61 protein-coding genes, 4 tRNA genes, 1 other RNA gene and 2 pseudogenes (2 of these 68 cut by a window edge) are annotated in these 52,806 nt (G+C 61.8%); 35 read left to right on the plus strand and 33 right to left on the minus strand.

The features are described 5' to 3' along the window. On the plus strand, positions 1 to 92 hold the 3' end of the coding sequence (locus tag AB4Y97_RS14460) for a prephenate dehydratase (RefSeq protein WP_441999749.1). 763 nt of this gene lie to the left of the window's left edge; 92 of the gene's 855 nt are visible here — the last part of the coding sequence; the start codon falls outside the window, past its left edge; its stop codon occupies positions 90 to 92. Then, positions 89 to 634 carry a GNAT family N-acetyltransferase gene (locus AB4Y97_RS14465; protein ID WP_441999750.1) on the plus strand — a complete coding sequence of 182 codons (546 nt, stop codon included), beginning with the start codon at positions 89 to 91 and terminating at the stop codon, positions 632 to 634. Before AB4Y97_RS14460 ends, AB4Y97_RS14465 begins: the two co-directional genes overlap by 4 nt. A 160-nt stretch (positions 635 to 794) precedes the next feature. Here AB4Y97_RS14465 and nudC read toward each other — a convergent pair whose 3' ends face one another. The 4 genes from nudC to AB4Y97_RS14485 all read right to left on the minus strand — a co-directional run bounded on the left by nudC (position 795) and on the right by AB4Y97_RS14485 (position 3,933). After that, positions 795 to 1,685: an NAD(+) diphosphatase gene (gene nudC, locus AB4Y97_RS14470; RefSeq protein ID WP_441999751.1), complete on the minus strand. Its 891-nt coding sequence runs from the start codon at positions 1,683 to 1,685 to the stop codon at positions 795 to 797. 32 nt (positions 1,686 to 1,717) lie between these two features. Further along, positions 1,718 to 2,134 carry an HIT domain-containing protein gene (locus AB4Y97_RS14475; protein ID WP_441999752.1) on the minus strand — a complete coding sequence of 139 codons (417 nt, stop codon included), beginning with the start codon at positions 2,132 to 2,134 and terminating at the stop codon, positions 1,718 to 1,720. A 172-nt stretch (positions 2,135 to 2,306) separates the two neighbouring features. After that, the gene (locus AB4Y97_RS14480; RefSeq protein WP_441999753.1) at positions 2,307 to 3,095 is read right to left on the minus strand and encodes a bestrophin-like domain; all 789 of its coding nucleotides are present in this window, start codon (positions 3,093 to 3,095) and stop codon (positions 2,307 to 2,309) included. 223 nt (positions 3,096 to 3,318) lie between these two features. Beyond that, on the minus strand, positions 3,319 to 3,933 hold the full coding sequence (locus tag AB4Y97_RS14485) for a LysE/ArgO family amino acid transporter (protein ID WP_441999754.1): 615 nt from the start codon (positions 3,931 to 3,933) through the stop codon (positions 3,319 to 3,321). Between the two features lie 92 nt (positions 3,934 to 4,025). Between AB4Y97_RS14485 and AB4Y97_RS14490 the strand changes: the two genes are divergently transcribed. Then, complete coding sequence (locus AB4Y97_RS14490; protein ID WP_441999755.1) at positions 4,026 to 4,916, plus strand: LysR family transcriptional regulator ArgP; 891 nt, start codon at positions 4,026 to 4,028, stop codon at positions 4,914 to 4,916. A 339-nt stretch (positions 4,917 to 5,255) separates the two neighbouring features. Here AB4Y97_RS14490 and AB4Y97_RS14495 read toward each other — a convergent pair whose 3' ends face one another. Next, positions 5,256 to 6,518, minus strand: coding sequence for an adenylate/guanylate cyclase domain-containing protein (locus AB4Y97_RS14495; protein WP_441999756.1), 1,263 nt, complete (start codon positions 6,516 to 6,518; stop codon positions 5,256 to 5,258). 964 nt (positions 6,519 to 7,482) lie between these two features. Here AB4Y97_RS14495 and ffs point away from each other — a divergent pair. The 4 genes from ffs (at position 7,483) to recR (ending at position 10,399) form a co-directional block, all read left to right on the plus strand. Continuing rightward, an RNA gene (gene ffs / locus AB4Y97_RS14500) (signal recognition particle sRNA small type) lies at positions 7,483 to 7,579 on the plus strand. 48 nt (positions 7,580 to 7,627) lie between these two features. Further along, positions 7,628 to 9,454, plus strand: a complete 1,827-nt coding sequence (locus AB4Y97_RS14505) for a DNA polymerase III subunit gamma/tau (protein ID WP_441999757.1) — start codon at positions 7,628 to 7,630, stop codon at positions 9,452 to 9,454. 10 nt (positions 9,455 to 9,464) lie between these two features. Further along, entirely contained in the window at positions 9,465 to 9,785 is a 321-nt protein-coding gene (locus AB4Y97_RS14510) for a YbaB/EbfC family nucleoid-associated protein (protein WP_441999758.1), read from the plus strand. Between the two features lie 8 nt (positions 9,786 to 9,793). After that, entirely contained in the window at positions 9,794 to 10,399 is a 606-nt protein-coding gene (recR, locus tag AB4Y97_RS14515) for a recombination mediator RecR (RefSeq protein ID WP_441999759.1), read from the plus strand. On the opposite strand, the gene AB4Y97_RS14520 is transcribed toward recR, so the two are convergent. Then, positions 10,367 to 10,825 carry a GNAT family acetyltransferase gene (locus AB4Y97_RS14520; RefSeq protein WP_441999760.1) on the minus strand — a complete coding sequence of 153 codons (459 nt, stop codon included), beginning with the start codon at positions 10,823 to 10,825 and terminating at the stop codon, positions 10,367 to 10,369. The genes recR and AB4Y97_RS14520 overlap by 33 nt on opposite strands. Positions 10,826 to 10,931: 106 nt before the next feature. Between AB4Y97_RS14520 and dapD the strand changes: the two genes are divergently transcribed. The 3 genes from dapD to AB4Y97_RS14535 all read left to right on the plus strand — a co-directional run bounded on the left by dapD (position 10,932) and on the right by AB4Y97_RS14535 (position 13,639). Further along, entirely contained in the window at positions 10,932 to 11,783 is an 852-nt protein-coding gene (gene dapD / locus AB4Y97_RS14525) for a 2,3,4,5-tetrahydropyridine-2,6-dicarboxylate N-succinyltransferase (protein WP_441999761.1), read from the plus strand. 4 nt (positions 11,784 to 11,787) lie between these two features. Further along, a complete protein-coding gene (gene dapE / locus AB4Y97_RS14530; protein WP_441999762.1) occupies positions 11,788 to 12,951 on the plus strand; it encodes a succinyl-diaminopimelate desuccinylase in 1,164 nt (387 codons plus the stop codon). Between the two features lie 97 nt (positions 12,952 to 13,048). Continuing rightward, the gene (locus AB4Y97_RS14535; RefSeq protein WP_441999763.1) at positions 13,049 to 13,639 is read left to right on the plus strand and encodes a hypothetical protein; all 591 of its coding nucleotides are present in this window, start codon (positions 13,049 to 13,051) and stop codon (positions 13,637 to 13,639) included. An 89-nt stretch (positions 13,640 to 13,728) separates the two neighbouring features. Here the strand turns inward: AB4Y97_RS14535 and truA are convergent, their stop codons facing one another. From truA to def, 4 genes are read right to left on the minus strand one after another with little or no spacing between them, the layout of a single operon-like run. Next, positions 13,729 to 14,481: a tRNA pseudouridine(38-40) synthase TruA gene (gene truA, locus AB4Y97_RS14540; protein WP_441999764.1), complete on the minus strand. Its 753-nt coding sequence runs from the start codon at positions 14,479 to 14,481 to the stop codon at positions 13,729 to 13,731. Position 14,482: 1 nt separating this feature from the next. Further along, positions 14,483 to 14,989 carry a GNAT family N-acetyltransferase gene (locus tag AB4Y97_RS14545; protein ID WP_441999765.1) on the minus strand — a complete coding sequence of 169 codons (507 nt, stop codon included), beginning with the start codon at positions 14,987 to 14,989 and terminating at the stop codon, positions 14,483 to 14,485. Further along, positions 14,986 to 15,918 carry a methionyl-tRNA formyltransferase gene (gene fmt, locus AB4Y97_RS14550; RefSeq protein WP_441999766.1) on the minus strand — a complete coding sequence of 311 codons (933 nt, stop codon included), beginning with the start codon at positions 15,916 to 15,918 and terminating at the stop codon, positions 14,986 to 14,988. The genes AB4Y97_RS14545 and fmt overlap by 4 nt, the downstream gene beginning before the upstream one ends. Further along, positions 15,915 to 16,436 carry a peptide deformylase gene (gene def, locus AB4Y97_RS14555; protein WP_441999767.1) on the minus strand — a complete coding sequence of 174 codons (522 nt, stop codon included), beginning with the start codon at positions 16,434 to 16,436 and terminating at the stop codon, positions 15,915 to 15,917. Before def ends, fmt begins: the two co-directional genes overlap by 4 nt. An 86-nt stretch (positions 16,437 to 16,522) precedes the next feature. On the opposite strand from def, the gene AB4Y97_RS14560 reads away from it, so the two are divergent. Together AB4Y97_RS14560 and AB4Y97_RS14565 are read left to right on the plus strand one after the other, a co-directional pair. Beyond that, the gene (locus AB4Y97_RS14560) at positions 16,523 to 17,710 is read left to right on the plus strand and encodes a DNA recombination protein RmuC (RefSeq protein WP_441999768.1); all 1,188 of its coding nucleotides are present in this window, start codon (positions 16,523 to 16,525) and stop codon (positions 17,708 to 17,710) included. Positions 17,711 to 17,871: 161 nt separating this feature from the next. Continuing rightward, on the plus strand, positions 17,872 to 18,375 hold the full coding sequence (locus tag AB4Y97_RS14565; protein ID WP_441999769.1) for a YciE/YciF ferroxidase family protein: 504 nt from the start codon (positions 17,872 to 17,874) through the stop codon (positions 18,373 to 18,375). Between the two features lie 101 nt (positions 18,376 to 18,476). Here AB4Y97_RS14565 and AB4Y97_RS14570 read toward each other — a convergent pair whose 3' ends face one another. The 5 genes from AB4Y97_RS14570 to AB4Y97_RS14590 all read right to left on the minus strand — a co-directional run bounded on the left by AB4Y97_RS14570 (position 18,477) and on the right by AB4Y97_RS14590 (position 22,919). Next, on the minus strand, positions 18,477 to 19,172 hold the full coding sequence (locus AB4Y97_RS14570) for a pyrimidine 5'-nucleotidase (protein ID WP_441999770.1): 696 nt from the start codon (positions 19,170 to 19,172) through the stop codon (positions 18,477 to 18,479). A gap of 114 nt (positions 19,173 to 19,286) precedes the next feature. Then, on the minus strand, positions 19,287 to 20,201 hold the full coding sequence (gene argB, locus AB4Y97_RS14575) for an acetylglutamate kinase (RefSeq protein WP_441999771.1): 915 nt from the start codon (positions 20,199 to 20,201) through the stop codon (positions 19,287 to 19,289). A gap of 76 nt (positions 20,202 to 20,277) precedes the next feature. Then, on the minus strand, positions 20,278 to 20,649 hold the full coding sequence (locus tag AB4Y97_RS14580; RefSeq protein WP_441999772.1) for a DUF423 domain-containing protein: 372 nt from the start codon (positions 20,647 to 20,649) through the stop codon (positions 20,278 to 20,280). Further along, positions 20,646 to 21,302 carry a ribosome biogenesis GTP-binding protein YihA/YsxC gene (gene yihA / locus AB4Y97_RS14585; protein WP_441999773.1) on the minus strand — a complete coding sequence of 219 codons (657 nt, stop codon included), beginning with the start codon at positions 21,300 to 21,302 and terminating at the stop codon, positions 20,646 to 20,648. Before yihA ends, AB4Y97_RS14580 begins: the two co-directional genes overlap by 4 nt. 60 nt (positions 21,303 to 21,362) lie before the next feature. Further along, positions 21,363 to 22,919, minus strand: coding sequence for a CYTH and CHAD domain-containing protein (locus AB4Y97_RS14590; protein WP_441999774.1), 1,557 nt, complete (start codon positions 22,917 to 22,919; stop codon positions 21,363 to 21,365). Between the two features lie 231 nt (positions 22,920 to 23,150). On the opposite strand from AB4Y97_RS14590, the gene AB4Y97_RS14595 reads away from it, so the two are divergent. Then, positions 23,151 to 23,735, plus strand: a complete 585-nt coding sequence (locus AB4Y97_RS14595; RefSeq protein WP_441999775.1) for an NUDIX domain-containing protein — start codon at positions 23,151 to 23,153, stop codon at positions 23,733 to 23,735. 16 nt (positions 23,736 to 23,751) lie between these two features. Here the strand turns inward: AB4Y97_RS14595 and AB4Y97_RS14600 are convergent. From AB4Y97_RS14600 to rpmH, 4 genes and pseudogenes are all read right to left on the minus strand, one after another. After that, a pseudogene (locus AB4Y97_RS14600) lies at positions 23,752 to 23,994 on the minus strand (chloramphenicol acetyltransferase); the annotation flags it as partial. A gap of 85 nt (positions 23,995 to 24,079) precedes the next feature. Then, a complete protein-coding gene (yidC, locus tag AB4Y97_RS14605) occupies positions 24,080 to 25,927 on the minus strand; it encodes a membrane protein insertase YidC (RefSeq protein ID WP_441999776.1) in 1,848 nt (615 codons plus the stop codon). Beyond that, a complete protein-coding gene (gene rnpA, locus AB4Y97_RS14610) occupies positions 25,920 to 26,366 on the minus strand; it encodes a ribonuclease P protein component (RefSeq protein ID WP_441999777.1) in 447 nt (148 codons plus the stop codon). Before rnpA ends, yidC begins: the two co-directional genes overlap by 8 nt. 21 nt (positions 26,367 to 26,387) lie before the next feature. Beyond that, positions 26,388 to 26,522 carry a 50S ribosomal protein L34 gene (gene rpmH, locus AB4Y97_RS14615; protein ID WP_027314822.1) on the minus strand — a complete coding sequence of 45 codons (135 nt, stop codon included), beginning with the start codon at positions 26,520 to 26,522 and terminating at the stop codon, positions 26,388 to 26,390. A 477-nt stretch (positions 26,523 to 26,999) separates the two neighbouring features. On the opposite strand from rpmH, the gene AB4Y97_RS14620 reads away from it, so the two are divergent. The 7 genes from AB4Y97_RS14620 (at position 27,000) to AB4Y97_RS14650 (ending at position 30,919) form a co-directional block, all read left to right on the plus strand. Then, on the plus strand, positions 27,000 to 28,463 hold the full coding sequence (locus tag AB4Y97_RS14620; RefSeq protein ID WP_441999778.1) for a dihydrolipoyl dehydrogenase family protein: 1,464 nt from the start codon (positions 27,000 to 27,002) through the stop codon (positions 28,461 to 28,463). Between the two features lie 8 nt (positions 28,464 to 28,471). Continuing rightward, positions 28,472 to 29,911: a sensor histidine kinase gene (locus AB4Y97_RS14625; protein ID WP_441999779.1), complete on the plus strand. Its 1,440-nt coding sequence runs from the start codon at positions 28,472 to 28,474 to the stop codon at positions 29,909 to 29,911. Positions 29,912 to 30,017: 106 nt separating this feature from the next. Then, positions 30,018 to 30,094, plus strand: a tRNA-Arg gene (locus AB4Y97_RS14630). Positions 30,095 to 30,227: 133 nt separating this feature from the next. Then, a tRNA-Ala gene (locus AB4Y97_RS14635) sits at positions 30,228 to 30,303 on the plus strand. Between the two features lie 23 nt (positions 30,304 to 30,326). Then, a tRNA-Gly gene (locus tag AB4Y97_RS14640) sits at positions 30,327 to 30,401 on the plus strand. An 11-nt stretch (positions 30,402 to 30,412) separates the two neighbouring features. Then, positions 30,413 to 30,489: transfer RNA gene (locus AB4Y97_RS14645), tRNA-Asp, on the plus strand. A 163-nt stretch (positions 30,490 to 30,652) separates the two neighbouring features. Beyond that, entirely contained in the window at positions 30,653 to 30,919 is a 267-nt protein-coding gene (locus tag AB4Y97_RS14650) for a GlsB/YeaQ/YmgE family stress response membrane protein (RefSeq protein WP_441999780.1), read from the plus strand. A 61-nt stretch (positions 30,920 to 30,980) separates the two neighbouring features. On the opposite strand, the gene AB4Y97_RS14655 is transcribed toward AB4Y97_RS14650, so the two are convergent. Further along, positions 30,981 to 31,220 (minus strand): YgaP-like transmembrane domain, encoded by a 240-nt coding sequence (locus AB4Y97_RS14655; protein WP_441999781.1) that lies wholly within the window; start codon positions 31,218 to 31,220, stop codon positions 30,981 to 30,983. A gap of 149 nt (positions 31,221 to 31,369) precedes the next feature. Between AB4Y97_RS14655 and AB4Y97_RS14660 the strand changes: the two genes are divergently transcribed. Continuing rightward, complete coding sequence (locus AB4Y97_RS14660; protein WP_441999782.1) at positions 31,370 to 31,864, plus strand: YciE/YciF ferroxidase family protein; 495 nt, start codon at positions 31,370 to 31,372, stop codon at positions 31,862 to 31,864. Between the two features lie 324 nt (positions 31,865 to 32,188). On the opposite strand, the gene AB4Y97_RS14665 is transcribed toward AB4Y97_RS14660, so the two are convergent. The 3 genes from AB4Y97_RS14665 to AB4Y97_RS14675 all read right to left on the minus strand — a co-directional run bounded on the left by AB4Y97_RS14665 (position 32,189) and on the right by AB4Y97_RS14675 (position 34,788). Continuing rightward, positions 32,189 to 32,830, minus strand: coding sequence for an acyl-homoserine-lactone synthase (locus AB4Y97_RS14665; RefSeq protein WP_441999783.1), 642 nt, complete (start codon positions 32,828 to 32,830; stop codon positions 32,189 to 32,191). Positions 32,831 to 32,913: 83 nt separating this feature from the next. Beyond that, on the minus strand, positions 32,914 to 33,645 hold the full coding sequence (locus AB4Y97_RS14670; RefSeq protein WP_441999784.1) for a LuxR family transcriptional regulator: 732 nt from the start codon (positions 33,643 to 33,645) through the stop codon (positions 32,914 to 32,916). A 150-nt stretch (positions 33,646 to 33,795) separates the two neighbouring features. Then, positions 33,796 to 34,788, minus strand: a complete 993-nt coding sequence (locus AB4Y97_RS14675; RefSeq protein WP_441999785.1) for a YihY/virulence factor BrkB family protein — start codon at positions 34,786 to 34,788, stop codon at positions 33,796 to 33,798. Positions 34,789 to 34,949: 161 nt separating this feature from the next. On the opposite strand from AB4Y97_RS14675, the gene AB4Y97_RS14680 reads away from it, so the two are divergent. The 7 genes from AB4Y97_RS14680 to AB4Y97_RS14710 all read left to right on the plus strand — a co-directional run bounded on the left by AB4Y97_RS14680 (position 34,950) and on the right by AB4Y97_RS14710 (position 39,218). Then, on the plus strand, positions 34,950 to 35,483 hold the full coding sequence (locus tag AB4Y97_RS14680) for a hypothetical protein (RefSeq protein WP_441999786.1): 534 nt from the start codon (positions 34,950 to 34,952) through the stop codon (positions 35,481 to 35,483). 14 nt (positions 35,484 to 35,497) lie between these two features. Next, positions 35,498 to 35,893 carry a phage holin family protein gene (locus AB4Y97_RS14685; protein ID WP_441999787.1) on the plus strand — a complete coding sequence of 132 codons (396 nt, stop codon included), beginning with the start codon at positions 35,498 to 35,500 and terminating at the stop codon, positions 35,891 to 35,893. After that, complete coding sequence (locus AB4Y97_RS14690; RefSeq protein ID WP_441999788.1) at positions 35,890 to 36,288, plus strand: DUF3618 domain-containing protein; 399 nt, start codon at positions 35,890 to 35,892, stop codon at positions 36,286 to 36,288. The genes AB4Y97_RS14685 and AB4Y97_RS14690 overlap by 4 nt, the downstream gene beginning before the upstream one ends. An 18-nt stretch (positions 36,289 to 36,306) precedes the next feature. Further along, positions 36,307 to 37,065, plus strand: a complete 759-nt coding sequence (locus AB4Y97_RS14695; RefSeq protein WP_441999789.1) for a hypothetical protein — start codon at positions 36,307 to 36,309, stop codon at positions 37,063 to 37,065. Between the two features lie 435 nt (positions 37,066 to 37,500). After that, complete coding sequence (locus AB4Y97_RS14700) at positions 37,501 to 37,857, plus strand: response regulator (RefSeq protein WP_441999790.1); 357 nt, start codon at positions 37,501 to 37,503, stop codon at positions 37,855 to 37,857. A 411-nt stretch (positions 37,858 to 38,268) separates the two neighbouring features. Continuing rightward, on the plus strand, positions 38,269 to 38,724 hold the full coding sequence (locus AB4Y97_RS14705; RefSeq protein ID WP_441999791.1) for a response regulator: 456 nt from the start codon (positions 38,269 to 38,271) through the stop codon (positions 38,722 to 38,724). 182 nt (positions 38,725 to 38,906) lie between these two features. Next, positions 38,907 to 39,218 (plus strand): SWIB/MDM2 domain-containing protein, encoded by a 312-nt coding sequence (locus tag AB4Y97_RS14710; protein WP_441999792.1) that lies wholly within the window; start codon positions 38,907 to 38,909, stop codon positions 39,216 to 39,218. 17 nt (positions 39,219 to 39,235) lie between these two features. Here the strand turns inward: AB4Y97_RS14710 and AB4Y97_RS14715 are convergent, their stop codons facing one another. Next, positions 39,236 to 39,754, minus strand: coding sequence for a hypothetical protein (locus AB4Y97_RS14715; RefSeq protein WP_441999793.1), 519 nt, complete (start codon positions 39,752 to 39,754; stop codon positions 39,236 to 39,238). A 211-nt stretch (positions 39,755 to 39,965) separates the two neighbouring features. Here AB4Y97_RS14715 and AB4Y97_RS14720 point away from each other — a divergent pair, with 211 nt between their 5' ends. Both AB4Y97_RS14720 and AB4Y97_RS14725 read left to right on the plus strand, forming a co-directional pair. Continuing rightward, positions 39,966 to 40,829, plus strand: a complete 864-nt coding sequence (locus tag AB4Y97_RS14720; protein WP_441999794.1) for a D-amino-acid transaminase — start codon at positions 39,966 to 39,968, stop codon at positions 40,827 to 40,829. 160 nt (positions 40,830 to 40,989) lie between these two features. After that, positions 40,990 to 41,316: a hypothetical protein gene (locus AB4Y97_RS14725; RefSeq protein ID WP_441999795.1), complete on the plus strand. Its 327-nt coding sequence runs from the start codon at positions 40,990 to 40,992 to the stop codon at positions 41,314 to 41,316. A gap of 34 nt (positions 41,317 to 41,350) precedes the next feature. Here AB4Y97_RS14725 and AB4Y97_RS14730 read toward each other — a convergent pair whose 3' ends face one another. The 3 genes from AB4Y97_RS14730 to AB4Y97_RS14740 form a co-directional block, all read right to left on the minus strand. Beyond that, the gene (locus AB4Y97_RS14730; RefSeq protein WP_441999796.1) at positions 41,351 to 42,427 is read right to left on the minus strand and encodes a hypothetical protein; all 1,077 of its coding nucleotides are present in this window, start codon (positions 42,425 to 42,427) and stop codon (positions 41,351 to 41,353) included. 109 nt (positions 42,428 to 42,536) lie between these two features. Beyond that, positions 42,537 to 43,136 (minus strand): DUF1134 domain-containing protein, encoded by a 600-nt coding sequence (locus tag AB4Y97_RS14735; RefSeq protein WP_441999797.1) that lies wholly within the window; start codon positions 43,134 to 43,136, stop codon positions 42,537 to 42,539. Between the two features lie 309 nt (positions 43,137 to 43,445). Further along, positions 43,446 to 44,246 (minus strand): 3'(2'),5'-bisphosphate nucleotidase CysQ family protein, encoded by an 801-nt coding sequence (locus AB4Y97_RS14740; protein WP_441999798.1) that lies wholly within the window; start codon positions 44,244 to 44,246, stop codon positions 43,446 to 43,448. Positions 44,247 to 44,440: 194 nt separating this feature from the next. On the opposite strand from AB4Y97_RS14740, the gene chpT reads away from it, so the two are divergent. Beyond that, a complete protein-coding gene (chpT, locus tag AB4Y97_RS14745) occupies positions 44,441 to 45,082 on the plus strand; it encodes a histidine phosphotransferase ChpT (RefSeq protein ID WP_441999799.1) in 642 nt (213 codons plus the stop codon). A gap of 86 nt (positions 45,083 to 45,168) precedes the next feature. On the opposite strand, the gene AB4Y97_RS14750 is transcribed toward chpT, so the two are convergent. Further along, the gene (locus AB4Y97_RS14750) at positions 45,169 to 46,065 is read right to left on the minus strand and encodes a LysR substrate-binding domain-containing protein (RefSeq protein ID WP_441999800.1); all 897 of its coding nucleotides are present in this window, start codon (positions 46,063 to 46,065) and stop codon (positions 45,169 to 45,171) included. 120 nt (positions 46,066 to 46,185) lie between these two features. Here AB4Y97_RS14750 and AB4Y97_RS14755 point away from each other — a divergent pair, with 120 nt between their 5' ends. After that, positions 46,186 to 47,025: an EamA family transporter gene (locus AB4Y97_RS14755; protein ID WP_441999801.1), complete on the plus strand. Its 840-nt coding sequence runs from the start codon at positions 46,186 to 46,188 to the stop codon at positions 47,023 to 47,025. Between the two features lie 26 nt (positions 47,026 to 47,051). Here the strand turns inward: AB4Y97_RS14755 and AB4Y97_RS14760 are convergent, their stop codons facing one another. After that, positions 47,052 to 47,489 (minus strand): EamA family transporter, encoded by a 438-nt coding sequence (locus AB4Y97_RS14760; RefSeq protein WP_441999802.1) that lies wholly within the window; start codon positions 47,487 to 47,489, stop codon positions 47,052 to 47,054. A 90-nt stretch (positions 47,490 to 47,579) separates the two neighbouring features. Further along, the gene (gene ctrA / locus AB4Y97_RS14765) at positions 47,580 to 48,281 is read right to left on the minus strand and encodes a response regulator transcription factor CtrA (protein ID WP_196272443.1); all 702 of its coding nucleotides are present in this window, start codon (positions 48,279 to 48,281) and stop codon (positions 47,580 to 47,582) included. 517 nt (positions 48,282 to 48,798) lie between these two features. Here ctrA and fliJ point away from each other — a divergent pair. Further along, positions 48,799 to 49,215, plus strand: a complete 417-nt coding sequence (fliJ, locus tag AB4Y97_RS14770) for a flagellar export protein FliJ (protein ID WP_441999803.1) — start codon at positions 48,799 to 48,801, stop codon at positions 49,213 to 49,215. Positions 49,216 to 49,400: 185 nt separating this feature from the next. On the opposite strand, the gene AB4Y97_RS14775 is transcribed toward fliJ, so the two are convergent. Continuing rightward, complete coding sequence (locus AB4Y97_RS14775; protein ID WP_441999804.1) at positions 49,401 to 50,021, minus strand: GNAT family N-acetyltransferase; 621 nt, start codon at positions 50,019 to 50,021, stop codon at positions 49,401 to 49,403. Positions 50,022 to 50,252: 231 nt separating this feature from the next. Here AB4Y97_RS14775 and AB4Y97_RS14780 point away from each other — a divergent pair, with 231 nt between their 5' ends. After that, a complete protein-coding gene (locus tag AB4Y97_RS14780) occupies positions 50,253 to 51,245 on the plus strand; it encodes a lysylphosphatidylglycerol synthase domain-containing protein (protein WP_441999805.1) in 993 nt (330 codons plus the stop codon). Positions 51,246 to 51,252: 7 nt separating this feature from the next. Beyond that, entirely contained in the window at positions 51,253 to 52,080 is an 828-nt protein-coding gene (locus AB4Y97_RS14785; RefSeq protein WP_441999806.1) for a class I SAM-dependent methyltransferase, read from the plus strand. 19 nt (positions 52,081 to 52,099) lie between these two features. Here AB4Y97_RS14785 and AB4Y97_RS14790 read toward each other — a convergent pair. Then, a pseudogene (locus AB4Y97_RS14790) lies at positions 52,100 to 52,291 on the minus strand (helix-turn-helix domain-containing protein); the annotation flags it as partial. 274 nt (positions 52,292 to 52,565) lie between these two features. Continuing rightward, positions 52,566 to 52,806 carry the 3' portion of a CtrA inhibitor SciP gene (sciP, locus tag AB4Y97_RS14795; protein ID WP_109595385.1) on the minus strand. 35 nt of this gene lie beyond the right edge of the window, so 241 of the gene's 276 nt are visible here — the last part of the coding sequence; its start codon lies off the right edge, out of view — the gene reads right to left on this strand; its stop codon occupies positions 52,566 to 52,568.

The following is a 52,806-nucleotide window of genomic DNA, read 5'->3' on the forward strand; positions in this document are numbered from 1 at the left end:
AGGAGCTCGATTTCTTCTCGCGGGAAATCCGGATCCTCGGCGTCTATCCGGCTAGCCCGTTCCGCGAAAAGATCAAGGGCACCGCCGAGTGACCCTGCGCATCCGCGACGGCCATGCCGGCGATGTCGATGGCGTCGCCCGCGTGCATGTTCAGGGCTGGCGCGAGTCGTACAAGGATTTCCTCAACGCCGATTCGCTGGCGGGGCGCTCCGTGGAAGAGCGCGCGAGGATGTGGCGCGACGTTCTCGCCAAGCTTGATCCAGAGGCGAAGTTTCTGGTCGTTGAAGATGCGAACGGCGCAATCGTCGGCTTCGCGCGCGGCGGTCCGGTTCGCGAGAAGGGTTCCGTCCCGCTCGGCACCGAGGCGGAACTTTATGTGATCTACCTCATCGACAGGGTGAAGCGCCGGGGCCTCGGGCGGCGGCTGACCATGGGCGTGTTCGATCATCTCGCCCAAAGCTTTTCGTCCGTCGGACTCTGGGTGTTGAAGCAGAATTTTGCCGCGCGCGGTTTCTATGAGGCGCTTGGCGGCAAGGCGACGGTCGAACAACCGCTCGAATTGCGTGGCCAGACCGTGACGGAAATCGGCTACCGGTTCGAGCCGATTCCGCGAAGCCTTATCTCGGTGGGATAGGGCATTCCACGCCTTATCCTGAGGAGCGAGGCGTCTCGAAGGATCCGGCGTCTCCAGCGTGCACTGAACCCTCCTTCGAGACGGTCCTGCGGGACCTCCTCAGGATGAGGCTTCGAGACCATGTAGTGCCGTGAGATGGGCAGCAGGACGTGGATGCGCGCTAACTCCCCATCCATTCACGCAGCAGATGATGCGCGATGGCGATGGGGGAGGGGGCGGCGAATTCGTCGTGTACGCCGTCCAACATGCGCCTGATGTCGTCGCGCGTGAACCAGCGGGCGTCTTCCAGCTCCGTATCGTCGATGACGATGTCGTCGGTCTCCGCCTCGCCGGCGCAGCCGATCATGATGGAGGAGGGGAAGGGCCAGGGCTGGGATGCAAGATAGCGTACCTTCCCGACCCGCACCCCCGCTTCTTCGAAGACCTCCCGCCGCACCGCATCCTCGATGGTCTCGCCGGGCTCCAGAAAACCCGCGAGGCAGGAATACATCTTCTCCGCAAAGCGCGATTGGCGGCCGAGCAGGCATTTGTCGCCGCGCGTCACCAGCATGATCACGACGGGATCCGTGCGCGGGAAATGCTGCGCGCCACAGGCGGCGCAATCCCGGCGGAAACCAGCCTGGGCATGCTTGGTCGGAGCGCCGCAATTGGCGCAGAAGCGATGGCGGGCATGCCAGTCCAGCAAGGATTTGGCCATGGCGAGCGTGCCGAGCTCCTGCGCCGGAACAAGGTCGCGCACGGCGATCGCGCGCAGATTCTCGACCACGAAGTCCGGATCGTCGTGGAACAGCTCCGCCGCCTCGGGAGCTACGAGAGTTGCGATGACGGGCTTGTCCTGCAGAAACCCGAGAAAGACCTGCTCCTGATAAGCGGGCAGGCGATTTAAAACGGAGGCTGGCAGAAGCCCCGTTCCCGGTTCGCCGGCCTTGAGAACCGGCAGATCGCCTGCCAGCAGCACGATGGCGGCATTCGGATCTTTCCCATGGCGGGAAAGCGCCTCGGGGTCCCGCTCGGCGCTGTGCCGCACGAGAGGGTTCGTGATGTAGGCCATCGTGGGTTTCATTGCGTGTTTTTCTTAAATAATCAGGCGGACGCGAAAAGGGTGACTGCGCGCTCGATCAGGGCGGTGGCCGCATGGTCGGGATAGGGCGTCCGGGTGCCGTGGCCCCAGACGGGACCAGGCCATGCCGGGTCGGAGCGGAAACGCCCGATCACGTGGATATGGAGCTGGGTCACGATGTTACCGAGCGCGCCCACATTCACCTTGTCGGGTTTGGCAAGCGCCACCATGACCCGCGTTGCGATGCGGATTTCCTCCATGACCTGGACGGCCTGCTCGTCCGACAGGTCGGTCAGTTCGCTTGCATTGGGCAGGCGGGGAACCAGGACGAACCAGGGAAAACGGGCATCGTTCAGAAGCAGGACCGAGGACAGGGCCAGATCGCCGATGGGGATCGTATCGGCTTCGAGGCGGGAATCGAGAGTGAAGGCTGAGGTCATGCGGCCACGTTAGAGCATTTTCAGGCGAAGTGGATCCGGTTCGCCGTCGAAAATGCGTCCGAGCAAAAGAAAAGAGCTTGGCATCGCGTGCCTATCCCCAACGCGCGCATCCCTGTCGTTCCCGGCCGGAGCGCGGCGGAGGGGCAGGGAATCCACGGTCCACTCGGCGCGATTACGGCGCAGCCTTGGTGCCGAATTCCTCCAGCACTACCGAGAGCGCCTCCGGCTGCACCTTCACCGTTCCCGCGAAGGGATGGTCGATGGCGACGATGACGTGCAGCCCCGAGAAGATCAGGAAGGCCAGGATCCCCGTCATTATCACCTGGACGCGCAGGTTCTCGGTGCCGAAGAAGAGCGTGAAGCCGATCGTCAGGACAGCGCCGCCGAAGAGCACGAACCAGAGCACTCCAGGGACCGCGCCGGAAGCCAGGACGAGCCTCGTGCGGCGGGCCTCGGTCAGGACATCGAGCTGGTGGAGAGCCTCGGCTAGAAGAGCCGTCCCACGTCCATCGCCGGGGGTGAACGTCAGGAGCGCCGCGTAGGTGGTGTCCAGCGCGCGCGTCACGGTGTGGCTTGCCCCGCTCCGCTCCATCGCGGGCCAGTCCTCCGTGATGGCCGCTCTGACGTAGCGGGTCAGGCTGTCGCGGAGGGCGGCGCCGGGATCACCCCCGATCCCGTTGGACAGCCGGTAGAGCGTCGCCGCGGCGCCGGCTTCCTGGGCCGCCGCGTTCTCCGCGTTGCTGAACTTCTCCCAGACGATGATCACGGCGAAGGCTAGCAGCACCGCATAGAGCACGCCGATGGTCGCGAACATGAAGCCGGCAACCTCATTGTTGTTCCTGAGGCGCTCTGAGGCAACGCGCCGGCGAACGAGGCCGGGGGCGGCCATTCCGAGGAGCGTTGCCACGCCGACGAGGAGGGCGCCGGACAGCCATAAAGGCAGGGTGGTCAGGAATGCCATGTGACGGTCCGCTCCGATCCCCTCACAAAATATGACCGACGGGAGCAACTGTCCGCAAGTCGCAAAAGGCCGTGCTGTAGTGGGGCATTGGTGGCTCTACGGCCGCATCGCCCTTTAGGCTTCCACCCTGGACATACGGCAGCGCCTCCCCGGCCGTAAGGCAAGGGAGACATCGTTGCGGTCGATGTCGACCGCTCTGAGAGAGGCTTATGAGAGAGGCTTACTAGACCCCGGAAGAAGCGAGCAGCACTCTTGCGGCCGTGACCCACATCACGAGACCGATCCCACCATCGAGAACCCGCCATGTCCCCGGGCGGGCGAAGATGGGACGCAACAGGCGTGCGCCATAGCCCAGCGAAAAGAAGAAGGTGAAGGATGCGAGCATGGCCCCGAGCGCGAACATCTCCCGCCCTTCATCAAACTGGGTCGAGATCGACCCGATCAGCACAACGGTATCAAGGTAGACGTGAGGATTGAGCCAGGTGAGCGCCAAGCAGGTGAGCAAAGCGCCTTGAAGTGTGATTGTGGCTGTACCTGACACCTGCAGGCTGGCCTCGGCCGCGAATGCTGATCTGAAGCTGCGGGCGCCGTACACAATGAGAAATGCCGCACCTGCATAGCGCATGACGGGTTCGGCCCAGGGCATGATGGCGCTGACTTGGGCAAACCCGATGACACCGACCAGGATCAACACGGCGTCGGACAGGGCGCAGGTCAAAACGACCGCCAGGACATGCTCGCCCCTCAGGCCCAGGCGCAGCACGAAGGCGTTCTGTGCCCCGATGACGAGGATCAAGCTCAGGCCCAGCATGAAGCCTGCGAAGAGAGGGATAGTCATGTCGAGCTCCGATAAAGGGTCGACATGAGCTAGGCCAAGCCCCAGGATTAGGACAGTTAAAGTTCGTCAGCCTGCATTAGAGTTTCTAATCAATGCTCGATTATGCTCACCTCTCCGCCCTCGCGGCTGTCATCCGAACCGGCAGCTTCGAGCGGGCTGCGCAGCACCTCAACGTCACGTCCTCAGCCATCTCCCAGAGGATCAAGCTGCTGGAGGAGCGGCTTGGGGCTGTGCTTGTGGTCCGGGGTCAGCCCTGCACGGCAACCGAGGTCGGTCAGCGCCTATGCCAGCATGTCGAGCAGGTCGCGCTGCTCGAAAGCTCCTTGCACGACAGCCTTCCGGGCCTTCCGGCCGAGCGCCGACCTGTGACCCTGCGGATTGCCGTGAATGCGGATAGTCTCGCGACCTGGTTCATCGCAGCGATGGCAAAGACGGAGGGATATCTGTTCGATCTGGTGCTGGATGATGAGGACCACAGTGCGGAATGGCTGCGGCGCGGCGAGGTCGTGGCGGCAGTGACGGCACACAGCACGCCGATCCAGGGCTGTGACTGCCATCCTCTTGGAGCCCTGCGCTATATTGCGACCGCAACCCCAGAGTATTGCGCCCGGTGGTTTGCCGACGGATTCAGCGAGCTCGCGGCTGCACGCGCCCCGTGTCTCATCTTCAATCAGAAGGATCGGCTTCAGGCAGAATGGCTGCGGCAGGTGCTCGGAACCAACCTCCATCCCCCGCTCCACTGGCTGCCCTCGTCCCAGGCCTTTGTGGATGCGGCCCTGGGTGGGGTCGGCTGGGGCATGAATCCGGAGTTGCTCGTGATCGACCACCTTCGCGCTGGGAGGCTGGTTGCGCTCAAGGCGGACCAACCGTTGGATGTCCCGTTATTCTGGCAGCAGAGCCGCATTGTGAGCCCTGTGCTGGGCAATGTGACTCGTGCTGTCGTGCACGAGGCCAGGGCCATGCTGGTGCCCGGTCTAACTTGAGCGCAAGTACTCGGGGCTCCGTGAGCTGTCTGCCATTGTCGCTTTACCGTGGTGTAGGCGTTGAATGTCTGCACCGGGTCGATAGTATTGAAAAAGGCCGCAACTGCCATTTTTCGCGCGGTCAGCATACAGGATGATGGGCCTGATCTGGCACGCTGACGCTAGCAATAGACCGCCAAAGCAGCGCCTGAGACTTTTTCAACAATATCTGCCAGGAGCTGACATACGGCTGACGCGCTGCTCCCGTAATCTCCGCTACCGCTCAAGGCACGAGTTGACCTCTGGAAAGCTCGATTCCTCTTTAGGATCTCAGATCAAAACGTTTTCGGATGCTGCGCTTCATCGGGTGCCGCTGGCTCTCCAGAACGCATCGTTTGGGCTGTATCCTTCCGAATCCGTGCAGAAGTCCGGGCGAATACGGTCCAGGAAATACATATCGATGGCTCCAATATGCTTCACCTGCACCGAGCCACGGGCTTCGGTTTTGAACAGACGGGATACCTGGTGCAAGGTGCTGGCGGAGATGTTCACCCGACCCGGTTCACATGCCTCTTCCAGGCGCTGCGCCACGTTCACAGCATTGCCCCATACGTCATAGGTGAAGCGGCGCTGTCCGACGATCCCGGCCACAACGGGGCCGGAGTTAATGCCAATGCGTAGTTCCCATGATGGCAGGCGCAGCCTTTCGCGCTGCCGATTGGAGCCGCGAATGAAACTTTGCATCTGCAGCGCCGCAAGACATGCGTCGATGGGATGACTACGATTTTTCTCCGGCAGGCCACCAGCTGCAATGAACGCATCGCCGACCGTCTTTATGGTCTCTATCCCGTGGGATTCCGCGATCTCGTCGAATCGCGCGAAGTTCTGGTCGAGCTGCCGGATCAGTCCAGATGGATCGAGGGTTTCAGTGAGGCGCGTAAATGCCTTGAAGTCCGCAAAGAGAATAGTGGTCGCATCGTGGAAGCGCGGCTCGACCCTACCATTCGCTTTGAGTTCCTCAGCAATCGATTCCGGAAGAATGCTTTTGAGAAGCTGGTCCGAACGCTCGCGAGCCGCTTCGGCTGCGGCCTTTGCTTGCGAGAGTTCGCCCAAGAGTTCATCGCGCTCGAGGAGCTGCCTGCGCAGCTCAAGCTGGGCCATCGCCTGCTGCGCTAGGCGGCGCACCGCTTCACGCTGCGACGGGCTCAACTGATGGGGTTCAAACCCTAGGACGCAGAGTGTTCCAAGGGCAAACCCTTCCCGGTTGATGAGGGGCATCCCGCAATAAAACCGGGCATAGGGCTCGCCGGTCACCATGGGCAGATCTCGAAATCGTTCGCTCGCGGTCAAATCCGGTTCATAGATCAGATCATTCGAGCACAGAGTTGTGTTGCACATCGTGATCTCGCGCGGGCACTCGACCATATCGGCTGGTAGGCCGTACTTCGATTTCATCCATGCGCGCCGCTCGTCCATGAGACTGATCAGAGCGACTGGGCAGTCACAGATCTCAGCTGCCAGCTCGGTCACTGCGTCATAGGAAAATTCCGGTGGGGTGTTCATGACCTGGTACAGTCCGAGGGCTGCGATCCGATCCGCTTCTTTGGATGAGAGTTCGTCCATCAGTCCGCTCCCTCGGCCCTCGGCCAATCTGCAGACACCCCCCGCAGCTTACAGCCAATCATAGCAAGAAACTGCAATAGAGGCAGCCTGTGAACTCCGGATCCGCCATGTTGTTTTCACGATCACCCACAAGGGTCTACCTACGAGATCGAAATCCCCAACTCCTGGAAAAGGGCCGCTTCGGGTCCTGAACGGAAGTCGAGAAAATCCTCCGAAGGCCGGCTCATCGCCCCTGCTCGTCCCTAATAGAGCGCTATTGTTGCCGATGCCGTCAGTCCCGGCCGGAGTGTAGCGGAAGGAAATCCATCTTTACCCTTGACGCGATGGATCCCCTTCCCGGTCCTGCTGACCGCCGGGGATGACACGAGGCAAGGGTTTGTTCTATTTTTGTTCTTGACAATCGTCCTAGCCTTGGCTATGTCTTGGCCTGTCCCGACCCACCGAGGGGCGCGCTCGCGAGGCGTCGTGATTGTGGGGTCGGGCACGGTCTCGCGGGTGGGGTTTACGCAAACTCGGCCGGCGGGAGGCCCAGGCTCAAGCCCTGGCGTCACGGTTGGTCCGCGACCGCCCGCTTCTCTGAAAGCGGTGTCCGTTGCGGGCAATCGCTGAGCCGAGGCCGCCTGTCCGCCTAAACAAGCCGTGCGCGAGGTGCCCTCCGGCTCTTCCCACCACCTTCCATCATCGAGCCGGACCGCACGTCGCGCCACCCTCGATCACCGTCCAGGCTTGGGGCCGCATCAGCCCCGAGCCCGAAGACGCTTGCCGTTTTCAAAACCCGTTCATTCACACCATTCATTGCAGTTGAGGCCGTCTCATGAACCGAACCCGGCAGATCCTGCCTGACGCCGATGGATCCCCTTCCCCTCCAGCGGCTTAAGCCGCTTCCGGCCGGGGATGACGGCGCGAGGTGGATCCCGCCACAACTCGGCTTGCGTTCCGGGTGCGAAAACTCCATATAGGCGGTGGGAGGTTGGCGAGGGACGTCTCACTCGCCAACCGGGTCAGGTCCGGAAGGAAGCAGCCCTAACGAGACCGAACGGGTCTTCGTCCAGCCTCCCACCCCGGCGCTTCCAGGAGCGCCTCATGCAGATCCCAAAGCCTTGCAGCCGATGGACGAAACAACAGCTGGCACGCCCCCGAACGACGAGCCGGCTCTGCCGGGCTTTCCGCCTGCGCCCGCGTCGTCGAGCGCCTCGCCCTATCGCGTCCTTGCCCGCAAATACCGCCCGCGCACCTTCGACGACCTGATCGGCCAAGAGGCGATGGTCCGCACCCTCTCGAACGCCTTCGAGACGGGCCGCATTCCGCAAGCCTGGATGCTGACCGGCGTGCGCGGCGTCGGCAAGACCACCACGGCGCGCATCCTCGCCCGCGGCCTCAATTACCAGAAGCCCGACGGCACCGGCGGGCCGACCATCCACATGCCCGAGCTTGGCCTCCATTGCGAAGCGATCATGGAATCGCGGCACGTGGATGTGCTGGAAATGGACGCTGCGTCGCATACGGGCATCGACGATGTCCGCCAGATCATCGACGGCATCCGCTATTCGCCAGTCTCTGCCCGCTACAAGGTCTACATCATCGACGAGGTCCACATGCTCTCGGAGAAGGCGTTCAACGCCTTCCTGAAGACGCTGGAGGAGCCGCCGCCGCACGCGAAGTTCATCTTCGCCACCACCGAAATCCGCAAAGTTCCCGTCACGATCCTGTCCCGCTGCCAGCGCTTCGACCTGCGCCGCATCGATGCGGACAAGCTTGTGGCGCATCTTGGCCGCATCTGCGACGCCGAGGGTGTGAAGACCGACCAGGAGGCGCTCGCCTCCATCGCCCGCGCGGCGGAGGGCTCGGCCCGCGATTCGCTCTCGCTGCTCGATCAGGCCATCGCCCATGGCGCGGGCATCGTGAAGTCCGAGACCGTGCGCGACATGCTGGGCCTTGCCGACCGCTCGCAGGTCATCGACCTGTTCGAGGCGGTCATGCGCGGCGACGTGCCGGCCGCCTTCGCGGGGCTTCGCGCGCAATACGATGCGGGCGCGGATCCGAGCGTCATCCTGTCCGATCTCGCGGCCTTCTCGCATATCGTCACACGCCTCAAGCTGATCCCGGAGGCGGCGAAGGACCCGGCGCTTTCCGAGGCGGAACGGATTCGCGGTACCGAATATGCGCAGAAGCTTGCCGTGCGGACCCTGTCCCGCGCCTGGCAGATTCTGCTTAAAGGAATTCCCGAGGTTCAGGCCTCGAACCGGCCGATCGCGGCCGCGGAAATGGTGCTGGTGCGCCTCGCCTATGCCGCCGACCTGCCGACGCCGGACGAGGCCCTGCGCGCGCTGAAGGATGGCGCTCCGCTCTCAGGCGGCGGCCCGCCGCCTTCGCCGCGTCCATCCGCTCCGGCGACGTCGGGCAACATGGCGCTTGCGACCTCTCAACCCCGCCCGCAGCCGCGGCCGGAGCCCGGAGGAGCGGCGCCCGCCCTGCGGCTGCGCCGTTTCGAGGATGTGGTCGCCATGGCGGGCGAGAAGCGGGAGATCGTGCTGAAAGCCGCCTTGGAACGGGAGGTGCGCCTCGTCCGCTTCGAGGAGGGCAGCATCGAACTCAGCCTGACCGAGGGCGGCAGCCGCACCATCGCCAACGATCTGGCGCGTGCGCTTCAGCAATGGACCGGAAGCCGCTGGATGGTGGCGCTCTCGTCGGAGAAGGGCGCGCCAACCCTGCGCGACCAGGCGGCCGCCGCGGAGCGGGAGCGCAAGGAGGGGGCGGCGAACCACCCCCTCGTCCAGGCCGTTCTCGCCAAATTTCCCGGGGCGCAGATCGTCAACGTGATCGAGCGAGCTGAGAAGGCGGGGGAGGACGAACCTGCCGACGCCGAAACGGGAATTCTCGGCGAGGCCGACGCTCTTGCCGCACACGAAACCGAAGCCGACGACGATCTGGAGTGAGGAGACCGTCATGAAGGACATCATGGGATTGATGAAGCAGGCTCAGGCCATGCAGCAGAAGCTGCAGGACGCCCAGGCCGAGCTGGACAATGTCGAGGTCGAGGGCACCGCCGGCGGCGGCGTCGTTACCGTGAAGGTATCGGGCAAAGGCTCCTTGAAGGCGATCAGCATCGATCCTTCCCTCATGAATCCGGACGAGAAGGAGATTCTCGAGGATCTCATCGTCGCCGCCATGAACGATGCACGCGGAAAGGCCGACCGCACGGCTCAGGACCGCATGGCGGAACTGACCAAGGGCCTGCCGCTCCCGCCCGGCCTGAAGCTTTTCTGAGGACTTAAATGGCCCAGAACGTCGCCGGTCCCGAGATCGAACGCCTGATCCAGCTTCTGGCCCGGCTGCCGGGCCTGGGGCCTCGCTCGGCCCGGCGCGCGGCGCTTCATCTGATCAAGAAGCGGGACACCCTGCTCAACCCGTTGAGCGACGCCATGCGCGTCGCCAACGAGCGGATCGTCGTGTGCTCGTCCTGCGGCAATGTGGATACGTCCGATCCCTGCACCATCTGCCGCGATCCGCGCCGGGATGAATCGATCCTGGTTGTCGTGGAGGACGTGTCCGATCTCTGGGCGCTCGAACGTTCGGGCGCCGTCCATGCGCGCTATCATGTGCTGGGGGGCGTCCTCTCGCCCCTCGATGGGATTCGCCCCGAGCATCTCAACCTCGATCGCCTCGTGGCGCGCGCCTCGGAGCCCGGCGTCGTAGAGGTGATCCTGGCCCTCAACGCCACGGTCGATGGCCAGACGACCGCCCATTACATCACCGAGCTTCTCGCGCATCTGTCCGTGAAGGTGACGAAGCTCGCCCACGGAGTGCCGGTCGGCGGCGAGCTCGATTATCTCGACGAAGGCACCCTGTCAGCGGCGATCCGCCAGCGCACGGCTTTCTAGCTTCTTGCTGTTCTCGTCGAGCCAGCGCGCGAGCACGACGACGTCGCTCTGCTCGTAGCCGAGGGTCTTGTAGAACTCTCTGACGGCGAGATTGTCGTTGCGGACCATCAACTGGATTTTCGTGACACCCCGCTCGCGCGCCCAGGTTTCGCCGGCCTCCATGATGGCCTTGCCAAAACCACGCCCCTGCACAGCCTGATCGACCGCAAGGTAATAGACCCAGGCGCGATGCCCGTCGGAACCGATCATCGCGGTTGCCACGAGCCGCCCATCGAAGCGACCCGCCAGAACCGTTGAGAACGGCGACTCAAGGGCAAGCTTGATATCGGCATAAGGATCGTTCCAGAGCCGGGTCAGCCCGACGGATCGCCAAAGAGCGACCGCCGCCTCCGTCTCATGGGATTGAAGCGTGCTGATTTCGAGCATGATGATCCCCCTTATTTTTCTGGTTTACTTTCCTCAGGTGACAGGCTCAAGCACCGTTGCTAATCAGGTTTCGAAAGTCCCTGCGAAGCCACCATCCGAGTTGCTCATGTCCCAGACCGACCTTACCGATCTCGCCCGCACCATCGATGCCGCTTGGGAGGACCGGGCCAATGTGAATGTTTCCACCAGGGGCCCCATCCGCGAGGCCGTGGAGCAGGCGCTGCATCTTCTCGATTCCGGCAAAGCCCGCGTCGCGGAGAAGTCGGGCGGCGAATGGCAGGTGCATCAGTGGCTGAAGAAGGCCGTCCTTCTGTCCTTCCGCCTCAATGACATGGCGGTGATCAAGGGCGGTCCCGGCGATGCGGTATGGTGGGACAAGGTGCCCTCCAAGTTCGACGGTTGGACGGAAACCGAGTTCAAGCAGGCGGGCTTTCGCGCCGTGCCGAACTGCACCGTGCGGCGCGGCGCCTATATCGCGCCCGGCGTGGTGCTGATGCCCTCCTTCGTCAATCTCGGCGCTTACGTCGATGAAGGCACCATGGTCGATACCTGGGCCACGGTCGGCTCCTGCGCACAGATCGGCAAGAACGTGCATCTCTCCGGCGGCGTCGGCATCGGCGGCGTGCTGGAGCCGCTTCAGGCCAATCCCACCATCATCGAGGATAACTGCTTCATCGGCGCCCGCTCCGAGGTGGTGGAAGGCGTGATCGTGGGCGAGGGCTCGGTGCTCTCCATGGGCGTGTTCATCTCGGCCTCCACCAAGATCATCGACCGCAATACCGGCGAGATCTTCACCGGCCGCGTTCCGCCGTATTCCGTGGTCGTTCCCGGCTCGCTCCCCGGCAAGCCCCTGCCGGACGGCACCCCCGGCCCGTCGCTCTACTGCGCCGTCATCGTCAAGCGCGTCGATGCTCAGACGCGCGCCAAGACCGGGATCAATGAGCTGTTGAGAGACTGAGGCGATGGATCATTCGCCCCTCGCTCTCGCCCAATCACTCCTCCGCTGTCCCTCCGTCACGCCTGCCGAGGGTGGGGCGCTCGCCTTCATCGAGAGCGTACTGCGCGAAGCGGGTTTCGAGGTGCATCGGCTGGTCTTCTCTGAACCGGGCACCCCGGACGTTGAGAATCTCTATGCCCGCTACGGCAAGGGTGAGCCTTATCTGCTTTTCGCAGGCCATACCGATGTGGTGCCGCCCGGCGATGTCAGCCGCTGGCGGCATGATCCGTTCGGGGGCGTGATCGACGGCTCCGAGCTTCATGGGCGTGGCGCGGTCGATATGAAGGGCGGCGTCGCCTGCATGATGGCGGGGGCGCTTGCTTTCATCCGGGAGCGGCCTGATTTCAAGGGCTCCATCGGCTTTCTCATCACCGGGGACGAGGAGGGGCCCGCCATCAACGGCACGGTCAAGCTGCTCGACTGGGCAAAGGGCAGGGGCGAGCGCTTCGATGCCTGTATTCTTGGCGAGCCGACAAATCCGAACCGGCTCGGCGACATGATCAAGATTGGCCGGCGCGGGTCGCTCACCGGCCATGTGGTCGTCGAGGGCAAGCAGGGACACGTGGCCTATCCGCATCTTGCGGATAATCCGATCCCGAACCTCATGCGCATTCTCAGCGCCCTCATCACCAAGCCTCTCGATCACGGCACAGAACACTTCGATGCGTCCAATCTCGAAGTGACGACGGTTGATGTCGGCAATCCGGCCGCGAACGTGATTCCCGCCTCGGCGCGGGCGACCTTCAACATCCGCTTCAACGACATCTGGACGCCGCAGAGCCTGGAGGAGGAGATTGCCTGCCGCCTGCGCGAGGCCGCCGGCAACACGGTGCGTTATACGCTCACCATGGAGCCGACCAACGCCTTCGCCTTTCTCACCGAGCCGAACGCCTTCGTCGGGTTCATCGCCGATGCCGTTGAGGCCGAGACGGGCATTCGTCCCAAGCTTTCGACCACGGGCGGCACGTCCGATGCCCGCTTCATCGTCAGGGATTGCCCGGTGGTCGAGTTCGGCCTCGTCGGCCAGACCATGCATCAGGTCGACGAGCGGGTCCCGGTAGCAGATCTCGACAGGCTTGCCGTGATCTACCGCAAGGTGCTGGAAGCCTATTTTCCTGAAGCGGTCTGACGCATCGCGCAGCCATGTTCGACTAAAGTCGGGAAGGGGCGGAACGTTCACGGCTCTTGCCGGTTCTTCGTGGGCAATCGTCTCCTTGGAGCCGCCCATGATCGTGACTGCGGATGAGGTCAATCGCTCGTTCAAAGGGACGCTCGATCTGCTCAACAGCCGGGTCGAGGGCCTGAAGGCCTTTGACATGAGCGAGCGAGGCTTCTGGCGCTCCTTTGCCGCGATCTGGCTGACGCTTCCGGCCTATATCGTGTCGCTTGCCTTCGAACGGCTCCGGCTCGGCCTGCTTCTGCCGGACCATCCGCTCCTCGACAGTCTGTGGATCGATCTCGTGGTCGCCATTGGCCATGTGGCGAGCTTCGTCGTCCTGCCGGTCGCCATGATCTGGGTGACGCGCAAGTTCAAGCTCACCGGGCACTATGTGCCCTTCGTCATCGTGACGAACTGGGTCAACGTGATCGGGATGCTGGTTATGTCGATCCCGGTCCTGTTGCTGCTGCTCGGCTGGGCACCTCCGGCTCTGGCGGGCCTCTTCAGCGTGGCGTTTCTCGCCATTATTCTGCGGCTGCAATGGTTCGCCACCAAGGCCACGCTCCATGTTCCCTGCTTTTTCGCCTTCGGGATCGTGGCGCTCGGCATTGCGCTCAACACCTTCATCGACACGGCCGTGCGCGGGCTCTTGTCTTAATCGGGAGCATTTTCAGCAAAAGTGGACACCGGTTTTGCGGCGGAAAATGCGTCTTTTCAAAAAGATGAAGCCTATTTCATGAGCCGGGATCATGAAATAGGCTCTGGATAGTCGACGCCGATCAGATAGAGGCCTGCCGAGGGCGCCATGGGGCCGCAGCGGGTGCGGTCGCACGCGTCGAGGGCGGCCTGGACATCCTCCACCGACCAGCGACCCGCGCCGGCGCGCTCGATGGTGCCGACCATGGAGCGGACCTGATGGTGCAGGAAGGAACGGGCTGAGGCGTAGATCCTGATCTCGTCGCCGATCCTCTCCACATCCAGGCGGTCGAGGGTGCGAAGCGGGCTGTTGGCCTGGCATTCCGCCGCCCGGAAGGTCGTGAAATCGTGCCGGCCGATCAAGGTCTGCGCCGCTTCGTGCATCACGGCGGCGTCGAGGGGCCAAGCCACATGCCAGACCCGGTTGACCTCGAGGGCAGGCGGAGCGCGCCGGTTGAGGATGCGGTAGAGATAATGGCGCTTGGTCGCCGAGAGGCGGGCGTTGAATGTATCCGGCACCATTGCCGCCGACAGGATCGCGACCGGGGCCGGTTTCAGATGGGCATTCGTCGCATCACGCACCGTGTCCGCCCGCCACTCCTTGCTCAGATCCACATGGATGACCTGATGGGTGGCGTGGACCCCCGAATCGGTCCGCCCGGCGCAGTGAATGCGCACCTTCTCCCCGGCGAAGCGCGCGATGGCGTCCTCGACCGCCTGCTGAACGGAAAGGCCGTTCGTCTGATGCTGCCAGCCGGTGAAACGGGTGCCGTCATATTCGACGACGAGCTTGTAGCGGGGCATGTCAGGTCAGCTCCGCGAAGGCGCGGGCATAGGTGACCGGCCCGCGGGCTTCCCGTCCTTTCTCGGACAGGAACAGGGTCTGGAGATAGGGGCCGTTGTAAGGAGTCGCGAGAGCCGATGCACTCTCGGCCCTGAAGCCGAAATCGCCATAAAAATCCGGATCGCCCAGGACCAGCACCAAGTCCATTCCCGCATCGGCGAGGCGCTGGAGCCCGTCCTCGACAAGGGCCGATCCGATGCCCCGGTTCTGGAACGACGGCAGAACGGCCAGAGGTGCCAGCGCACAGGCCTTCACGGAGGGAGTGCCCGCCAGGATGAGGGGCGAGAAGGCGATATGCCCGACCGGCTCTTCGGCGCAGGCAATAAGGGAGAGGCTGAGATCGCCGTCCGCGCGCAGGCGGTTCACAAGTTCGGCCTCGGCTTTTCCGCCGAAGGCGGATGCATGGATGGCATGGATCGCGGGTCGGTCGGCGGGTTCCTCGATCCGGATCCGCATGGCGGGAGTCATGCGAGGCTTGCCCCTGCATCGAGCCTGACTCCGCGCATAAAATCACCCGCACTCATCGGCCCCTTGCCGGCCCGCTGCACCTGAAGCAGCCGCACCGCGCCGTCTCCGCAGGCGACGAGGCCGTTATTGTCGAGGAGCGTGCCCGGCTTGCCCTGGCCTTCGCCGAGGACGGAACGCAGAACCTTCACCCGCTCCGGACCCTTGCCGAAATCGGCCGTGAAGAAGGCGCCGGGGAAGGGCGAGAGGCCGCGCACATGGTCGTGCACGCCTTGCGCCGGCTTCGACCAGTCGATCCGGGAATCCTCGTTCGTAAGCTTCTGGGCATAGGTCACGCCCTCTTCGGGTTGAGGCGTGAAGTTCAGCCCACCGCGGGACAGGGCGGCAAGCGCCCGCACCATGAGGTCGCCGCCGAGGCTCATGAGCTTGTCGTGCAATTCACCCGCATTCATGTCGGGCGTGATCGTCACGCGCTCGACCATGGCGACGGGACCGGTATCCAGGCCCTCCTCCATCTTCATGACGGCGATGCCGGTTTCCCTGTCTCCGGCCATGATTGCCCGCTGGATCGGGGCGGCACCCCGCCAGCGAGGCAGGAGGGAAGCATGGAGGTTGAGACAGCCGAGTTGCGGCGCATCGAGGATCGGTTTCGGCAACAGCATGCCGTAGGCGACGACGACGGCCACATCGGCCTCGTGATTGCGAAAGGTCTCGGCAGCCTTCTCGGTGCGCAGGGTCTTGGGCGTGAGGACATTCAGGCCGAACCGCTCCGCCATCCGGTGGACAGGGGAGGGCTTCAGCTCCATGCCGCGCCCCGCGGCGGCGGGTGGGCGGGTATAGACCGCGACGACCTCGTGGCCCTGGCCGACGATCTCGGAGAGCGTCGGCACCGCGAAGTCGGGCGTGCCCATAAAGACGACACGGAGACTCATGCGCCACTCGTCTCGCGCTTGGCCGCCTTCTTGAACTTGGTCATGACCCGGTCCCGCTTGAGCTTCGAGAGATGGTCGATGAAGAGGACGCCGTTGAGATGGTCAATCTCATGCTGCACGCAGGTCGCCATCAACGCCTCCGCATCCTGCTCGACGATTTCACCGTTCAGGTTCATGTAACGGAACCGCACCCGGTCGGGCCGCTCGACCTCTTCGTAATATTCGGGGATCGACAGGCAGCCTTCCTCATAGACGCGCTTCTCTTCCGAGGCCCAGGTGACTTCCGGGTTGATCAGCACCAGCGGCTGGTGCTCGCTCTCGGATTTCGACACGTCCATGGTGACCACGCGCAGGGGCACGCCGATCTGAATGGCAGCGAGACCCACGCCGGGGGCGTCATACATGGTCTCGAGCATGTCGTCGGCGAGCTTGCGGATCTCGTCCGTGATCTCTTTGACGGGCTCCGAAACGAGGCGAAGCTTGGGGTCGGGAAGGATGACAAGGGGTCTTATGGTCATGATTGGCGGAGATAAGCGCTTGAGCCGGGATGGTCAAATCGTTCGTCTTATGTTCGGATGATTTCGTCAACCGGAAGCTTGTTCTCATGAACGACGTCGTTCTCCTGCTCGGCTCTTATCCCCTGACCTGGGGGCGGCTCGTGATCGGAATGGCGGCCTCAAGTCTCTTTCTCCTGACAATCGTGACCCTGCTGTTGATGCGGACGCGGCGGGAACGGGCCTTCGAGGCGGCGGTCTCGGCAGAGCGGGCGCGGGAAATGGACGACAAGGTCGCCGAGCTGACCCGCATCCAGGCCGAGATGACGGGGCGGATGCAGACCATCGCCGAGGTGTTCGGCACCCGCCAGAGCGATTTCGTGCGGCTGATCTCGGAGCGGATCGACGGGCTGCAGCACCGGGTCGGCCAGGGGCTGGAGGCGACCACCCGGCACCAGACGGAAAACCTGTCCAGGCTGCACGAGCGTCTCGCTGTCATCGACGCGGCGCAGAAGAACCTGAAGGACCTGACGGGCGAGATTGTCGGCCTCAAGGATGTGCTGTCCAACAAGCAGAGCCGGGGAGCCTATGGGCAGGGTCGGATGGAGGCGATCATCCGGGACGGGTTGCCGAGCGGTGCCTTCGAATTCCAACCTACATTGTCGAACCGCATGCGTCCCGATTGTCTCGTGCGCCTGCCGGGCGATGAGCGTGGACTTGTGGTCGATGCCAAGTTCCCGCTCGAAGGCTTTACCCAGTTTCGCGAAGCCAAAGGCGAAGAAGCCCGCAGCCGGGCCGCAGCCAAGGTTCGCAGCGACATGCTCGTACACGTGAAAGACATCGCCGAGAAATATCTCATTCCCGGCGAGACGCAGGACATCGCGATGATGTTCGTGCCTGCGGAGTCGATCTATGCGGATCTCTCCGAACATTTCGACGACGTCGTGCAGAAGGCGCATCGCGCACGGGTGGTGATCGTCTCGCCATCTCTTCTCGCACTTGCGATCCAGGTCATGCAGGCTCTGGTAAGGGATGCACGCATTCGCGAGGAGGCGCACATCATTCAGGTCGAGGTGCAGAAACTTCTGGAAGATGTGGAACGCCTCGATGGGCGTGTGGCAAAGCTCGATGCGCATTTCCGGCAGGCGCAGGACGATGTGGCGCAGATCAGGATCTCTACGGACAAGATCGTGAAGCGCGGTCAGAAAATCGAGACGCTCGAATTCGACGAAGGCGAGGCGGGTGCCCGCGCGGAATTGCTACGATTGCAAGGACGAAGCCTGCGCGCTGTGGAATAAACGCGGCCGTTCGATCTTCGTGGAACAATCCCAATCCTTCGGACCGATATTGCCGATTCTGGAACTGGCGTGAATGCGCGACGTTCTCCCAGCATTCAGCGCAGGCTGACGCCACTGTTTCGCGCTGGCTTTTCCGCACCCCCAACCGAAGGATTTGAGTCATGGGCCTTTTCTCGAAGGATATCAAAACTTTGGATGATCTCTTCATTCATACCCTGCAGGACATCTATTATGCCGAGCAGCAGATCACGAAGGCTTTGCCGGAAATGATCTCCAAGGTGAGCGATTCGCAACTGAAGCAGGATTTCCAGACGCATCTCGGTGAAACCGAGCAGCACGTGAAGATGGTGGAGCAGGTCTTCCGTATGCACGGGCACGATGCGAAAGGCGTCACCTGTCCGGCCATCGACGGCATTATCGACGAAGCGCAGGATATCGCTGGCGACATCGACGATCCGCAGGTCCTCGATGCTGCGTTGCTGGCTGCCGCGCAAGCCGTCGAGCATTACGAGATTACGCGTTACGGCACGCTTGTCGCCTGGGCCAAGCAGCTCGGCCGTGAGGATTGTGCCGGCGTTCTTCATCAGATCCTGGATCAGGAAAAGGCCATGGATCAGAAGCTGAACCGGATTGCCGAAAGCAAGGTCAACAGGCAGGCTGCGTAAGCGTCTAACCCGACAGAGCGTCGGCAGTCTCCTGGTTGGGACCGCTAAAGACCGGCCTCCGAAAGGAGGCCGGTTTCGGTTGTGCGGGTCTCTAAAGACGATTACTTGGAAGGCAGGACACTGGATCGCAAGAAATCCGCCAGATCGCTCGTGATATGGTCGATATGCGGCGTCTTGACGGCCTCCTGCTCAAAGCCCTCGCGGAACGGATCGAGTGTCTTGGGGACGATGAGAGTCGTCGTCATGCCGAGCTCATGCGGCACGACGAGATTCTTGGCGATGTCCTCGAACATGGCGGCCTGCGCCGGCTCGACGGCATGCTTTTCAAGAAAGCTTTCGTAAGCTCGCCGGTCGGGCTTGGGCACGAAATTGGCGGCGGCGATATCGAAGACATCTTCGAAATGGTCGAGGATGCCGATCTTCTTCGCCACGTTCTCCGCATGCTTGCGGGAGCCATTGGTCAGGATCAGCTTTCGGCCGGGCAGTTTCTCGATGGCGGCGCCCAGTCTCTCGTCCAGGGCGATGTCGGTATGATCGATGTCATGCGCGAAATCGAGGAAGTCGTAAGGGTCGATATCGTATTCGTCGATCAAAGCGCGCAGGGTCGTACCGTATTTATGATAGAAATATTTCTGCAACGCCCGCGCCGAAAGACCGTCTATCCCGAAGAGATCGGCGATATAGAGCGTAATCCGTTGATCCACCTGCGGCCAGATCCGCGATGTGTGCGGATAAAGAGTGTTGTCGAGATCGAAGATCCAAGTGTCCACATGCGAGAAGGCTCGCGATTCTTCCATGGGCAGATTTTCTTCGATGATCGGTAGTATTTTCATGGCACTCAAAGACGGCAATGGGGCCGGTGCGGCCCCATTGAATTGATATAAGCGCGATAGCCCCGTTTTTGAAGAGTCCTACCCCCGACGGATCATGGTCCCGGCTCCGTGATCGGTGAACAACTCCAGAAGCACCGCATGTGGCACCTTGCCGTCGAGGATGACGACGGCCTCCACGCCGCGCTCCAACGCATAGATGCAGGTCTCGATCTTCGGGATCATCCCGTCAGTAATGGTGCCGTCGGCGATCAGGCGGCGGCAATCGTCGATGGTCATGTCGGGGATCAGGTTCTTGTTCTTGTCGAGCACGCCCGGAACGTCGGTGAGAAGCAGCAGGCGCTTGGCCGTCATCGCGCCGGCGATGGCGCCGGCGAAGGTATCCGCGTTCACGTTATAGGTCTGCCCGTCCTGTCCCACCGCCACGGGCGCCAGAACCGGAATCAATTCGGCGCTGAGAACCTGGTCCAGAACCGCGCGGTTCACGTTCTCGGGCTCACCGACGAAGCCTAAATCGACCACCTTTTCGATGTTCGAATCAGGGTCGACCGTGGTGCGGGTCACCTTGCGGGCGGTGACCATGTTGCCGTCCTTGCCGCACAGGCCGACCGCCTTGCCGCCCTCGGCCCCGATCCAGCCGACGATCTGCTTGTTGATGGAGCCGGCGAGCACCATCTCAACGACCTCGACGGTCGCGGCGTCGGTGACCCGAAGGCCAGCCTTGAACTCGGACTTGATGCCGAGCTTTTCCAGCATCTTACCGATCTGGGGGCCGCCCCCGTGCACGACGATGGGCTTGATCCCCGATTGCTCGAGCAGGACCACGTCCTCGGCGAAATCCTCGGCCGCGGCCCGGTCACCCATGGCATGGCCGCCATACTTGATCACCACGACCTGCTGGTCGTAACGCTGCATATGCGGCAGCGCCTGCACGAGCACTTCGGCTTGCACATGAACATCAGGCAGCTGGTGGGCTGCGGGATTGGAATCGGACATGGACGGCCCCAGCGCGTGAATGGAACTAAACCGGCGAGCGTTCTAGCCCAGCTCGCCATCTCTGGAAACAGTGAGTTCAGGATCGTCGGTGAAGAATGCCCGACGCGCCGGCCAGAACCCAGCCGATCATCAGGAGGATCCCCCCGGTCGGGGCTGCCATCGGAGCCAATGCCAGACCAGAAAGAGCCCGGCGGGAGAGGTCGCCGCAGAACAGGATGAGGCCCAGTACGAGAACATAGCCTGCCAGCCGCGCCAGCTTGGCATTGACGGCGCCATTGGTCGCCAGGGCCATGAGGGCGAGGAGCGCAGGCGCATGGAATAAGAGAAACTGGGCTGCGGTCTGAAGGCTTCCGCCGCCGGTGACATGCGCTGCCGCCGCCGAAAGCGCGACACCCAGGAGGCCGGAAAGAGCCGCCAGAACCACGAGGATGCGGTCCGGCAGGCTCATGTCTCGCCTCTCTCGCTCAACAGCCGCGCAACGCCGGCCCGCAATTCCGGAATGCCGGAGCCCAGGCGGCTCGACGTCGGCATGATCTCAGGAAAGGCTGCGGCCCGCTTGGCGATCTTCTGCGCCGTATCGGCCATGCACTTCTCGATCTCGCCCTTTTTCAGCTCGTCCGCCTTGGTCAGCACGATCTGGTAGGAGACGGCAGCCTTGTCGAGGGTTTCCAGGACGGCCTCGTCGACAGGCTTGATGCCGTGCCGGGCATCGATCAGTACATAGACGCGGGCAAGACTGGCGCGGCCGCGCAGGTAATCGTGGATCAGCTGCGTCCAGGCATGCACCTTCTCCTTCTCGACGGCGGCATAGCCGTAGCCCGGCATATCCACGAGGTGGAAGCGGCCACCGATATCGAAGAAGTTGAGTTGCTGCGTCCGTCCTGGCGTATGGGAGGTGCGGGCCAGCGTGTTGCGCCCCGTCAGGGCGTTCACGAGACTCGATTTGCCCACATTGGAGCGCCCGGCGAAGGCGATCTCGACCTTGCTCATGGGCGGCAGGTTTTTCAGGGAGTTCGCCGCCCAGATGAAATCCGCCTCGCCAGCAAAGAGCTTGCGGCCGATCTCGAGGAAGGGGTCGGTTTCAGGTGCCGTTTCTGTCATGGGTCCCTTATCGACGCTTGGGCGCCGTACTTCAAGGCGTCAGGCTTCGCCTTTCTTAGGCTAATGCGTCGCTGCCGTCCGGTCCCAGAAGGGCTTGGTCTTCTGCAGCTTGCGTGAGGCGACCTCGGCACGGGAGAGGAGCTTGTTCAGGCGTTGTTCGGCCTGTCCAGCTTCCTGCTTTGCCAGTTCGGGGAAAAGGGTTCTGGCGACGGTGATGTCGTTCATCTCGCCAAGTTCGTCCTGAAGGTCCTGGAGAACGCTCAGCAAGGCATGATGGCGCTTGTCGGCCTGGCGCCCTGGGAATGTGGCGGCAAAGAACTCGACCCCGTAGCGAAGCGTCTTGATGCTCATGCGAAGCCTGTGCCGTTGTCTTTCGTCGAGATTCGAGACTTTTCCGGCACGCTTGCGAATCCGCTTCCAGCGGCGCGTCAGCTGCTTGAGGGCCCGGTCTTCCACCAGCTCGCCACGGGCCGCACACACGCGCTTTTTTTTGCTGCTCAGCCATTTTCCGGTCTCGATCCAGGCAGCGACACGCAGGATCACCCCCATGAATCGTGGCTTCTCCAGGGTTCGGCGCAGGGAATCGTAGGCGTCCGAGCGCTGCTTCTCCACATCCTTCAAGGCACTGCTCTCGACCTCGGACTCTGCCTCCCGAAGCCTGTTCGCATAGATGTCGAGGTCGCGGACGCGGCCGAATTTCTTGCCGATCCAACGCAGATCCGCCTTCACCGCGCGGCCCTCGCGGCCTTTGAGCATGGGCTTGAACAGCGATTGCGCCGCATTGAGCCGCCGCAACCCGACACGCATCTGGTGCAGGGCTTCCGGGTCGCTATCCCGGCGAACGACGGCCTCGTTCCGGACGATCTGGAACAGGCAGGAGCGGGCGATGACTTGAAAGGCTTCGGCGCCGGTCGTGCCCGGTGGAACGTCGACAGGGCTGGCATGGACGGCCCCGGCGTCCTCTTCCCCGAGAAGACGATAGCCGCGCTCGGATTTCGTCGTTGTGGAGAGCCTGAGCGGAGCGATATCCTCCAGATCGCGGGCGAGGGCGAACAGGGCGGAGGGATTGCCCTGCTTCAGTTCGAGCTCGACCTCCGCGAAGCGTATGAATTGCTCTCCCACCTTCGCCTCGGCGCGATCCAGGGCAACCTCGACGAGGGCCGCCTCCCGTTCGATTTCCAAGACCTGCCGATTCGTTTCGACCGCGAAGATGGGCTGGATGCTTTCGCGGGTCTCTTCATCCGCCAAAAGCGAGGCGAGGGGTGTGCATGCCGCGGCCTCCAAGTCGATGGTTCCTTCGACCGGGCATTCCCATTCCGTGCGATCAAGGGCGAGACCCCGCTCCGTGCGTTCCGCCTTGATGGTCTGGACATGGTGTCCGTTCCGTTCCCGGACCCGCAGGGACAGGCCGGCCCGGCGCAGCGCATGCCACGGCGTATCGTAATAGACCGCATGGAGCGTTCCGCTCTGATCGGAGAGCGGCTTCGCCTGGTTGAAGGCCGGGTGCTCAAGAAGATCCTCGATCCGGCCGGAGGCGAGTTCCAGCTTCAGCTCGATCTCGCGCGACTTCACATGCGTTTTCGGAGCCGCCTTCTTTCCGTGTCGAGCTGGACTCATGCACAAGCCGTTACGATTATCCCCACCAGAGCTGATCTAGGGCAGATGCCGGATGGAACAACGGAGGCATTGCGTTGCATCGGGCCGCTTTCCACGATGGGGCTTCGATGATGCTCTTCGAAAATGCTGCCCTGACCTACGGAATCATTGGGGTGCAATCGCTTCGGTTCCATGCACGGTAACTTGGAACAATGGAGAGTCCCGCGTGGCCAGTCCTATGGAACACCGACAATGAGAAGAGACCCGGTCCAGATCCGTTCAGTCGAAGTCCTCTCTGACGATTGGGCAATCCTGAAGAAGGTCACCTTCGATTACACACGCCGTGACGGCCGTGTCGAGACTCAGGTCCGCCAAGTCTACGACCGCGGTAACGGGGCCGTCATCCTGCCCTACGACCCGGATCGCGGCATGGTGCTCCTGGTCCGGCAGTTCAGGCTGCCGGCATATCTGAGCGGACATCCCGAACCGCTGATCGAGGCTTGCGCGGGGCTTCTCGACGATAACGATCCGGAGACCTGCATCCGTCAGGAGGCGGAGGAGGAGCTGGGTTACCGGCTTCCCAACCCTGAGCGCGTCTTCCAGGCTTTCATGAGCCCCGGCAGCGTCACCGAGCAGCTGGTCTTCTTCGTGGCCAGCTACACGCCTGATGATCGCATCGGCCAGGGTGGCGGGGCCGAGGATGAGGGCGAGGACATCGAGGTCCTGGAGCTGTCCCTCGACGAGGCCCTGTCCATGATCGAGAGTGGCAAGATCGTCGATGCGAAGACGATCATGCTGCTGCAATACGTGAAGCTCAAAGGGCGGATGAACGCCTGAATCGCGGTCAGGACACGTTCCTGAGGAAGGTGACGCCGGTCGCCAGAGCGCAGAACCTCCCCATGACGAGCCTGTCGCCGATGAAATCATAATGATGCAGGACGCATCTTTCGACGAAACCCTCCGGGCCTCGCGGATCGTCATAATAGGTGAAGTCGCCAATCTTGATATTGGGCTGATTGACCAGAGGTCTGAGAAACCCGACGCGGGGATGCCCGGGCATCGGATGAGGCACTTGGGGATCAGGGCCGGCAGTCATCCTTTGTCTCCGCGATGGAAAGGCTCTCTCAAACGAAAATCCCCGGGACGGGCCCGAGGATTTTCCTTGCTGATTTTTCCTGAACTCAGCCCTTCGCAGGGCTCTTCTTGCTGAAAGTATTGCGCAGGTTGTCCCAGAGTTCGATCTTCACGCCATTGCGCCTCATGATGAAGGCCTGCTGGGTCACGGAGAGCAGGTTGTTCCAGGCCCAGTAGATCACGAGACCAGCCGGGAACGAGCCGAGCATGAAGGTGAAGATGACCGGCATCCACGAGAAGACCTGCTTCTGGACCGGATCCGGCGGCTCCGGATTCATCTTCATTTGCAGCCACATGGTCACACCCATGATGAGCGGCCAGGCGCCGAGCAGCAAGAAGTGGCCGATCACCGGCACCGTGCCCGGGTTGTAGGGCAGCAGGCCGAACAGGTTGAAGACCGAGGTCGGATCCGGGGCCGCAAGGTCGCGGATCCAGCCGAAGAACGGCGCATGGCGCATTTCGATGGTGACGAAGAGCACCTTATAGAGCGCGAAGAAGACCGGGATCTGGATCACTACCGGCCAGCAGCCGGCGACCGGATTGATCTTCTCCTTCTTGTAGAGCTCCATCAGCGCCTGCTGCTGCTTCACCTTGTCGTCGGCGAAGCGCTCGCGGATCGCAGCCATTTCCGGCTGCACCGCCTTCATCTTCGCCATGGAGGCGTAGGATTTGCTGGCGAGCGGGAAGAAGAAGAGTTTCAGGATGACGGTGACGAGCAGGATCGCGACACCGAAATTGCCGAAGAGTTTGTAGAAGAAGTCGAGCACCTTAAAGAGCGGCTTGGTGATGAAGTAGAACCAGCCCCAATCGATCAGGAGATCGAAGTTCTTGATGCCAAGCGAGCTATGATAGCCATCAACGACCGCGACTTCCTTAGCACCCGCGAACAGGCGTTGCGTCACTTCGGTCGTGCCGCCCGGCTGCAACGTCTGCGCGGTGCCGAGCATATTGGCCTGATAGGTCGGCCCGTTCGGATCCTGGCGCACGGTGAACGAGCCCTGATAGGCCTGCGCCTGATCCGGAACGACCGCCGCGGCCCAATACTTGTCGGTGATGCCGAGGAAGCCACCGGCCACGTTGTCCCACACCTTGCCGATCGTGTTCTGGCCCGGAACCGGGCTTTCCTTGTCGAGCTTGGCGTAGGTGTATTCCTGAAGGCCCTGGTCGCCGAGAACGCCGATCAGGCCTTCGTGGAGCACGTAGTAGCCGAGCGTCGTCGGCCTGCCGTGGCGGGAAACGAGGCCATAGGGATGTAGCGTCATGGGCGCCGAACCACGGTTCTCGACCGAATCCTTGACCGTGAACATGAACTTGTCGTCCACGGAGATGGCGCGGTGGAAGACCTGACCCTTGCCGTTGTCCCACGTCAGGGTCACGGGGCTCGAGGGCGTGAGGGTGTTCTTGTCGGCGGTCCAGACCGTGTTGGGTCCGGGCAGCGCATCGGGCTGCGTGCCGACCCAGCCGAACTCGGCATAATAGGGATTCTGGCTGCCCGAGGGCGACAGGAGCACGATGTTCGGGCTCTTGGGATCGACCGTCTCGTGGTAGGTCTTCAGCGAAACGTCGTCGACGCGGCCACCGCGCAGGTTGATCGAGCCCGCGATGGCAGGGGTGTCGATGGCCACGCGCGGCGAGCGGGCCAAGGCCGCCTCGCGCGATTCGACGACCGGAGCGGAAGGCGTGCTCGGGACCGTGCCTGGAACAGGAGCGGCCGGGCCGCCGGCCTGGCTTGGAGTCGGTGCGCCAGGATTGACTTGCGCGGATTGCTGGGCGGCGGTTTGAGCGGCCTGACGGTGCTTTTCAGCCTCCGGCGCCGCGAAGAAATACTGCCAGCCGATCAAAACCGCCATCGACAGCACGATGGCGACGATGAGGTTTTTGTTTTCGTTACGCATGGGAATGTCCGCGACGCTCGCCGTTGTTGGGAGGTGAGGAGGGGTTAGGACGGTCCTCGGTCCGCGCGCTTCTCGGCTTGGTTACGACCCGAAGCGCCCGCCGAAGATCGTCGATGAGCACGTCATAGTCAGCCGTCAGGATGTCGCGCCGTCCGATCACCACGATATCGGCATTGATAGTCGCGTAGTCCAGACCTGCCTTCTGGCAGATCGTCCGGAGCCGCCGTTTGATCCGGTTTCGTTCGGTGGCGTGCCCGACCCGCTTGGTGACCGTGAGGCCGATCCGCAGGCCGGAATCCTGTTGGCTGCTGTCCTGACTGCCACGCAGACGGCCCTGGACCGTCATCCGCTCCGTATGAAAGCGGCGGCCAGAGGCCGCCGCAACGAAGTCAGGTCGTTTCGTCAGGCGCCCGATCAAGCCTGCGCGAGAGTCGCGCACCGGGTCGCCCTTAACGCCGAATTACGCCGAGAGGCGCTTGCGGCCATGGGCGCGACGAGCGGCAATGACCTTCCGGCCACCCTTGGTCGCCATGCGCGCACGGAAGCCATGGCGGCGCTTGCGAACGAGCTTGCTCGGTTGATACGTCCTTTTCACGGCTCATCTCCGGTCGAATGGGGCAGCGGTGCTCGATGGCTCGCGCCCGTCTGGATTTACTGGGGCCAAACCCCGAAACTGTCTCGAAAAAACGATCAGCGCCCAAATTGAGCGCTGTCAGCTTGCGGGCTTATGGCGGAAGGGACGGCTAAAGTCAACGCCGCTCTGGCATTTAGGCATACCGGAGGCCACTCTCACGAGGAAGTGACGGTCGCCTGGGCCTAGCTTGTTCCGGCTCTACATGAGAGGACTCAGTCATAGAGGAGGCAATGTGGCGGCGAAAGAGCAATGGTTCTAAGGGGATGGGACGCCGCGCAGCCTTTGGCGCTACCTGCCCCCGGCGATCGTTCTTCTCGCTCTGAGTGCTTTTTTCGCCACGGGCCTCCATCGCACCTTGGGTTTCGGGAATCTCGCCATCCTCGGTATCCTGGCGCTCGCCCCCATCCTGGTCCGGCAATGGCGCAAAGAGGAGCGAGCGTGAATAAATCGAACGAATCCGTCTCGAAGAGCGAAGTGCTCAAGCCCGATCTCTGCGTCATCGGAGCGGGCGCCGCGGGAATGTCGGCCGCCTCCATCGCCGTGTCGCTCGGCTCCTCGGTCGTGCTGATCGAGAAGGCCAAGCTGGGAGGGGAGTGCCTCAACGTGGGGTGCGTCCCCTCGAAGGCGCTGATCGCGGCAGCCAACCGGGCCCATGCCCTGCGTCATGCCAAAAGCTTCGGCGTCGGTTCGGGCGAAGAGCCCGAGATCGACTTCGCCCGGGTCAGGGCACATGTAAGGGATGTCATCGCCTCCATTGCGCCGATGGATTCCCTTGACCGCTACAGGGCCATGGGCGTGCGGGTCATCACAGACGAGGCCCGGTTTACCGATGCGGCGACGGTGGTGGCAGGGGGGCAAACCATCAAGGCGCGCCGATTCGTCCTAGCCACCGGCTCACGGCCGATGATCCCGGATATTCCTGGCCTCGAAGGAGTTTCCTACCTCACCAACGAGACGCTTTTTAATCTGGCGGAAAAGCCGGAGCATCTCGTAGTGATTGGCGGCGGCGCGACAGGCATCGAAATAGCCCAGGCCTATCGGCGCCTCGGTGTCCGGGTAACCGTGCTCGAGGCGGGAGAGCGTATTTTGGCCCAGGAGGATCCGGAGATGGCCGCCGTCGTGGAGCGGGCTCTGCGCGGGGAGGGCGTCGATTTCAGGATCGGCACCGCCATCGCGCGGATCGAGCGCCGGGCAGGGGGGCAAGTCGCCGTCATCCTTGAAGGCGAGGGCAATGAAACGCTGGAGGGAAGTCACCTGTTCGTGGCGGCCGGCCGCCACCCCGCGATCGAAGGTTTGGGTTTGGATTCGGCCCGGATCGACGCCGACGCTTCTGGCATCAAGGTCAATCAGGGTTTGAAGACCACAAACGCGAAGGTCTATGCCATCGGCGATTGCGCCAGCGGGGCAGGCGGGCGCTTTACCCATGTGGCGAATCACCATGCCGGTCTCGTGATCCGCAACGCCCTGTTCCAGCTGCCCGCCCGGCTCGGCTCCACGCCGATCCCCCGCGTAACCTATAGCGATCCGGAGCTTGCCGCTATCGGACTGACGGAGGAGGAGGCCCGGGCGAAGCATTCCGCGCTCCGCATTCTGCGCTGGTCCTTCGCCGACAATGACCGCGCCCGTGCCGAACGCAGCACGACGGGCCATGTGAAAGCCATCGTCACGTCTCATGGAAAGGTGCTGGGCTGCACCATCGTGGGTGCCCGGGCCGGCGAGCTGATCATGCCCTGGAATCTCGCCATGGCGAAGGAGCTGAAAATTTCGGATCTGGCGGGACTTGTTTATCCCTACCCGACCCTGTCGGAAGCGACTAAAAGCGCTGCGGTGGAATTTTTGAAGCCGACGGCGCAGAATCCGTGGGTGAGGCGGCTGGTCGGGTTCGTCAGCCGTTTGGGGTAAGATCTTGGATGAGCGCTGAGCAGCCGCATTTTCTGACGGGGCGCCTCCTGAAGCATTTCGGGCTCTCCGCGCGGCTGCTCCTTCTGACACTCCTTTTCGTGATGATCGCGGAGGTGCTGATCTATGTGCCCTCCGTCGCCAATTTCCGCCTGACCTGGCTGAACGACCGGCTTGCTGCCGCGCAGATCGCGGCGCTCGTCCTCGATGCCACGCCGGATCAGCCCCCTTCCGGCGATCTGGAAATGCGCGTCCTGTCCGGCGTCGGCGCCAAGGCCATCGCGATCCGCGGCGGCGGACGGCGGAGCCTGCTCGCGGCTGGCGACATGCCGTCCGAAGTCGGCAGGACGGTCGATCTGCGAAACGTCACATGGATCGACGGCATCCGGGATGCTTTCGATCTCCTGTTCAACCCCACGAGCCATCCCATCCGGGTCATCGGTTCCGGAATGGGGGTGGACTTCGTCGAATTGCTGCTCGATCCGAATCCGCTGCGCAACGCCATGCTGGTTTTCTCGCGCAACATCCTGCTGGTTTCCCTTTTCATTTCCGCCCTGACCGCCGGCCTCGTCTATCTGGCGCTGCAATGGGTGATCGTGCGTCCCGTGCGGCGGCTGACCGGCAATATCACCAAGTTTTCCGGCAATCCGGAGGATGCCTCCCGAGTCATTCAGCCGACGGCTCGTGCGGACGAGATCGGCATGGCCGAGCAGGCCCTGGCGCAGATGGAGACGGCGCTTGCGGAGGAGCTGCGCCAGAAGCGCCGGTTGGCGGAGCTCGGGCTTGCCGTCAGCAAGATCAATCATGAGCTGCGCAATATGCTGACCACGGCGCATTTGCTCACGGATCGCCTGGACCGGGTGAGCGACGAGCGCGTCCAGCGTATCGCGCCACGCCTCGTGGCGACGCTCGACCGCGCCATCTCCTTTTGCGAGGCCACCCTGTCTTACGGGCGGGCAACGGAGCGTCTGCCGCAGCGCCGGCTGATCCCCCTGGCGCCCCTCGTCGCCGATCTTGCCAATCTGACGGATCTCGCGCCCGAGCGCGGTATCGCCTTCGAGTCGCAGGTGCCGGTAGATCTGATGGTCGATGCCGATCCGGATCAGCTGTCGCGGATTCTGGTGAACCTCGTCCGCAACGCGGTCCAGGCCTTGAGCCGGGCCGGATCCTTCGAGGGGACGCCGCGAATCGCGGTGGCGGCGAAACGCGAAGGAAAATCGGTCATGATTCAGATCAAGGATAATGGCCCAGGTATTCCCGAACGTCTCCGGGCCGGACTTTTCACGCCTTTCCAGGGCTCGATCCAGAAGGGCGGGACGGGTTTGGGCCTCACGATCACGGCGGAGCTGGTGCAGCTCCATGGCGGCACGATTACGCTCGATGAGAGTAACACCGGCACATGTTTCCGGGTGACGATTCCCGATCGGCAGGACCCGCGGGAAATAATTTGAGTTTCACGGCACAGCTTATTCAGAAAGAGGCTTGCCAACCCCGTCGGAACCCTTTAAGTCAGCCGCCTCCGGACGACGTTGCTCCCCACAAGCAACTGCCGAGTAAGCGCCCGTAGCTCAGCTGGATAGAGCACCAGACTACGAATCTGGGGGTCAGAGGTTCGAATCCTTTCGGGCGCGCCATTCTTTAAGACTATATTCGTTCGGGATCTCAACGCTTTCAGGGATGTTCTTGATAAGCGCGCGGGAGACGATGCCTCGAAGCTTCGCCGTAAGAGCAGGGCTTCAAGGTAGAAGACTTTGTCTTGCCAGGATTGGGGCCATAGCTCAGTTGGGAGAGCGCTTGAATGGCATTCAAGAGGTCGGCGGTTCGATTCCGCCTGGCTCCACCAATCCGGTCGGACATTCGGAGCGTGCGGGTGTAGCTCAGGGGTAGAGCACAACCTTGCCAAGGTTGGGGTCGAGGGTTCGAATCCCTTCGCCCGCTCCAAACATCGATACGCGGGCGTAGCTCAGACGGTTAGAGTGCCGGCCTGTCACGCCGGAGGTCGCGGGTTCGAGCCCCGTCGCCCGCGCCATCCCGATAAGGCCAAAAACCGGCTTTCGGCCACTCCTCCCGGCAAGCCATCCACTGCCGCTAGGTCCGGGGCTGCCCGCATTGCTTCAGTTCGGTCGTCCCGTCGCGCAACCTTAGCCACTCAAGCGCGTTTCCTGTGAACTACCGGACACGGGAAACATCTCATGAGCATTATCTGGACCATCATCATCGGTTTCGTCGCCGGCGTCATCGCCAAGCTGATCATGCCTGGGAGGAATGAGCCCTCCGGCTTCATCCTCACCACCATCCTCGGCATCATCGGAGCCTTTGTGGCAACTTATCTCGGGCAGGCAATCGGCTGGTATCGGGCGGGCGAGGGCGCAGGCTTCATCGGCGCCATCGTCGGAGCCGTCATCGTGCTGTTCATCTGGGGCCTGATCGCAGGACGCAGCACCACCTCGACCTATTGAGGCAGGTGTTTCGGCTTCCATCGACATAAGGCCCGCAAGATGTCTTGCGGGCCTTATGCTTTTAATCGTGCCGGCTGATGCGCCGGGTCGATTCATTCGGCCCGAAGAGGGCGGCTTTGATAGGGCAATTGCCGGTATAGCCCCGCCAGGCGAGATAGGAGCCGCCCAGAAGCGCGATGACATTCAACAAAGGATTGGGGCGAGGCTTCGCGCCCGCCGCCGCCAGCCCTAGCCCTGCCACGATATAGGCTGCGCGCTCCATGGTCGTGAGATTCTGTTCGCCTGAAGTCGCATTCGCCACGTTTGTTCTCCTTGAAATGCCTACCCCGAACGCAACGCTTGCCGCTGTTGTTACAAGCCCTAACGAGTTCTGGAAGAGCCTCCAAATCGCGTGGAACCAGTCACCTTGGCCGTCGTTGAGTCCACGCTCAACAGCAAGGAGTCGTGAAAATGCCGGGCAAGGAAAAAACCCTCAACGACCTGTTCCTTCACACCTTGAAGGATGTCTATTACGCGGAAAAACAGATTCTGAAGGCTCTACCCAAGATGGCCAAGGCCGCCGAATCCGAGGAGCTGAAAAAGGCTTTCGAGACCCATCGCGAAGAGACGGAAGGGCAGATCGAGCGCCTGGAAGAGGTGTTCAAGATCCTCGGCAAGCAGGCGCGTGGCGTACAATGTGAAGCGATCAACGGTATCATCGAGGAAGGCAAGGAAGTCATGGAAGACTTCGCAGAGAGCGAGGCTCTCGATGCTGGGATTCTTGCCGCCGCTCAGGCGGTCGAGCATTACGAGATTACCCGCTATGGAACCCTGAAGACCTGGGCCTCCGAACTCGGCATGCCGGATGCGGCAAAGCTCCTCGACCAGAATCTCCAGGAAGAGAGGAAGACGGACAAGCTGCTGACCCAGATGGCCGAGGCGCGCATCAATACCAAGGCTGCGTGAGGTCTTTGCCGCTGTCCCACAATCTTTGATGCCTTACTTTCACGCCTCATCCGGCACGAACCCTTTGAAGCCCGCTCGCTTGGAAGCGGGCTTCAATGTTTTGGGCTCTCGACCGAAAAAACGGCCGTGCTCAAGAGTAGCCGCAGGTTTCCCGTAGGCTCGACATCGAGGCAGGCCTTTACCGATTCAGGCCTTTCCAGAAGATGGAGGAAGGCCAGAAACCGCAGTCGCGTAATTGGCGGGAGCTTCACGATGATCTGAGCCATCCTGTCGCTCATCGCGTCCACCACTTCTTCCTGCAGGGAGGATCCGAAGGCTCGATCATTATGCTGCTGCACGGGGCACCTGGCGGAGAATGGGGGAAAGGGCGCGTCGGCGCACGAGGCAGGAACTGCGAAGTCCGGCCAGCCGGCGGATATGGCCGAGGCTATGCGGTGAGATCTCGATCGCAGCGGCCAGACAGGGTTGCCCTTCGATCGTCATGGGAAGCCCCAGAGGTCTGACCTTGAACCCCGCCTGCTGCCAGCGCGGCAACCACCACATCTCGACGACCGCCGTGACTTCCGTGACGCCTTCATCCAGGCAGAACTCCTGGAACGCTGCCAGCAGGCGGCAATCAGTCCGCCCGGTCCGCCGCTCCTTGACGACGAAATAGCGCGTGCATTCGAGGATACTCGTGCCGCGAGGAATTCGTCCGCGCACGAGGTGAGGGAATGCTTCGCTGATCATATGAGGAAGGAGCGTCGGGTAGAGCCTCAGGCCCCCCACCAGCTTCTCTCCGTCGAGGGCAAGCAGGTAAGTGGCGTTGCCGTTGTCGTAATCGTCGACATCGCGGCCGTCGGTGCGCTCCAAAGCACGCCATCCCCGCTCTCTGACGAAGACGTCATGCCTGGTGCGATGATAGACTTCGAGGACACTGCTATATGAAGATCTGTTTTCAGCAGTGATGACGTGGATCGCTGTCATACCATTGCTCTCCGATGACCCGGAGAGCAATGTCCACGGCAAGTACCGATTGCATATTGTAAGAAATTACAGGTGCCCCAACGTCAGATCTGAATGAGGCGATGCTGGAGCGCCCGGGCGACTGCATGGGTTTTGTTGGTGGCGTTCAGCTTTTGGCAGGCACTGGCGATATGGGCTGTGATCGTTCTCTCCGTCACGCCCAGGATTTCGCTCGTATCCAAGGCCGACTTGCCGACTGCCGCCCAGCGCAGCGTTTCCTGTTCGCGGGCCGTGAGGGGGTTGGTGCGGATCGGAGGGGACAGGATTTGCCGCACGCGCTCGAAGGCATACATGGCCATGAGGTGGATGGCCGGCTTCGTCCGGGATGTCAGATCGAGATGCCGGCCGCTCATGGACAGGCAGGCCTCGTAGCCGCTCAGGCCGTGGACGGGCAGGCAATAGCCCTCCTGCATCCCGAATTCGCTTGCTCCGTTCATGACCTCGGCCGCACGAGGCTGGATCTCGGCGTCGTAGGGGGCCTCTGCCCATTCGAAAGGCTGGACGGTCTGGCGGCAGAGACGGATGACGGGGTCGTTCCGGTCGTAATTCCTTCGGATATAGAGCTGGTACCACTCGACGGGCCATTTCTTCAGAAGGACGAGCCCCTCGATCCGCTGCTCCGGATGAGGCAAGCCGGTCATGATGAAGTTTTCGAACCCGAACAGGGTAAACGACCGCTCCATGGCATCGATTACGCCCTGCGGCGTTGTTAGCCGGTCGAGACTCTCGATGAAGACGAAAGCCTCTTTCGCGTGATTGAAATAGCCATCGGTCACGGGAGTCTCCCCTCAAGCTTTGCAATTATCGGATGCAGTTTCCAACATTGCAACTTCATGTTTTGAAATTCGATAGCTTCTCGCTATGCTGCCCGGGGCAGATCTGGTCGATTGGCTGGCCTCCGCGCGTTGAGGGCCGCTCCCTGGCTTTCAGGCTCTCGCCTCGCCGACATCGTCGGCCATGGTGGCGCCACGCACACCCAGCGGCTTGTCCGGACCAATCGTCGTATCCTGGGCGGTCTGGTGCTCGATTTCGGCATTGAGTTCCGCCCCGACGAGGACGACCCAGAGGGACAGGTAGATCCACATCATGACGCCGATGATGGCGCCCAGCGAGCCATAGGTCGCCGAGTAATCGGCCCAGCTCGACAGATACCAGGAGAACAGGATTGAAAAAATCAACCAGACCACGGAGGCAACGAGCGAACCTGGCGTGACCCAGCGCCATCTCGCAAAGGTGCGGCTCGGACCGTATCGGTAGAGCACTGCCAGCCCGAGGAGGGCGACGCCGAACATCAGCGCGGCCGGAAGCAGGGTCACGAGAAGATCGCCCAGCGGACCGAGATTGATGAACCGCACGATCAACGGGATGCCGACGACTACGTTGATCAGCAGGATGAAGAAAACGATGGCTCCGAAAGTGAAGCTGAACGAGATCAGCAGGAGCTTGAGAAAGCCCCGCTTCTCCGTCTCGTCATAGGCCACGTTGAGAGCGTCGAAGAGCGCTCTCATACCGCTATTGGCGCTCCACAGCGCCAGCAGGACGCCGCCGACGAAGCTCAGGCCGAGGGTGCCGGCCCGGTTGCTGATCAGGCGTTGAAGCTCTCCCCCGATCAGATCGATCATCGCTGCCGGAACATACCCTTGCATATCGGCCAGATGCTCGCCGATGGTCACCGGATCGGCGACGAGTCCATAAAGGGAAACGAGGGCGGTGAGAGCCGGGAAAAGAGCCAGCAGGATGAAGAACGTAGTTCCCGCCGCGATCGTGCCGACGCGATCCTGCGAGATCTCGTCTTTGAGCCGGTAGAGAATGTCCTTCCAGCCTAGCCAGGGAATATGCTGTGGTTTCTCGGCGCTGCGCCCCCGACCGCTCTCCCGGGCCCTGTGCTCGTTCACCCGGCTGGAAACTGCGTCGTTCATTCCTGACCTTTCCTTAAGTTTATCCGTCTGGATGAACGCCGAGACCGGTCAGATGTTGCGGATATAGCCAAGATTGCTGGCCTTGTTCTGCAACCGCGTCGGCATACGCGGAACCCGCCGCGCTTGAAGTGGTTACTCCCTCACGATTGGAAGAGGTGACCATGGGCGTGGGACAGCAAGACAGTGACAGCAACCGCCGGCGGCATGGCGAGGACGACGACTGGAACGCATTGAGGAGTGATGTCGGCGGCATGGCGGACGCAGCCATGGAGCAGAGCTGGCATTTCATCGATGCCGCCCGGGAGCAGGCGACGGATTACGCCGACCGCCGCAAGAACGACGTGGCGCAGTCGGTCGCCGATTTCGCCACGTCCTTACGGGGTTCGACACGCTCGTTCGAGGAGCGTCCCAACATCCAGGCCGTGGTCGATAGCGCAGCCGAGGGTTTGGAACATCTGGCGGATACGATCCGGGATCGCAGCTTCGCCGATATCTTCAACGATATCGAGAATATTGCCCGCCAGCGCCCGGCGACCGTTGCGGCCGTGTCCGTCGCGATCGGCTTCCTGGCGGCCCGCTTCATCAAGAGCACCGCAGAGGATCTCCGCAACGAGGAATATGCGTCGTCTCGATCCCAATCGAGCAAAGGATCTTCACGTCGCAACAGGGATTCGCATGATCAACGCGATACCTGACGGAGATCATGATCATGTCGGGTAATGGACATCAGACCATTCAAGGCCTCGTCGTCGAGGCCATTCGCGAGAGCGGCGATCTGGCTCAGAAAGAATTCGCGCTTTTCCGGACGGAGCTGTCGAACAACATCCGCACGTTGTTCATGGGGCTTGCGATGATCGTGGTGGCGGCAATTTTCGCGATCGCTGCGATCACGCTGTTCACTGCCTCGCTGGTGAAATGGCTGGCCACGATCGTCGGATCGGAAGCTCTCGCCGCATTGATCGTCGGAGGGACCATGGCCGTCATAGCCATCGGGCTGGGGCTCTATGGACGGCATGTCATGTCTGCCTCCACGCTCGCTCCGCGAAGGACAGTGCGTTCTATCAAGCGTGATGCTGAAGTTCTGTCCGAAAGGGTTGCCGGATGACGCAGAGTATCGAGGAACTGGAAAGAGAAATCGAGCAGAGCCGGGCGAAGCTCGACCTCACGATCGACCAACTGCAGGACAAGTTATCCATCTCCGGCGTCATCGACGATGTACTGGGTACAGCACGCAATGGCCGTTATGCGCCCGTCTTCGACAATGTGCTCACGACCATCAGGCGAAATCCGGTGCCGGTCATGCTGGTTGCTGCGGGAATTGGACTTTTTCTCCATCGACTCGGCCGTACGCCAAAAGCGCGGACGCATACGCGGCTGATGACCGACGAAGATATCCCGGCCTACCCGGAAGAGCCTCGCCTCTATGAGCCCGGCGCATCGACTTTGCAATCACCGCAGGACGTCATGGAGCGTCGGCGGGGCGTGAACATTCGCATCTGAATCCAACAGGAGATTTTCATGGCCGATCAAAAGAATGAATCAGGCAAGTCGCCCTCCGATCAGAAAAATTCCGGTGCCGCGAGCGGTTCCGGCGCAAAGATCTCGGCTGGAACGTCACTGGGCAATGTCGGTGAAACACCCATGCCGCATGCCCAGGAAGGTGCAAAATCCGCGCAGAGCTCTACCCTCGCCTCGAACACGTCTAAGCCCCACGGCGGACAAGCGACCGATCGTGATCGCCCGCAGGATCAGTCTTCACGAGATGTAGGCTTGACGGACAAGGCTCAGCAGGTGGCGAGCGAAGCGGGCGAACGAGTTCGTGAGGCGGCTGGCCAGGCTCGTGAAAAGGCCGGCGAGGCTTATGAAAATGCATCGGATTGGGCCCAGGACACCTACGAGCGCGCTTCGCATTGGGCCTCGGATCGCTATCAGAATCAGCAGGAGCGGCTCGGTCAGGTGCGGGAGCGTTCCGCGAAAACCTTTGGTCGCGCCCGTAACAGCGTTCAGAGCTATGTGTCCGAAAATCCCATGGTGGTCGGTCTCGTCGGCTTGGCGGCCGGCCTTCTCCTGGGGGCATTGCTGCCGCGAACCCGTCGCGAGAACGAAACGTTCGGCGAATTGGCGGATGAGGTTCGCAACCAGGGGCTTCGGTATGCGCGCGATGCCACGCAGCGCGGACGCGAATATGTGGAAGAAGCCTTCAACGGCGACGATCCTCGCTTCAGCAAGCATGAAAGCGAATTCCGGCAGAACCGCCCGGATGTGAATCCCCACTGACAATAACGGACATCACAAAGGAAAAGCGCCGGTTCACGCCGGCGCTTTTCCTATTCAACTGAACTTGTCGAAGGGCCTAGAAGCGGCAACGGCCACGGCGAAAATGATGCGCGTACATCCGGCGTCATCATTTCGGCATCGTGACCGCATCCGGCGGTGATCATGTCGCCGGGTTGGATCTTAGATAGGGACAGGATGTGACAGTTTCAAGTCGCTGTTCCGGCTAAGACACTGAGGGGACAGAATACTACCCCAATGGATTAGCCGCGCCTTCATCATAACCTCTCAAATCGTCGATCCGTCTTTGAACCGAGGGAACTTAGATACTGTCCGTCCGTTCCCTCTGCGTTCGCAAGAATAAAGTTGCGTTGACCTAAGCGGTTCGCGATTGCCAGATCGTGATTCCTGGAATTGATCGTTTTGATGGAGTCGGGTGTGCGTATTCTGATTTTAGAGGATGATCCATTCATTGCCTTGGATTTACAGGCGATCCTTGAAGACAAGGGACATGAGATCATCGGCATTTACAGTTCTCTCGACGAAGCCCGGGACCATCTCGAGGATGGTTTCGACTATGCCTTGCTCGACGTCGATGTGGTCGGGGGCAAGAGTTTCGGCATCGCTGCGGAGCTTTTGGAGCGGCATGTTCCTTTCGCATTCGTATCTGCGTCGCATCCGAAGGACGTACCTCCTTCACTTGGATGGGCCTCCTTCATTCCCAAACCATTCGAGGCGCTGGCGATCCTGCGTTCGGTAGAGGAGGTCGCGCCCGATCCCGCAATCTGCTCATGACTTGAGCCGTGGTGGGAGCCGCGATGCCATTGGTCGGTTCGTGCAGGGGCCTTCCACCTTGGATCCGAAGTGGTCAACACCTCGTTGGAAAGTGTCTGGCCTGGGCGGAGTTTCTGGCCTGGGCGGAGTTTGGAGCTGGCTCGGGACCAGAGCCTCGGAAGGGTCCACCCGGCATATCGAGCGGTGAGACAAAGGCGGCAGGGCTGGAATCCGCGCGGCTTGATCACGAGAGGTAATGGAAAGGTCTTTTCCCCGCGTGAGGTCCCGTGAATCGGGCTGGAATTTTATCCCGCAGAGCGGGGGCGACACCTTATTCAACTAAAGACGAAGGTTAGAAATTGATTTTTCCCTGAATTAAGGGAACTAAGCCGCGCTTTTCACGTTGGTCAGCGTCGTATCGCGAGTTCAGGAATGATGACCGAGGATCAGTCCACAGTTCTTTTGGTCGAAGACGAGCCCCTTATCCGCCTCTTCGTCGCAGAGCTTCTGGAAGAAGTAGGTTTCAAAGTGGTCGAGGCCGCCAATGCCACCGAGGCCCTGACGATCCTGGAGGCTGGACTGCCCGTCAACGTTATGTTGACGGATGTCGATATGCCCTTGGGATGCAACGGTTTCGAGCTCGCCTTACGAGTCTATGAGCGATGGCCTGGGATCGAAATCCTGATCATGTCGGGGCGGCAATGGCCTGCTCGCGGAGACCTTCCTCCCGGGGCCGCTTTCCTCGCCAAACCCTGCCCGAACGAGGCTATTGTCTCCCATGTACATTCCGCTGCGGAACGTACCCGGCGAACTCATCCGATTTCCCGAAATCCCAATTCCTCGGGCGATTTGGCGGCAAAGGTTGTGCCTTTCCCCAAAACCGCCTGATCCCGTAAAACGGTCTTGCTGATAGGGCAGAGCAAACATAAGCTCTGGCAGCATTGGCCACCTGACCGGCGCCCGGGTTCGAGGAACCCCTTGGCGTTTCCGGCCCAGGTCCAGGCCGATGGACCCTTCACAGGCCTTTTCGCGGCAGGGAGGGGGCTCTTTATCCATCCTCGGAGGAATCCATGCCGACCAAGACCACAGACGGAAAAGCCGGTGCGAAGAAGCCTGCGGCTAAAAAAGCGGCCGGAGCCAAGCCCAACGCTCTTCAGCAACCCTTGCAGCCGTCCAAGGAGCTGGCGGCCGTGGTGGGTTCCAACCCACTGCCCCGCGGCGAGGTGGTGAGCAAGATGTGGGAGTACATCAAGAAGCACAATCTGCAGAATCCCGAGAACAAGCGCGAGATTCTGGCGGACGCCAAGCTTCAGCCGATCTTCGGCAAGAGCAAGGTGACGATGTTCGAAATGAACAAGCACCTCGCCCAGCACCTGAAATAAGTCAGCTTCCTTGAAAGTCAGGAATCCTGCCGCCATTGCGAGAGCGGCAGGATATCCGGCTCTTGCCCCGGCGCTTTGGCCCAGGGGTCTACGACCCATTCGCTGCCGGTCCTCTTCTCCGCGATGATCGCCGTCATGTGCGGATAACGCCCGTCGATGAACAGGCCGCGCGATTGCGGACGCTCCACCTCATGATGAACGAGAAAGCCCTGATCCTGCAGCACCAGGAGCAGGCTCGTGGTGTTGGCGGTCTCGTCGACGCAATCCATCTGGCCGTTCTGACCGGACAATCCGGGCGGTGAGCGGGGCGCATCCGGTGCGCCGCCGAACTGGGCTGCGAGATAAGCCGTATAGAGCTTCACGACCTCGCTCAATGCGTGCCGCTCCGCATCGGGCGAGCTTCGGCCCGCCTTCAGAAGCACGCTCGCCCGACTGAGCCAGGACGCGTCCATCGCAAGGGCGGTTCGGCGCGCGCAGCCATAGCCATGACAGGCGATGATGTGTCCGTTCGACGGGGAAACGTATCCTTGTTCCACGAACCAGGATTGTACCGGTTGCGCTGCGGCGCCCCCTGGCATGGCCGCCGCAAGAATAGGGAGAAACGCTGAAATGAGATGTGGCGTCCATTTCATATTGTGAGTACCTATCGCCGTGATCGCTTAATGCTGCCGGTGTTCTTGAGTCGGTTAAGTAGGTTCCTCACCTGCCGGGGCCAGGGGTGATCGGCTCATCGCTGTCGAGGTTTCCATGTCCCGTATCGTTTTCCTGAATGGTTCGTTCCTGCCCTCCGAAGAGGCCAAGATACCGATCATGGATCGCGGCTTTCTCTTCGCCGACGGCATTTATGAAGGCGTCGGCGTGTTGAACGGGCGACTCGTAGACAACGAGGCCCATCTGGAGCGCCTAGAACGGTCCATGCGGGAGATCCGGATCGATAATCCCTATTCGCGCGCGGAATGGACGAAGCTCGAGGAAGAACTCGTCCATCGCAACGGCATGAACGAGGGCTTCCTTTATCTGCAGATCACACGCGGCGTGGCGGAGCGCGATTTCTTCTTTCCGCAGAACGTGGCACCGACCATCGTGATGTTCACCCAGACCAAGTCGATCGCCGATGCGCCGGCGGCAAGGAACGGGATTGCCGTCATCACCGTGCCGGATCAGCGTTGGGAGAGACGCGATATCAAATCCGTCTCGCTGCTCGCGCAGGTTCTCGCCAAGCAGGCAGCGAAGGAAGCCGGCGCGCAGGAAGCGTGGATGGTGGAGGATGGCTTCGTGACCGAAGGTGGCTCGTCGAGCGCTTTCATCGTCACGAAGGCTGGCAACATCGTCGTGCGTCCGCTCTCGAACGCCATCCTGCCGGGTATCACCCGCCAGTCCCTGCTGCGCCTGTCGAAGCAGGACGGCATCGTGCTGGAGGAGCGCCGCTTCACTGTCGAGGAAGCCTATGATGCCGCTGAGGCTTTCCTGACGAGTGCATCGAATTTCGTCGTTCCGATCGTTTCCATCGATGGCCGAGCCATCGGTAACGGAAAGCCCGGTCCGATCACGCAGAAATTGCGTCAACTTTATCTGCAAATGGCCAGCGAGCCAGCCATCGCGGCGGAATAGAACCGTTTTCGCAAAAGTGAACTTTTGACTTTTGCGAAAGTAAATACGTTTGATTGAAACGAGAGAGCGTTTTCCGTGGATGCGAATTCACGAGAGACGCTGCCGCATTTTTGCGGAACCGCTCCTTCTGCTGTCCGTTGCCCCCGAAAGGAGCGGACTCATGAAGCGATTGCTTATCCTCGCCGCGATGATGGCGAGTGGCGTCACGGGTGCTTCCGCCCAGGCTCCCGTGCTGCCGCCACAGGCGCCGAACATGCCTGCACCGCAGGAGATGCCGGCCGAGAAGATGAAACCGAAAGACCCCGCGGAAACGGGTTCGACGGAAACCTTGAGCGACAAGCTGGAGAAAAGTAACGGTGTCATTCGCCCGCCTGCCACAAGCACGCCGGAGATGACTGTTCCCGCACCGGTTCCCAATCCTGGTACGACCCCCGTCATTCCGCCGCCAGGAAGTCCCGGCGGCAATCAGAGTGTGCAACCGAAATAGGAGCCGGACGCCTTCGGCTTTTTGAGAATCGTCTTCAGCCGGTCCGCTTGCGCCGAGACGCTTTCGCGGGCTGGCTTTTTCCATCCGCCATAATCTCATGGGCCAGTTCGGAGATGCGACGACGCAGTTCCTCGTTCTGGGCCTGAAGATTCTGGACGTCACCATCCTGCCTGGATTCGTCGTCGCCTGCGGTCGATGCATCCTTTGCGGAGGCTTGGGCTGCCTTCACGTCTTCAGTGAGCGCATCAAGCCGGATGGTAAGCGCTGCGACCTCCATGGCTTTCTCGTCCTTCTCAGTTTCGATCTCGCGGATGCGCTGTTCGAGAATAAGGCCGCGTTCCTGTTCGGCGGTGAGATTTTTCGCGAGTTCGGCAAGACGTTTGCGCTCGTCGGTCAATTCGCTGTGGCGCTCGCTCACGGCCCGTTCGAAATCGTTGCCGCGAGCAGTCTGGGTCATCAGGCGTGTTTCGAGATCGGAGATCGTGATCCGCTTGACGTCGAGTTCGCTCAAAGCCGCCGTCAGGCGTCCATCGGCATCGCTATAAGCCGCGTCACGCTCCGCCAATCTGTCTTCGGCTCGCAGAAGGCCGGCCCTGGTTCGGGTCAGTTCTCCTTGAGCCTGGTCGAGTTCCCGGCGAATGTTGGACAACTCGTTCAGAGTCGCGCGATGAGCGTTTTCGAGAGTGGACAGGGTCTCGCGAGATCCGGAGAGCGTAGTTCGGGTCTGCGCGAGTGCCTCCTCCGTCGCGGCAAGCTTATCCTGCGTCGCGACCAGGTCGGCCTCCAGCTTGGCGATGGTCCGGTCGCGCTCGACGAGGGTATCTTCGAGATCCTGGATTCGGACGGCGCGCCGTCCGAGCTCTTCCATGCTCTGATGCTTGACCGCCTGCGCCTCCTCGGCCTTGCGCTCGATCCGCCGCTGTAGAACGGCGAATTCCGCACGCAGATGATCCTTTTCCGCCGTCAGTTCCGAAATCGACAGGGGAAAGAGCGCTTCCATCCGGCGGCGCGCCAGGCGCTCCGCACGGCTGTTGATGGCTGGGATGATAAGAAGCGCGATCAGGGTTGCCGCAAGGAAACCCAACGCGAAGATCATGATTGTTTCGACCACGCGGACTTAAAACTCCAAGGTGCCTGACCTGAAACGCTCAAGCACCTTGCCCTGTGCCTGCGCAGCTTTCCAGGGCCTGATGGTCCCAGACAGCCGGTTGTAGTGCAGCTTAGAAGGGATTCCAGGTCGGCTCGGGCGTGAACTTGAGATATCCCATATTGACCCCGAGCCGGGCGCCGACGCCCGTGCGGATCGGCACGACCACCATCTCATCCGCCTTGGCCGCCGAGATGCCGAAGCCGCCGACCAGATAGGCGGAGCCGTCGACGCCCACGAAGCGCCGGTAAAGGGCGTTCATGGCCGGCAGGTTGTAGACGAGCATCATCGTGCGGGCGCCTTCGCCGCCTACATCGAAGCCGAGCGAGGGGCCTTGCCAGAAAATACGCCGCTCGCCCGCGTTGCGGGTGAAGAGCTTGCCTTCGCCATAGCGCAGGCCGCCGAAGAAGGCGCCGGACGCTTCTTGGCCGAGAATGTAGCCGTTCGGCTCGCCCCAGCGCCGCACAGCCTCTTCTACGGCAAGAGCAAGCCCGCGGGAGGCCGAGCCGAAGAACTGGTGGCCCGACTGAACCAGATCGTTTGAGTTGTAAGCGTCCGACGCGCCGGGAGCGGCATAGTTCGATCGCACTGGCTGGGCCGAAGCACCCACGGGAAGCGCACTAACAAGAGCAGCAAGAGCCGCTGCCGCAAGAAATATGTATCGCGAGCGCATAGGCCATCTCCTCGCATGAGACGCCGAAGCAGCAAGGCTCCGGCATGAAAGGGAAAAATCCGGCACTTTGCCCAGGATCCGTCCAGGAAAAGCCAGCCCTGGACTGGGCCGACGGTCTTTTTTAAGGCCATCAACCCTAACAATCTCTGTACGCGCCGCTTTTTATTGACGCTGGGGCAGCGACCAAGGCCGTCTCTACAAGCAAGCAAGCGAGTTTGCAGGTATCCAGGCCCGATGGCCGGAAGCCGAAGGCGTGCCTTTCAGGATCAAAAGCCTTGGGGATCTCCGCAGCCTGCTGGGCTGACCGCCCTAACAGGCGACGGGCAATGCCAGGCGAGGCGCCAGGGTCACGTCTCCCAGAGCGGCGAAGGGCCCATTGCGATAGTCCCGGTCCTTGTGGCCATAAGTGAGGGCCGAGCCTCCCGGGCCGATGACACGGCCTCCTGCGCGGCAGAGGATATGGTCGCCGGCCGCCGTGTCCCACTCCATGGTCGGCCCGCAGCGGACATAGATATCGGCCTCGCCTGATGCGATCAGGCAGAATTTCAGAGCCGACGACGTCATGCGCCTTGTGCCGATGGAAAGGGTGGAGAGGCATATCTCCGTGGCATGATCGCCATGGCGGCGGCTGACGAGGGCGATCAGGTCCTGCTCCGGAGCAGTTCTGACCTCGACCGGTCGCCAGACGATCTCGCTGCCCGGCTCGTCCGGAATCGTTCCGACCTGTGCCGTTTCCCCCGCGATCCAGACGGTCCCCATGGCGGGAGCCGCTACGACGGCGGCAACCGGCCGGTTGTCGCGGATCAGAGCGATGTTGACGCTGTATTCGCCCGTCCCATGAATGAAATCGCCCGTACCGTCGAGAGGATCGACGAGGAAGAAGTAATCGTCCGTGCCGACGCCGCTCGCCGTCTCCTCCGCCACGACGGGCACACCTGTCCAAGTCTCGTTCAGGCGTTTGATGATGAGTTCTTCGGCGGCCAGATCGGCCAACGTGGTCGGCGTTCCATCGTCCTTGATGCGCTTCTCGATCAGCGCGCATTCCATCCGGCGCAGAACCCGCCCGGCCTCTAGGGCGATCTGCGCGAGTTCTCGTGCAACGGCGTCCATATCGTGGTCATCAAGCCTCATCATGGCTTTGTGCCCGTTTGCGCGGGGCCTGTCGATTCCTTTGCCCGCTTTTCAAAGAACTCATTGCCGGGTATCCGGGTTCACGTTCTCTTTCCTGTTATCGGTTACGCTAGGCGGATCAAAACCCGATTTTGCCAGCATAGGACCGAGTTCACGGTCATTCCGGAGCCCTTATGGCCACGATTTCCCTCGATTCGCTCGATCTCGCCGCTCTTCTCTGCTCCCGCGTCTGCCATGACGTGATCTCGCCCGTCGGCGCCATCGTGAACGGGCTCGAGGTTCTTGAGGACGACAGCGACACTTCCATGCGGGAATTTGCGCTCGAACTCATCGAGAAGAGCGCGAAGCAGGCCTCCGCCCGCCTCCAGTTCGCGCGTCTTGCTTTCGGCGCGGCCGGGTCGGCCGGAGCCTCCATCGATCTTGGCGATGCGGAACACGTGGCGCGCGGACTGTTCCAGGACGACAAGATCTCCTTCGCTTGGTCGGCGCCTCGCCTGCTGTTCCCCAAGAACCGGGTCAAGCTGCTCCTCAATCTGGTCATGATCGCCATCAGCGCCATTCCGCGCGGCGGCTCGATCTCGGCCAATGTCTCGGGCGATGCCGAGAAGTGCGAATTCATCATCAAGTCGAAGGGGCTCAATGCCCGCATCCCGGCCCATGCGGAGGCGCTGCTGGCCGGTGATTCCGAGAGCGGCACCGTCGATGCGCACGGCATCCAGGTCTATTACGCTGGCATGGTGGCCCGCGCCGCCGGCATGTCGATCGCCTTCAGCATCGAGGGCGACGAGGTGACGATCCGGGCTACGACGGTCTAGAGCATTTTCCGCAAAAGTGGATTTCCGGTTTTGCGAAAGAAAATGCGTTCTTTCAAAAGGCTGGAGCCTGTTTCATGAATTCTGGTTCATGAAACAGGCTCTGGCGTCTTCCGGGCTTCCTGCGCGAGCCACGTGCAGAAGACTTCGGCCTTGCGGTTACGCCGGGGACGGCGGACCGCGACATAGTCCATCCCACTCGGCGCGAAGCCGAAAGGGGCGACGAGGCGTTGCGCCCGGATATCGTCGATCACGAGCTGCCAGGGCGCGATGCAAGCTCCGAGCCCTCCCGTCGCGGCCTCGAGCATGTAGTAAAAATGCTCGTATTCCGTCCCGGGAAGGTCAGGCGCCTGCCAGTCCGCGGCCCGGGCCGCCCAGTCTTCCCAGGCGTACCGGCGGGTGATGGTGTGGAGCAGGGGAGCGCGTTCGAGGTCCTGCGGTCGCTTCAGATCGAGACGCGCCGCGAGGGTCGGGGAGAGGACGGGACCGACGGATTCCGCAAACAGGGGCGTGACCGGCGCGTCCGGCGGCAAGGTGTGGTCGGCCAGCCTTATGGCCACCTCGTAGCGCTCGCGGGCGAAATCGATGGGCGCATAGGACGCTGAAAGCCGGACCTCGATTCCCTGATGCTCTTCCTGAAAGCGGTAGAGCCGGGGAATCAGCCAACGCATGCTGAAGGTGCCCGTGCAGGACACGTCGAGCGCGCCCTCTTCCTCATCCGCAACGGCGCGTACGCCCGCCTCGATACTGTCGAGGCTCGAGGTGAGATGAGAGAGCAGGGTCCGTCCGGCTTCCGTGAGCCGCAATGCATTCTTGGGTCCCTCGAAGAGACGGATCCCCAGCACGTCCTCCAAATGCCGCACATGCCGGCTGACGGCTCCGTGAGTCACGGCGAGTTCATCGGCCGCAAGGGTCATGCGCCCGAGGCGGGCTGCCGCCTCGAAGGCGACGAGGGCATTCAGGGAGGGAAGACGGCGCTTTGCCATGTGAGAAAAATGCACATTATTCGTCAGATGATCTCGATTATCAGCCGGCTTATTGAGTGACACAAGGGCACATCGGCAGGACCTTGAACAAGGCTGCTTGCCGCAATTTGGGAGGATGAAGTGGAGCCTGTCGTTTTTGTCGCCGTCCTTGCCGCAGCTTCGATGCATGCGGGGTGGAACGCGCTGGTGAAGGTCGGGCTCGACCGATATTCGTCCATCCTGCTGCTGTCCCTGTCAGGGGCAGGCATATGCCTCGTTCTGCTTCCTTTCTTTCCCTTTCCGGCTCCGGCGGCCTTGCCGTGGCTTCTGACCTCGGCGCTGATTCATGCCTGCTACAAGCTCACGTTGATCAAAGCCTATGAGCATGGGGACCTGTCCCAGGTTTATCCGCTCGCCCGGGGCACGGCTCCGCTGATCGTAGCCCTCGTCGGCGCGCTCTTTCTGGGCGAGGTGACGACGTTAACGAAGGTCCTCGCGATCCTCTCCATCGGGCTCGGGGTCTGCCTCATGTCGTTGAAGGGAGGGGTGGTCGGGCGGATGCCGCCGAAGGCTTTCGGCTTCGCCCTCGCCACTGCAGCTTGCACAGCCTCTTACACGCTCATCGACGGTATCGGGGCAAGGCTTTCGGGCTCCGCATCCGGCTTCATCATCCTGCTGACCATCGCCGATGGCCTGTTCACCTGCGCCTACGCTTTGGCGACACGCGGGCCGATGGCATTCATGCGCCTGACGCCGGCCTGGCGCAGCGGATTGACCGCAGGCGGCATGTCCCTCGCCTCCTATTGGATTGCGGTCTGGGCTTTCACGAAGGCACCCATCGCCCTCGTTGCGGCCTTACGCGAAACGAGCGTGTTGTTCGCCATGCTGATCGCCATCCTGTTTCTCAAGGAGCGGGCAGGGCCAAGCCGCATCTTCGCGGCCTGCATGATCGCCTGCGGCGTCGTTCTGATGCGTGTTTAGAATGATCGTCAGCGCTTGAAGCGGCATCACGCCTTATAGGCCACCAGCACGGCTCCCGCTGCGATCAGCGCGATGCCCGCCCAGTTCAGCCCCGACAGACGTTCGCCGAGGAAGAGAACGCCGAAGATCGCAACGAGGACGACGCTCAGTTTGTCGATCGGGGCGACTCGCGCGGCATCTCCGAGCTTGAGAGCGCGGAAATAGCAGAGCCATGAAGCGCCGGTGGCAAGGCCCGACAGGAGCAGGAAGGCATAGGTCCGTCCCGAGACCGAATCCAACGCTTGCCATTGCTGCGTCCCGATCAGGATGCCGCCGAGCACCAGCACGATGACGACGGTGCGGATGAACGTGGCGAAATCCGAATTGACGTTCTCGACGCCGACCTTGGCGAAGATTGCCGTCAGGGCTGCGAAGGCGGCCGAGAGAAGGGCCCAGAACTGCCATGAGACGATGACTGATTTCATGAGGGGTTCTCCAGTCTGGCGCAGCGGACAGAATAACAAAAAAGCCCGGCTGCGTGACCGGGCTTTTCGAGAGGTGGTGATTGCCGCGCTTTAGACCGCGATGCGCTCTTCCGCTTCGTTCGGCTCGCGCAGCACGTAGCCACGGCCCCAGACGGTCTCGATGTAGTTCTTGCCCTGCGAGGCATTGGCCAGCTTCTTGCGGAGCTTGCAGATGAAGACGTCGATGATCTTCAGTTCCGGCTCGTCCATGCCGCCATAGAGATGGTTGAGGAACATCTCCTTCGTCAGGGTCGTGCCCTTACGCAAGGAGAGGAGCTCCAGCATCTGGTATTCCTTGCCCGTCAGGTGCACGCGGGCTCCGCCGACCTCGACCGTCTTCGTGTCGAGATTGACGACCAGATCACCGGTGGTGATGACCGACTGCGCATGCCCTTTCGAGCGGCGCACGATCGCATGAATGCGGGCGACCAGCTCGTCCTTGTGGAAGGGCTTCGTCAGGTAATCGTCGGCGCCGAAGCCGAGACCCTTCACCTTGTCATCGGTGCCGGCCATGCCGGAGAGGATCAGGATCGGAGTCTTTACCTTCGCGACGCGCAGGGTGCGCAGAACTTCATAACCCGACATGTCGGGGAGGTTCAGGTCGAGAAGGATGATGTCGTAGTCGTAGAGCTTGCCGAGGTCGACGCCCTCTTCGCCGAGATCCGTCGCATAGACGTTGAAATTCTCGGATTTCAGCATCAGCTCGATGCTCTGCGCAGTTGCGCTGTCGTCTTCGATGAGAAGTACGCGCATGTTTATTCCCCAGCCCTTGCCCTTGGGCCACTGACCAGCCGATGGCTGCCCATCCACCACAGGGCCTGTGGCGAATGCCCTTTTGAACTGATTCGAAACGCTAGTTCAGAATGGTTAACAAACCCTGATTCGGACTTGCAAGCGCTTAACGACATGGCGTCGCCAATCTGTCGTTTGAAGCTGCCACCGTGTGGTTTTTGACTCACCATTCCCAACCGCGCCGCACTATCGAAAAGCTTTGTTTTTTGAGGCTTCTAGTCCCCATCCGGCTCCGGGCCCCGAGGGACGCAGCCGTGACGGAGCCAGTGTTAACGAATTCGGTAAACGAAAGGTTGATGAGGCCGGCCTGTGGATAGGTCGCCGACCCTACGCCCTTGCTTCCAGGGGCATCTTTCGAAAATTTCGGCCTCGTCGGTAAGGAACGATCAACTTCCATGGAGGATGGTGAATCCTGTCTGGCGGGTAACTGAGCGATCCGCGGGGCACGTGAAACAGCGACGTGTGGAGTTCAATCAAGATGAAGTCGCGGGATACGCTCATCCGCCTCAAGCGCTTTCAGGTCGACGAGAAACGTCGGAGGGTTGCGCAGATCGAGATGATGATCGCCGAATTCGACCGCATGGCGGTTGATCTCGATCGGGAAATTGCGGTGGAGGAGCAGAAGGCCGGGATCTCCGATCCGAACCACTTCGCCTATCCGACCTATGCCCGCGCCGCGGCGCAGCGGCGCGACAACCTTCGTCAGTCGGCGCAGAACCTTCATGGTCAGCTCGACGATGCGAAGGCCGAGCTCGGTGAAGCTTTCGAGGAATTGAAGAAGGCCGAAAGCCTGGAAGATCGCGAACGCTCCACCGAGCGGACGTCGGATGCGGTTCGCGAGCACGCTGCCATCAGCCAGCTCGGACAATCCCGCGCCATGCGCGCTTCCGCCTAAAGCCTCGGACCTAAAAGTGGCTTCCACTTTTAGGATCATCCGATGCTTTCCCTTTTGGTGAGAGCATCGGGTGACCGCAAAACCGGGGCCACTTTTGCGCACGATGCTCTAGAAGCTTCTGCCTCCGAGACATGCAAAGGCGCGCCGCATTGGTGCGCTTTTTTGCTTTCGACATTACGACGCGTTCAGAGCGCCCCGAGGACGGGAACGTGAGGTCCTGCTTCGAGAGGGAGTCGGCCGAGAAGTCGCGGATCGTCCGACACCTCGATGGCGCGCTTGTAAGGTTCGAACCCGGCGCGCCGATAGAACGACAGGGCAGACGGGTGATCGAGCGAGCAGGTGTGGACGAAGAACCGCGTCACCGGCTTCTCGAAAGCACGGCGGATAGCCTCGTTCACGAGGAAGCGCCCCGCACCCCGTCCGATGGTTCCAGGCACGAGGCCGAGGAACGATAGTTCCGCTTCGCCCTCCGGCCGGAAGTCGATCTCGAGCAGGCCGATATCGGCCGCGCCGTCGTTCAAGGCATAGGGCTCGACCTTCGGGTCGCCGAGGATTTCTGTCAGCTCTTCGTCCGGCATCACGATCCGGCTGAACCAGAGCCAAGGCTCGCCAATGCGGCGGTAGAGCGAGCGATAGCGCAAGAGATCGCCCGAAAGCCGTTCGAGGGACCAGCCTTCCGGCATCTTCGCGTCGGGCAAGACCGGCGGCCGGTGCATGTGAAGATATGTCACGACGGCGGCGATCTTTCCCGGCGGCAGATCTGTATAGCCGTCCAGGTTCAATTCTACCGGGGATTTTGCCGTCATCAATCGTCGACCTCCGGGCATTGGACTCGAGGAAGAACGATCTGTCACGAGCCAGGCGCAAGGGCAACGGGCGATCGAATCTCCGCGGCAGCCGGGCCATCGGTTGGAGCATCTGCATCCAGGCCGGGCGGCACGGGCTTAAATGTCCCTCCGCTGCGACCGACTCCCCCCTTGCGGGATATGGGACTTGTAGGGCACACAAGAGAAAGTGCGAAGGAGCCATCCGCTTCTATGAAAAATGTGCGTGAGTTCATCTGGCCCTTGATCGGGCTGTTGGCGGTTGGCGTTTCCGGTTGGCTTCTCTATCGCGAACTTCGCGGGCTTTCCCTCGAGGATGTCTGGGGCAGTCTCAAGGCCGTGCCGCCTCACCGTTATGCCCTGGCAGGCCTGTCCACCCTTGTCGCCTATGGCGCCCTGGCCTGGTATGACCGGATCGCCCTCCTGCATCTGGGGGTCCGCCATATCTCCTGGCTGTTCGTGTCCGTTACCTCCTTCACGACCTATGCGCTCTCGCACAATATCGGCGCTTCGGTCTTCTCCGGCGCTGTCGTCCGTTACCGGGCCTATTCCTCGAAAGGGTTGAGCGCTGCCCAGATCGCCGTGCTGGTGGCTCTATGCTCCTTCACTTTCGGTCTTGGCACCATCCTGCTCGGCGGCGTCGTGCTGACTCTCGATCCGACCCTTTTGCACCGCCTGGAAGACCTTCTGCCCAGCGCCCTGACCAACCCGGCCACCGCGCGGATCGTCGGCTTCATCCTTCTCGGTTTCGTCGCCTTGTACGTGGCGGGGTCGATCCTCCATCTTCCCCCGCTCGTCATCCGCAAGGCCAAGCTCGAATATCCCCGGCCGGCGATCCTATGGCGCCAGCTGCTTGCCGCGCCGCTGGAGCTGCTGGGGGCCGCCGGCATCATCTATTTCGTCCTTCCGTCGCATCTCGAGCCCAGCTTCGTCGTCGTGCTGGCGGTTTTTCTCGCCTCGTTCTCGGCCGCCCTGGTCAGTCATGCTCCAGGTGGACTCGGCGTGTTCGAGCTCGTCTTCCTGACGGCGATGCCGGATATTCCGAAGGCGGATGTGCTGGCGGCGCTGATCGTGTTCCGGGTGTTCTATCTGCTGATCCCCTTCGCCCTTTCTCTCATCGTCGTTCTGCTTTTCGAGCGGGCGCGTCTCGCCCAGGCGTGGCGGGGGCGCATAGGGCCTGGCGATGGTCCGTTGCCGCTGGTCTGATCGTGACATGTCGGTCTTCTGGCGGCGGCTCGGGTTCGGCTTCTCGACGTTGCTCGGCCTGAAGCCGCGCGGTTTCTTCATTCCCTATCGCTATGCGGAGAGTGTGCTAGCCTCCGATTATCCGGCCCTTCGGCCTCTCTTCGAGGCAGCAAGGCCTCGTTTCGCGGCAATCCTCGAGATTCTCGAAACCTATGCCGAGAGCCTGCGTATCATTGCGAAGGGGGGAGGGCCCGCCCGGTTCGATCAGGATTGGTTTCCCCGCCTCGACGCAGCGGCAGCCTATGCCATCGTGCGTCGGGAAAAGCCGCGACGGATCGTCGAGATCGGATCCGGCCATTCGACCCGTTTCTTGGCCCGTGCCGTCCAGGATGGAGGGCTGCCGACACGCATCGCCTGCATCGATCCGGCTCCCCGTGCTGCCCTGACGCTGCTTGATGTGGACCACGATCCGGTCCTGTTGCGCGACGCCGCGCCTTCAGCTTTCGAGGCGCTGGAGGCGGGGGATATTCTGTTCATCGATTCCAGCCATATCGCCATGCCCGGCACCGATGTTGACCGGCTTTTCCTGGATATCCTGCCGCGTCTTGCCAGCGGCACTCTGGTTCACGTCCACGATATCACCCTGCCGGATGCCTATCCGGAGGCGTGGGGTTGGCGGGCTTATAACGAGCAGCTTCTGGTCGGCGCCCTTTTGCAGGGTGGAGCCTACGAGCTGGTTTTTGCGAGCCATTTCGTCGCCCGAGCCATGCTTTCCGGGTCGATAGGCGGCATTCTCTCGGAATTACCGTTGGAACCTGGTGCGCACGAAACGAGCCTCTGGCTCAGAAAGCGCTGATTCAGGGGCCAAACGGAGTTCAGAGCGCGGCGGGGCGTGTCTGCCCTGGTTCTGGCACCGCGATTCCGGCATCCATGTATTCGTTGAGCTTGTTGCGCAGGGTCCGGATGGAGATGCCGAGGATTCGGGCTGCGTGGGTTCTGTTGCCCTGGCAATATTCCAGCGTATCGAGAATGAGGTGGCGCTCCACGTCGGCGACCGTTTGGCCGATATGGATGATCCGCGATGCTTTCCGCTCCGCGCCCGAACCATCCGAAGCCGCGTTCATGAAAGCTGCCTGAGCGGGGAGGGGCTGGGTCGAGAATTCGAGAGCTTGAGGCACGTTTCGGACCTGTCTGGCACTGAAGAGTGCAGGACCATTGTCCAAGTATGGTTAGAAATAGCTTAACGGGAGGAAGGACCTGGCGCTTTTCTCGTCGAGGCTTAAAAAGGAAAAGGCGCGGTTTTTCGGAAAACCGCGCCTTTTCGAGATGTTCCGCCTTGGATTACTGGCGGTAATGCTGGATGCGCGTAGTGCGCAGGCCGGCCAGTCCATGCTGGTCGATGGACAATTGCCAGCTCAGGAATTCCTCCGTCGTCAGCGTATAGCGCTGACAGGCCTCTTCGAGGCTGAGAAGACCGCCGCGAACAGCGGCAACAACCTCTGCTTTACGGCGAATGACCCAGCGTCGCGTGCTGGAAGGCGGTAGATCGGCAATCGTCAGAGGACTGCCATCGGGCCCGATG

This window comes from Microvirga sp. 2TAF3, from assembly GCF_052114965.1.
Taxonomy (GTDB): Bacteria; Pseudomonadota; Alphaproteobacteria; order Rhizobiales; family Beijerinckiaceae; genus Microvirga.

Bases quoted from the DNA above. Each gene is read 5' to 3' on its own strand.
- nudC (WP_441999751.1), bottom strand. From the start codon at position 1,685: ATGGCCTACATCACGAACCCTCTCGTGCGGCACAGCGCCGAGCGGGAC.
- fliJ (WP_441999803.1), top strand. From the start codon at position 48,799: ATGAAGTCGCGGGATACGCTCATCCGCCTCAAGCGCTTTCAGGTCGAC.
- AB4Y97_RS14680 (WP_441999786.1), top strand. From the start codon at position 34,950: ATGGGCGTGGGACAGCAAGACAGTGACAGCAACCGCCGGCGGCATGGC.
- AB4Y97_RS14740 (WP_441999798.1), bottom strand. From the start codon at position 44,246: ATGGACGCCGTTGCACGAGAACTCGCGCAGATCGCCCTAGAGGCCGGG.
- AB4Y97_RS14775 (WP_441999804.1), bottom strand. From the start codon at position 50,021: ATGACGGCAAAATCCCCGGTAGAATTGAACCTGGACGGCTATACAGAT.
- AB4Y97_RS14735 (WP_441999797.1), bottom strand. From the start codon at position 43,136: ATGCGCTCGCGATACATATTTCTTGCGGCAGCGGCTCTTGCTGCTCTT.
- truA (WP_441999764.1), bottom strand. From the start codon at position 14,481: ATGCCCCGCTACAAGCTCGTCGTCGAATATGACGGCACCCGTTTCACC.
- fmt (WP_441999766.1), bottom strand. From the start codon at position 15,918: ATGAGTCTCCGTGTCGTCTTTATGGGCACGCCCGACTTCGCGGTGCCG.
- AB4Y97_RS14510 (WP_441999758.1), top strand. From the start codon at position 9,465: ATGAAGGACATCATGGGATTGATGAAGCAGGCTCAGGCCATGCAGCAG.
- AB4Y97_RS14705 (WP_441999791.1), top strand. From the start codon at position 38,269: ATGATGACCGAGGATCAGTCCACAGTTCTTTTGGTCGAAGACGAGCCC.
- AB4Y97_RS14485 (WP_441999754.1), bottom strand. From the start codon at position 3,933: ATGACTATCCCTCTCTTCGCAGGCTTCATGCTGGGCCTGAGCTTGATC.
- AB4Y97_RS14590 (WP_441999774.1), bottom strand. From the start codon at position 22,919: ATGAGTCCAGCTCGACACGGAAAGAAGGCGGCTCCGAAAACGCATGTG.
- AB4Y97_RS14750 (WP_441999800.1), bottom strand. From the start codon at position 46,065: ATGGCAAAGCGCCGTCTTCCCTCCCTGAATGCCCTCGTCGCCTTCGAG.
- AB4Y97_RS14725 (WP_441999795.1), top strand. From the start codon at position 40,990: ATGAAGCGATTGCTTATCCTCGCCGCGATGATGGCGAGTGGCGTCACG.
- AB4Y97_RS14690 (WP_441999788.1), top strand. From the start codon at position 35,890: ATGACGCAGAGTATCGAGGAACTGGAAAGAGAAATCGAGCAGAGCCGG.
- AB4Y97_RS14545 (WP_441999765.1), bottom strand. From the start codon at position 14,989: ATGACTCCCGCCATGCGGATCCGGATCGAGGAACCCGCCGACCGACCC.
- AB4Y97_RS14660 (WP_441999782.1), top strand. From the start codon at position 31,370: ATGCCGGGCAAGGAAAAAACCCTCAACGACCTGTTCCTTCACACCTTG.
- ctrA (WP_196272443.1), bottom strand. From the start codon at position 48,281: ATGCGCGTACTTCTCATCGAAGACGACAGCGCAACTGCGCAGAGCATC.
- AB4Y97_RS14520 (WP_441999760.1), bottom strand. From the start codon at position 10,825: ATGCTCGAAATCAGCACGCTTCAATCCCATGAGACGGAGGCGGCGGTC.
- AB4Y97_RS14650 (WP_441999780.1), top strand. From the start codon at position 30,653: ATGAGCATTATCTGGACCATCATCATCGGTTTCGTCGCCGGCGTCATC.
- AB4Y97_RS14710 (WP_441999792.1), top strand. From the start codon at position 38,907: ATGCCGACCAAGACCACAGACGGAAAAGCCGGTGCGAAGAAGCCTGCG.
- argB (WP_441999771.1), bottom strand. From the start codon at position 20,201: ATGTCCGATTCCAATCCCGCAGCCCACCAGCTGCCTGATGTTCATGTG.
- yihA (WP_441999773.1), bottom strand. From the start codon at position 21,302: ATGACAGAAACGGCACCTGAAACCGACCCCTTCCTCGAGATCGGCCGC.
- AB4Y97_RS14570 (WP_441999770.1), bottom strand. From the start codon at position 19,172: ATGGAAGAATCGCGAGCCTTCTCGCATGTGGACACTTGGATCTTCGAT.
- AB4Y97_RS14675 (WP_441999785.1), bottom strand. From the start codon at position 34,788: ATGAACGACGCAGTTTCCAGCCGGGTGAACGAGCACAGGGCCCGGGAG.
- AB4Y97_RS14480 (WP_441999753.1), bottom strand. From the start codon at position 3,095: ATGGCATTCCTGACCACCCTGCCTTTATGGCTGTCCGGCGCCCTCCTC.
- AB4Y97_RS14625 (WP_441999779.1), top strand. From the start codon at position 28,472: ATGAGCGCTGAGCAGCCGCATTTTCTGACGGGGCGCCTCCTGAAGCAT.
- AB4Y97_RS14560 (WP_441999768.1), top strand. From the start codon at position 16,523: ATGAACGACGTCGTTCTCCTGCTCGGCTCTTATCCCCTGACCTGGGGG.
- AB4Y97_RS14760 (WP_441999802.1), bottom strand. From the start codon at position 47,489: ATGAAATCAGTCATCGTCTCATGGCAGTTCTGGGCCCTTCTCTCGGCC.
- dapD (WP_441999761.1), top strand. From the start codon at position 10,932: ATGTCCCAGACCGACCTTACCGATCTCGCCCGCACCATCGATGCCGCT.
- recR (WP_441999759.1), top strand. From the start codon at position 9,794: ATGGCCCAGAACGTCGCCGGTCCCGAGATCGAACGCCTGATCCAGCTT.
- AB4Y97_RS14595 (WP_441999775.1), top strand. From the start codon at position 23,151: ATGAGAAGAGACCCGGTCCAGATCCGTTCAGTCGAAGTCCTCTCTGAC.
- AB4Y97_RS14695 (WP_441999789.1), top strand. From the start codon at position 36,307: ATGGCCGATCAAAAGAATGAATCAGGCAAGTCGCCCTCCGATCAGAAA.
- chpT (WP_441999799.1), top strand. From the start codon at position 44,441: ATGGCCACGATTTCCCTCGATTCGCTCGATCTCGCCGCTCTTCTCTGC.
- yidC (WP_441999776.1), bottom strand. From the start codon at position 25,927: ATGCGTAACGAAAACAAAAACCTCATCGTCGCCATCGTGCTGTCGATG.
- AB4Y97_RS14685 (WP_441999787.1), top strand. From the start codon at position 35,498: ATGTCGGGTAATGGACATCAGACCATTCAAGGCCTCGTCGTCGAGGCC.
- AB4Y97_RS14785 (WP_441999806.1), top strand. From the start codon at position 51,253: ATGTCGGTCTTCTGGCGGCGGCTCGGGTTCGGCTTCTCGACGTTGCTC.
- AB4Y97_RS14780 (WP_441999805.1), top strand. From the start codon at position 50,253: ATGAAAAATGTGCGTGAGTTCATCTGGCCCTTGATCGGGCTGTTGGCG.
- AB4Y97_RS14475 (WP_441999752.1), bottom strand. From the start codon at position 2,134: ATGACCTCAGCCTTCACTCTCGATTCCCGCCTCGAAGCCGATACGATC.
- AB4Y97_RS14490 (WP_441999755.1), top strand. From the start codon at position 4,026: ATGCTCGATTATGCTCACCTCTCCGCCCTCGCGGCTGTCATCCGAACC.
- AB4Y97_RS14495 (WP_441999756.1), bottom strand. From the start codon at position 6,518: ATGGACGAACTCTCATCCAAAGAAGCGGATCGGATCGCAGCCCTCGGA.
- AB4Y97_RS14665 (WP_441999783.1), bottom strand. From the start codon at position 32,830: ATGACAGCGATCCACGTCATCACTGCTGAAAACAGATCTTCATATAGC.
- AB4Y97_RS14720 (WP_441999794.1), top strand. From the start codon at position 39,966: ATGTCCCGTATCGTTTTCCTGAATGGTTCGTTCCTGCCCTCCGAAGAG.
- def (WP_441999767.1), bottom strand. From the start codon at position 16,436: ATGACCATAAGACCCCTTGTCATCCTTCCCGACCCCAAGCTTCGCCTC.
- AB4Y97_RS14580 (WP_441999772.1), bottom strand. From the start codon at position 20,649: ATGAGCCTGCCGGACCGCATCCTCGTGGTTCTGGCGGCTCTTTCCGGC.
- AB4Y97_RS14565 (WP_441999769.1), top strand. From the start codon at position 17,872: ATGGGCCTTTTCTCGAAGGATATCAAAACTTTGGATGATCTCTTCATT.
- AB4Y97_RS14535 (WP_441999763.1), top strand. From the start codon at position 13,049: ATGATCGTGACTGCGGATGAGGTCAATCGCTCGTTCAAAGGGACGCTC.
- AB4Y97_RS14505 (WP_441999757.1), top strand. From the start codon at position 7,628: ATGGACGAAACAACAGCTGGCACGCCCCCGAACGACGAGCCGGCTCTG.
- dapE (WP_441999762.1), top strand. From the start codon at position 11,788: ATGGATCATTCGCCCCTCGCTCTCGCCCAATCACTCCTCCGCTGTCCC.